This window comes from Bacteroides sp. RCH18, from assembly GCF_058231005.1.
Map to the genome: position 1 here is coordinate 230,686 of NZ_JBIPTC010000001.1, position 57,671 is coordinate 288,356.

Sequence of the window (57,671 nt, forward strand, 5' to 3'; positions counted from 1 at the left end):
CTTGTGCGCGCAGGTCTTCCAGCCTACTTTATTAAAGAACGTGTGCGAACACAAAAGGAATTACGGATATTTTTCCGTAATTCCTTTCTTTTTTCCTCCCGAATCACATTATTATTTATTACTTTTGCGGCAAATTTTATGAAACCATTATTTTATATAGCATGGCAAATGTAATAAAGTTACGTAAAGGCCTTGACATAAACCTGAAAGGTAAAGCTGCTGAGACGTACACAACAGTGAAAGAGCCGGGATTTTACGCACTCGTACCCGATGATTTTCCTGGAGTGACACCGAAAGTGGTTGTGAAAGAGCAGGAATATGTGATGGCTGGTGGACCCTTGTTTATCGACAAGTATCATCCTGAAGTGAAATTTGTTTCGCCCGTGAGTGGCGTAGTGACGAGCGTTGAACGTGGTGCTCGCCGTAAGGTATTGAACATCGTAGTGGAAGCTGCCGTAGAGCAGGACTACGAAGAATTTGGTAAGAAGAACGTATCCTCTATGGATGCAGCTGCTGTGAAGTCCGCGCTTCTTGAAGCAGGTCTGTTTGCGTTTATCAAGCAACGTCCGTATGACATCATTGCAGACCCGACGGTAACACCGAAGGGCATCTTTGTTTCCGCATTCGATACCAATCCGCTGGCTCCCGACTTCGAATTTGCTCTGAAAGGCGAAGAAGCAAACTTCCAGACAGGTCTTGATGCCCTCGCCAAAATGGCAAAAACTTACCTGAGCATCAGCGTGAAACAGAAAGCCGCTGCACTGACACAGGCTAAGAACGTTACAATCACCGCTTTCGACGGACCGAACCCTGCCGGTAACGTAGGCGTTCAGATCAACCACCTCGACCCCGTTTCAAAGGGCGAAACTGTGTGGACAATCGATCCGCAAGCCGTTATCTTCATCGGTCGCCTCTTCAATACAGGCCGTGTGAATTTCACCCGCACAGTAGCTGTGACAGGTTCCGAAGTGTTGAAACCTGCTTACTGCAAACTTCAGGTAGGTGCATTGCTGACCAACGTATTTGCCGGAAACGTAACAACTGACAAAGATTTGCGCTATATCAGCGGTAACGTGCTGAGTGGCAAACAAATTTCTCCTAACGGATTCTTGGGCGCTTTCCACAGCCAGCTGACTGTAATCCCCGAAGGTGATGATGTTCACGAAATGTTCGGATGGATCATGCCGCGTTTCAACCAGTTCAGTGCCAACCACTCATATTTCAGCTGGTTGATGGGCAAAAAGGAATATACGCTGGATGCACGTATCAAAGGCGGCGAACGCCACATGATCATGTCCGGCGAATATGACAAGGTATTCCCGATGGACATCATGCCCGAATATCTGATTAAAGCGATCATCGCCGGTGATATCGACCGCATGGAAGCGCTGGGGATTTACGAAGTGGCTCCTGAAGACTTCGCACTCTGCGAGTTCGTCTGCTCTTCGAAGATGGAACTCCAACGCATCGTCCGTGTCGGACTCGACATGCTCCGTGCTGAAATGGCATAATCCGCATGGCAAATTGTAAATTGTAAATCGTAAAATAGTAATATATTAATGAAAGCGTTAAGAAATTATCTCGATAAGATAAAGCCGAACTTTGAAGAGGGCGGTAAATTCCACGCATTCCAGTCGGTGTTCGACGGCTTCGAAACATTCCTGTTCGTGCCCAGCAAGACTGCGAAAACGGGAACGCACATACACGACGCGATCGACAGCAAGCGTATTATGTCGATTGTGGTTATTTCGTTAGTACCGGCGCTGCTGTTCGGTATGTACAACGTAGGTTACCAGCATTTCACCCACACGGGTGCTACTGGCAGCTTCATCGAAATGTTTATTTACGGATTTCTGGCTGTATTGCCTAAAATTATCGTATCATACGTTGTTGGTCTGGGGATTGAGTTCGTCGTAGCTCAATGGAAGAAGGAGGAAATTCAGGAAGGATTCCTTGTTTCCGGTATTCTGATCCCGATGATCGTTCCGGTAGACTGTCCGCTTTGGATTCTTGCCGTAGCAACTGCATTCTCTGTTATCTTTGCAAAAGAAGTATTCGGTGGTACGGGTATGAATGTGTTCAACGTAGCGTTGATCACCCGTGCATTCCTGTTCTTCGCATATCCTACCAAGATGTCCGGTGACGCCGTTTGGGTATCGGGCGATACCATTTTCGGTATGGGACAGGCTGTAGACGGTCTGACTGTGGCTACCCCGCTGGGACAAGCCGCTACAACGGGTACGGTTCCTGCATTCAACATGGATATGATAACAGGTCTTATTCCCGGTTCTATCGGTGAAACAAGTGTGATCGCCATCCTGATCGGTGCCGTTATCCTGCTGTGGACAGGCGTTGCAAGCTGGAAGACGATGCTTTCTGTATTCGTTGGTGGTGCATTCATGGCCTGGGTATTCAATGCTATCGGCATGGAAAACAACACAATGGCTCAGATGCCTTGGTACGAACACCTCGTACTGGGTGGTTTCTGCTTCGGTGCCGTGTTCATGGCTACCGACCCTGTGACATCCGCACGTACGGAAAGAGGTAAATACATCTTCGGATTTCTGATCGGTGTGATGGCTATCATTATCCGCGTACTGAATCCGGGTTATCCCGAAGGTATGATGCTTGCCATCCTGCTGATGAACATCTTCGCTCCGCTGATCGACTACTGTGTAGTACAGAGTAATATCAGCCGTCGCGAGAAACGCGCTGTTAAGTCTAACCAATAATACCGAATGAAAATGAATACAAATAGTAATAGTTATACTATCATTTATGCTTCGGTAATGGTTATTATCGTTGCATTCCTGCTGGCATTCGTTAGTTCTTCACTGAAAGCTACACAAGACAAGAATGTGCAGTTGGACACTAAAAAACAGATTCTTGCTGCATTGAACATTAAAAATGTAGAAGACGCTGATGCCGAATATCAGAAATATGTAAAAGGTGATATGCTGATGAACGTAGACGGCACGCTGACTGAAAACACAGGTGAGTTTGCTACCAACTACGAGAAAGAAGCAAAAGAACAACAACGTCTGCACGTATTTGTATGCGATGTGGATGGCCAGACTAAATATGTATTTCCAGTTTACGGTGCCGGTCTTTGGGGTGCTATCTGGGGATATGTTGCTTTGAACGAGGATAAAGACACTGTTTACGGTGTTTATTTCTCACACGCAAGTGAGACACCGGGGTTGGGTGCTGAAATCGCAACTGACAAGTTCCAGAGTGAATTTACAGGCAAGAAGACGCTGGAGAACGGTGCTGTTACTCTGGGCGTTGTAAAGAACGGTAAGGTAGAGAAACCTGAATATCAGGTGGACGGTATCTCTGGTGGTACAATTACTTCGGTAGGTGTGGACGCTATGCTGAAGGCCTGCCTGAATAGTTACATAAGTTTCTTAACTAAATAATAAGGAGGAGGATAAAGAATATGGGACAACTGTTTTCAAAGAAGAATAAAGAAGTATTCTCTGCTCCATTGGGAATCGATAATCCGGTAACCGTACAGGTGCTTGGTATCTGTTCTGCACTTGCTGTTACTGCCAAGCTGGAACCCGCCATCGTGATGGGACTTTCAGTTACTGTGATTACAGCGTTTGCCAATGTCGTTATTTCACTGTTGCGTAAGACGATTCCAAATCGTATCCGTATCATCGTTCAGTTGGTAGTGGTTGCTGCTTTGGTTACCATCGTTAGTGAAATTCTGAAAGCGTTTGCATACGATGTAAGTGTACAGCTCTCTGTTTATGTAGGTTTGATCATTACCAACTGTATCCTGATGGGACGTCTGGAAGCATTTGCCATGCAGAACGGTCCTTGGGAATCATTCCTTGACGGAGTTGGTAACGGTCTGGGTTATGCCAAGATTCTGGTAATTGTAGCTTTCTTCCGCGAACTGCTCGGCTCGGGAACTTTGCTTGGTTTCAATATCCTGAATTATGAGCCTATCCAGAATATCGGTTACGTAAACAACGGTCTGATGTTGATGCCGCCGATGGCATTGATTATCGTAGCTTGCATCATCTGGTATCAGCGTGCACGTCACAAAGAACTGCAAGAAGAAAGTAATTAATATAAATGAAGGGTGAAGAAGGATGAATGAAGGTAACACTCATAAACTCGAAATTCTTCATTCTTAATTCTTAATTAAAATATATGGAACATTTATTAAGTTTATTCGTCCGCTCCATCTTTGTGGACAACATGATATTCGCGTTCTTCTTGGGTATGTGCTCATATCTGGCTGTATCGAAGAATGTGAAGACTGCCGTAGGACTGGGTATAGCCGTAACATTCGTGTTGCTGGTTACGCTTCCGGTGAACTATTTATTGCAAACCAAGGTGCTGGCTGCCAACGCTATCATTGAAGGTGTTGACCTCAGCTTCCTGAGTTTTATTCTTTTCATTGCCGTTATTGCCGGTATCGTGCAATTGGTGGAGATGGTGGTAGAACGTTTCAGCCCGTCGCTGTACGCTTCACTGGGTATCTTCCTGCCGTTGATCGCCGTTAACTGTGCTATCATGGGTGCTTCGCTGTTTATGCAACAACGTATCAACGTAGGTCCGAGTGATCCGAAATACATTGGTGATATCTGGGATGCTCTTTCGTATGCACTCGGTTCGGGTATCGGCTGGCTGCTGGCTATCGTCGGTCTGGCTGCTATCCGTGAGAAAATGGCTTACTCTGATGTACCTGCTCCGCTGAAAGGTCTGGGTATCACATTTATCACTGTAGGTCTGATGGCAATCGCATTTATGTGTTTCTCTGGTTTGAACATCTAAAAAGAAAGGAATAAGACAATGGATATGAATTTAATATTATCAAGCATTGGGGTATTCCTTGTGGTTATTCTGTTGCTTGTTGTTATCTTGCTGGTTGCCAAGAAATTTCTGGTACCGTCAGGTAACGTGAAACTAACGATCAATGGTGAAACAGGACTGGAAGTAGAGTCCGGTTCCACGTTGCTTAATACGCTGGCCGTAAACGGTGTATTCTTGTCATCCGCTTGTGGTGGCAAGGGTTCTTGCGGACAGTGCAAATGTCAGGTACTTGAAGGTGGCGGCGAAATCCTGCCTTCTGAAGTTCCTCACTTCAGCCGCAAACAGCAACAAGACCACTGGCGTCTGGGCTGTCAGGTGAAAGTGAAGAGTGACATGGCTATCAAGATCGACGAGTCTGTACTCGGTGTGAAAGAGTGGGAGTGCGAAGTGATCTCCAACAAGAACGTGGCTACATTTATCAAAGAGTTTATCGTGGCATTGCCTAAAGGCGAACACATGGACTTTATCCCGGGTTCTTACGCACAGATCAAGATACCTAAATTCTCAATGGATTATGATAAGGACATTGATAAGAGCCTGATCGGTGAAGAATATCTGCCTGCATGGGAGAAATTCGGTTTGCTGGGCTTGAAATGTAAGAATGAAGAGGAAACAATCCGTGCTTACTCTATGGCCAACTATCCTGCAGAAGGTGACCGTATCATGCTGACTGTACGTATCGCTACCCCTCCGTTCAAGCCGAAAGAACAAGGTCCCGGATTTATGGATGTAATGCCGGGTATCGCTTCTTCTTATATCTTTACGCTGAAACCGGGTGACAAGGTAATAATGAGTGGTCCTTATGGAGACTTCCATCCGATTTTCGACTCTAACAAGGAAATGATGTGGATCGGTGGTGGTGCCGGTATGGCTCCGTTGCGTGCACAGATTATGCACTTGACGAAAACATTGCATACGACCGACCGCAAGATGTCTTACTTCTATGGTGCCCGTGCGCTGAACGAAGTATTCTATCTGGAAGACTTCCTGCAAATTGAAAAGGATTTCCCGAACTTCACATTCCATCTGGCACTCGACCGTCCGGATCCTGCTGCTGATGCTGCCGGTGTGAAATATACTCCGGGTTTCGTACACAACGTAATTTATGAAACTTACTTGAAGAACCACGAAGCTCCTGAAGATATTGAATACTACATGTGTGGTCCTGGTCCGATGTCGAAAGCTGTAGAGAAGATGCTCGACGATCTGGGCGTTCCGGCTCAGAACCTGATGTTCGATAACTTTGGAGGATAATCTTCGGAAGTTGATCTCCGGTCGGAAAGGACCGGAAGAATAACATAAAGAAACTGGCGGGAAATCTGTAAAAGACAATGGTGCTTTTCAGATTTCCCGCTTTCTTTATGCACTATCTTACCGAATCTTTTCGTCCTTTTTGTATCTTTGTCCCCATGTTAGAGAAAAATGAAATAATACAGTCCGCTCTTCAGAATTTGAAGATTGAATCTTTGAACCCGATGCAGGAAGCTGCGCTCGAACAGGGCACGGGCAGGAAAGATGTTATCCTGTTGTCACCGACAGGATCGGGCAAGACATTGGCTTATCTTTTGCCTCTGTTGTTTACCCTAAAACCGAATGATGACAGCGTGCAGGTGCTGATTCTGGTGCCTTCCCGTGAGTTGGCTTTACAGATAGATACCGTGTTCCGGAGCATGGGAACTTCCTGGAAAACGTGTTGCTGCTACGGCGGGCATCCCATTGCCGAAGAAAAGAAAAGCATTGCAGGAAATCATCCTGCCATTATCCTTGGTACTCCGGGACGTATCACTGATCATCTGTCCAAAGGGAATTTTGATCCCGAAACAATCGAGACTTTGATTATCGATGAGTTTGATAAGTCGCTGGAGTTCGGCTTTTATGATGAGATGGCAGAGATCATCACCCAGCTTCCGGGATTAAAGAAACGTATGCTGCTGTCGGCTACTGATGCCGAAGAAATTCCTCAGTTTACGGGACTGAACCGGACAGTCAAACTGGATTTTCTTCCGGAGGCAACCGAAGAACAGGAAAACCGGTTGAAGCTGATGAAGGTGCTTTCTCCTTCCAAAGATAAGATTGATACGCTTTACAACTTGCTTTGTTCATTGGGAAGCAGCTTCAGCATTGTCTTCTGTAATCATCGGGATGCGGTAGATCGTGTGCACAAGCTACTCGAAGATAAGAAACTATCAGCCGAACGTTTTCATGGCGGTATGGAACAGCCGGATCGGGAACGGGCATTGTATAAGTTCCGTAACGGAAGCTGTCATGTACTGATCTCTACCGACCTCGCTGCCCGTGGACTTGATATTCCGGAGATAGAGCATATCATTCACTATCATCTGCCTGTAAACGAAGAAGCGTTTACACATCGTAACGGACGTACGGCACGTTGGGATGCAACAGGTACTTCTTATCTGATTCTTCACACAGAAGAGAAATTACCTGAATATATTCCCGAAGGTATAGAAACGATGGAACTGCCGGAAAATCCTTCACGTCCTCCCAAATCTGTCTGGACTACTATATATATAGGTAAAGGAAAGAAGGAGAAACTGAGCCGGATGGACATTGCCGGATTCCTTTATAAAAAAGGTAATCTGACCCGTGAAGATGTAGGTGCGATTGATGTGAAAGAACATTATGCTTTTGTTGCCGTTCGTCGGGCAAAAGTGAAGCAACTCCTGAATCTTATTCAAGGGGAAAAAATCAAAGGAATGAAGACTATCATTGAGGAAGCCAAATAAAGGGAACTGAAAAACAACAGGTATTCTCAAAGCTGAAAGGTGAATTGCAAGAACCAAATAGGTGATTGGGATGCTGACAATGACGAAATGATCGGCTTTGTCATTACAAATAATATCATTCTTTTGAAGTGAGAGACGTCTCTCATGGATGACAGACTAAAATGATAGTAAAGAACAATTCTGTGACAGTCTCCATTTCTTCTCTTTTGGGAAGGTATTGGAGACTCCTTTCTTTCTGACTTATTTTTATAATTTTAGTCTCATCGCTTGTTAGGGTGAGAAATCCTCGTTTTTCTCTGTCTTTCTTAATAAATATTCATTTTATAACCGTTTTCCTTTCATTCTATAACCGATTATTTTCCACAGGTTATATTTTCGCCTTTTATCCCTTGCTTGATATGTATAGATAACAATATGGTGTATATATCTTGTATAAACCAATAAAAAGAAAGAGAAATCTGCTTTAAAACAGTATTTTTATAAGGAAAGATTTGTGCACCGGAAATAAATTCGTAAATTCGCAAGGTCAAAAGACATAAACTAACGAAATGTTAAACCAAAAACAAACTTCAAATGAAAAAGCATAATTTCAATGCAGGACCTTCCATTCTTCCGCGTGAGGTGATAGAGGATACAGCGAAGGCTATTTTAGATTTCAACGGCTCTGGTCTCTCCCTGATGGAAATCAGTCACCGTGCCAGAGACTTCCAACCTGTGGTTGACGAAGCAGAGGCATTATTCAAGGAATTACTCAATATCCCCGAAGGTTATTCGGTACTGTTCCTTGGTGGTGGTGCTAGTATGGAGTTCTGCATGGTACCTTTCAACTTCCTTGAAAAAAAGGCTGCTTATCTGAATACAGGTGTGTGGGCAAAGAAAGCAATGAAAGAAGCTAAGGGGTTTGGTGAAGTCGTAGAAGTTGCTTCTTCCGCTGAAGCTACATATACTTACATCCCGAAAGATTACACAATTCCTGCTGACGCAGATTATTTCCACATAACTACCAATAACACGATTTATGGTACAGAATTAAAAGAAGATCTCAACTCTCCGGTTCCGATGGTTGCCGATATGTCTTCTGATATTTTCTCTCGTCCGATCGACGTTTCCAAATATATCTGTATCTATGGTGGTGCGCAGAAAAATCTGGCTCCTGCCGGTGTTACATTCGTTATCGTGAAGAATGATGCGGTAGGTAAAGTTTCTCGTTACATCCCATCAATGCTGAACTATCAGACTCATATCGATAACGGTTCTATGTTCAACACTCCTCCGGTAGTGCCTATTTATGCTGCACTGTTGAACCTGCGTTGGATTAAGGCACAGGGTGGTGTGAAAGAAATGGAACGTCGTGCTATCGAAAAGGCTGATATGCTGTACGCTGAAATCGATCGTAACAAACTGTTCGTAGGTACTGCTGCCAAAGAAGACCGTTCACGCATGAACATCTGTTTCGTGATGGCTCCCGAATACAAGGATCTGGAAGCTGACTTCATGAAGTTCGCTACAGAAAAAGGTATGGTAGGTATCAAAGGACACCGTTCAGTGGGTGGTTTCCGTGCATCTTGCTACAATGCTCTGCCGAAAGAAAGCGTACAAGCTTTGATCGACTGCATGCAGGAATTTGAAAAACTTCATTAATAATATAAATAGAGTCACCACAGATTGCACGGATTTACACTGAAATCTTATTGAATATAGTGTGTAGGCCGGTGAAATCTGTGGTGAATCTTTTTTAAAAGATACAGATAAATTATGAAAGTACTTGTAGCTACTGAAAAACCGTTTGCCAAAGTTGCTGTAGACGGTATCCGTAAAGAAATCGAAGCAGCCGGATATGAGCTTGCTTTGCTGGAGAAATATACCGATAAAGCACAGTTGCTGGATGCAGTGAAAGATGCTAACGCTATCATTATCCGTAGTGATATTATTGATGCAGAGGTGCTGGATGCTGCTAAAGAACTGAAGATTGTAGTTCGTGCCGGTGCCGGATACGATAATGTAGACCTGGCTGCTGCTACCGCTCACAATGTTTGCGTGATGAATACTCCGGGACAGAACTCCAATGCTGTTGCCGAACTGGCGTTAGGTATGATGGTATACGCCGTTCGTAACTTCTATAACGGTACTTCCGGTACAGAATTGATGGGCAAGAAACTGGGTATCCATGCATACGGAAACGTTGGTCGTAACGTTGCCCGTGTAGCTAAAGGCTTCGGAATGGAAGTGTACGCTTACGACGCTTTCTGCCCGAAAGAAGTGATCGAAAAAGATGGCGTGAAGGCACTTGACTCTGCAGAAGAACTGTACAAGACTTGTCAGGTAGTGTCTCTTCATATCCCGGCAACTGCTGAAACGAAGAACTCTATCAACTACGCTCTGCTGAAAGATATGCCGAAAGGCGCTATGTTGGTGAATACTGCCCGCAAGGAAGTGATCAACGAAGCCGAGCTGATCAAATTGATGGAAGACCGTGCCGACTTCAAGTATATGACAGATATCATGCCTGCTGCTAATGCGGAATTTGCTGAGAAGTTCGCAGGACGTTATTTCTCTACTCCGAAGAAGATGGGTGCACAGACTGCCGAAGCGAATATCAATGCCGGTATTGCTGCTGCTCAACAGATTGTCGGTTTCTTGAAAGACGGCTGCGAGAAGTTCAGAGTAAACAAATAATGAGATGAATCGTAAGACTGCTTATCGTTGCTCAGTCACTTATTTGATGATAGGTGCTGGTCATTAAGCAGTATATTCAGAAATATGTTATCAGATTTCGCCCTCGGCTTTTGCGAGGGCGTATCTGTTGTACTAATCTTAAAACATACCATGACTTATGGCTATTATCAAACCTTTTAAAGGCGTTCGTCCTCCACAAGACCTGGTTGAACAGGTTGCTTCCCGTCCTTACGATGTATTAAACTCAGAAGAAGCGCGTACAGAAGCAGCAGGAAACGAAAAATCCCTTTATCATATCATTAAGCCCGAGATTGACTTTCCTGTTGGTACGGATGAACACGATGAATGTGTTTATGAGAAAGCTGCCGAGAACTTCCGGCTGTTTCAGGATAAAGGCTGGTTAGTGCAGGATGCTAAGGAAAACTATTACATCTATGCCCAGACCATGAACGGGAAAACCCAGTACGGACTGGTAGTAGGCGCTTATGTTCCTGACTATATGAACGGTATCATCAAGAAGCATGAGCTTACCCGTCGTGATAAGGAAGAAGACCGTATGAAGCACGTTCGTGTGAACAATGCTAATATCGAACCTGTATTCTTTGCTTATCCCGATAATGCGAAATTGGATACAATCATCCGGAAATACACTGCCGAAAAGCCTGTTTACGACTTTATCGCTCCGGGTGATGGCTTCGGACATACTTTCTGGATTGTTGACCAGGACGAAGATATCGCTGCAATTACTGCAGAGTTTGCTAAAATGCCGGCACTATATATTGCCGACGGGCATCATCGTTCCGCTGCCGCTGCTTTGGTAGGTGCCGAGAAAGCAAAGCAAAATGCGAATCATCGTGGCGATGAAGAGTATAACTATTTCATGGCTGTATGTTTCCCTGCCAATCAATTGACTATCATCGACTATAATCGTGTAGTAAAAGACCTCAACGGGCTGACTCCCGAACAATTTCTTGCTGCATTGGATAAGAACTTTGTTGTAGAAGAAAAGGGTACCGATATCTATAAACCGTCCGGTTTGCACAATTTCTCTCTCTATCTTGGCGACAAGTGGTATAGTCTGACGGCAAAAGCAGGTACATACAATGACAATGATCCTATCGGCGTGCTTGACGTTACTATTTCTTCCAATCTGATTTTAGACGAGATTTTAGGAATCAAAGATCTCCGTTCGGATAAGCGTATCGACTTTGTAGGCGGTATCCGCGGTTTGGGAGAATTGAAGAAGCGTGTTGACAGTGGAGAAATGAAAGTAGCTCTGGCTCTTTATCCCGTATCCATGAAGCAATTGATGGATATTGCCGATACTGGCAACATTATGCCTCCCAAAACGACTTGGTTCGAACCGAAACTTCGTTCAGGACTGGTTATCCATAAGTTGGATTAAGACATATTCTATGTAGAAAATAGAGCGGTCAATCTCTCACAAATGTCCTGTTGATTGTGAGAGATTGACCGCTTGTTTTTGTATAAATGACCGCCCGATTCCGTTAAAACGACCACCCGACTACCTCCAATTGACTGCTTGATTGCACCCCATCGACCGTTTGACTGTATGAAATGAAGCGCTCGTTTCAATGAGAAGCTCTAATATTTTCGAACAGCAGATGGAATTTCGTCAAGAAAGCCGTATCTTTGCGGCATGACTGCTGAAGATACTTATAAAACTATCGTCGAACCTTCCGAAGGTATTTATACAGAAAAGCGAAGCAAGTTTATTGCCATCGCCTTGCCTGTGCGTACCCTTGATGAGATAAAAGCGCATCTTGAAACGTATCAGAAGAAGTATTATGATGCACGGCACGTGTGCTATGCTTATATGTTGGGTGCAGCGCGAAAGGATTTTCGTGCCAATGATAACGGTGAACCTTCGGGAACGGCGGGAAAGCCCATTCTGGGGCAAATTAACTCTAATGAACTGACCGATATTCTGATTATTGTAGTCCGTTATTTCGGTGGAATCAAGTTAGGAACGAGCGGACTGATTGTAGCTTATAAAGCAGCTGCTGCCGAAGCAATATCTGCCGCTACCATTATAGAAAAAACGGTAGATGAAGAAGTGACCGTAATGTTTGAATATCCTTTTATGAACGATATCATGCGTATTGTCAAGGAGGAAGAACCGGAAATTCTCAGTCAATCGTACGATATGGATTGCAGCATGACGTTGCGTATCCGTCGTTCCATGATGCCCAAACTGCGTGCACGATTGGAGAAAGTAGAGACCGCAAGGATTCTTGATGAAGAGTAAAATAAAGAAAAACAAGAATATATGGCATTTGAAGCAACAAAAAGAGAATGGTGTGAACTGTATACTTTCTTCCGTCTGCTGACAGAAGGAAAAGTAACGTTGGGTACGGCTAAGGCAAAGAAAGGAGAAATCGACTGGCCTATCGCAATGATTCAACGGGAGGAACATGACGGAACGCGCTGCTACTATATAGAAAAAGAGATGGTCCGCATCAAAGGAGAAAACAGTGAGAAATCCGTTCCCCGGGAAGATTTCGGGATTGTGGCAGATTTGATTTTGCAGGCTGTCAAGTCCTCTTCGGAGGATGAAGTCACTTCTCCGGATGGGGTGGAAGAGTTTTTGGATGAAGTCGCAATTTTCGATCTGGAAGCGAAGACGGAAGATCGTACCGATTTTTATATTGCCTTTTGGCATCCGGAGGCACCGTTGAGCGGGTTCAGCGTTCGTTCGCGATTGGGTGCTATGAATCCGTTGTTGGACGGAGGCCGTGCGGCTAACTTGAAACTGGAACAGAGCGGAGTTAAATTCGCAACTCCTACCGTGAATAAGATTAATGCCTTGCCGGAAGCCCCTAATGAAGTAGCAGAGCGAATGCTACTGATTGAACGGTTGGGTGGAGTACTTAAATATTCAGACGTGGCAGATCGGGTATTCCGTAGCAATCTTTTAATGATTGACTTACACTTTCCTCGTGTGCTTACAGAAATGGTGCGCATCATGCACTTGGACGACATCACCCGTATCAGTGAACTGACGGAAGTAATCAAACAGATGAACCCGTTGAAAATAAAAGATGAACTGGTAAACAAACATGGTTTTTATGAGTTTAAAGTGAAGCAGTTCCTGATGGCATTAGCCTTGGGGATGCGTCCGGCAAAGATCTATACAGGACAGGATTCGGCTGTTGAAGGTATCCTGCTGATGGATGGGAGTGGGGAAGTTCTATGCTACCACAAGTCAGAGAAACCGGTTATGGAGGACTTCTTGTTCCTGAATACCCGTTTGGAGAAAGGTTCTCTGGATAAGGACAAATACGGCTTTTTGGAAAGAGAGAACGGAACGTATTACTTCAAACTGAATGCCAAGATCGGATTGGTAAAACGATGATGCAAGTGGTGAACGAGTTGTAAGTATAGTAAATATAGTATATGAAAACGAATGAAGTTTTAGAAAACATCAAAGCACGTCGTAGTGTACGGGCTTATACCGACTGGCAAGTTTCGGAAGAAGACTTGCAGGCTATTCTGGAAACTGCCACTTTTGCACCCAGTGGGATGCATTTGGAGACATGGCATTTTACCGCTATTCAGAATGCGGATAAACTGGCAGAATTGAATGAACGGATTAAAGGCGCTTTTGCTAAAAGCGATGAACCGAAATTACAGGAACGTGGTCATAGCAAGGCGTATTGCTGTTATTATCATGCCCCGACTTTGGTGATCGTGTCCAACGAACCCACTCAATGGTGGGCCGGTATGGATTGTGCCTGCGCGATTGAGAATATGTTTTTGGCTGCCCATTCTTTGGGAATCGGATCTTGCTGGATCAATCAGTTAGGTACGACTTGCGATGATCCCGAGGTTCGTGAATTTATAAGCTCTTTGGGGGTACCGGAGAATCATAAAGTATATGGCTGTGTAGCTTTAGGATATGCTGATCCTAAAATCTCACTAAGGGAGAAAACTGTAAAAGCCGGAACAGTGACTGTTGTCAGATAGAACCTCAGGCTATGTTTCCGACAAACATGGAATGAAGAGTAGCATGATAACCGTAAGGTTTCGGCATCGCTTCTTATGTTCACTTAGCTCGGTGCTTATCGGAATACGCTCGGTGCTTAACAAAGGTAAGCCCGGAGCTCAGCAGACGCGAGCTCCGGGCTTATTTTTTCATGTACGGATTTCCTTTGAAAGTTTCTTCTTATTCGAACGTTCCGTAGCGGGTCGGCAATAATTTCCGGTCTCCCAACGTATTGTCTACGCGAGCCACATTCACCCAGAACTTATTCTCACGCACACTTTCTATCGGATACGCTGCTTTCTCACGTGTGTAGGAATGTTCCCAGTTATCATTCACAATTTCATATTCCGGATGCGGGGCGTTGACTAATACATTATCATTCTTATCCGCTTCTTCGTTCTTCACTTCCTGAATTTCTTTCCATATATTCAGCATGACGTCTACAAAGTTGTCCAACTCCGCCAGGCTTTCGCTTTCGGTAGGTTCAATCATTAATGTGCCGTGAACAGGGAAGGAGAGAGTCGGTGCATGATAACCGTAGTCCATCAGACGCTTCGCAATGTCATTTTCTGAGATACCCGTTTCTTCATGTACCTTGCGGCATTCCAGAATCATTTCGTGTCCGACGAAACCGGTAGCTCCCCGATAAACAATGCCGTAAGTATCTTTCAGACAAGCAGCCAGATAGTTGGCATTGAGAATGGCTATTTTAGTAGCCTGGGTCAAGCCTTCGGTACCCATCATCCGGATGTAGCCGTATGTGATAGGCAAGATACCCGCACTGCCGAACGGAGCTGCGGAAACCTGATTTTGCGTACTGCCGAAGATCGAATGTCCCGGCAAGAATGGAACCAGATGCTCAGCTACACAGATAGGGCCTACACCCGGACCGCCGCCACCGTGCGGTGAAGCAAACGTCTTATGCAAATTCAAGTGACAAACGTCTGCACCGATAAATCCCGGATTGGTCAATCCTACCTGTGCATTCATGTTGGCACCGTCCATATATACTTGTGCGCCACAAGCGTGGATGATTTCACAGATTTCCTTTATTTCCGTCTCGAAGATACCATGCGTTGACGGATAGGTGATCATCAGTGCAGCCAGTGCTTCCTTGTTCTCTTCGGCTTTGGCACGCAGGTCGCCCATATCCACGTTTCCTTGCTCGTCGCAAGCGCAGGTGACGGTTCCAAATCCGGCTTGTATGGCAGATGCAGGATTCGTACCGTGTGCCGAAGCCGGAATCAATATTTTGTTGCGATGTCCTTGACCAATACTTTCAAGATACGCACGGATAACTCGCAGACCGGCATATTCTCCCGCAGCACCCGAGTTCGGCTGCAGGCTGACACCTGCAAATCCGGTAATAACCTTCAAGTCCTCGCTCAAATTGCTGATCAATTCACGATATCCTTCCGCCTGATCTTCCGGCACCAACGGATGCATGCTCATAAACTCCGGACGGCTTAAAGGAAGCATTTCAGCGGCTGCGTTGAGCTTCATCGTGCACGATCCGAGGGAAATCATGGACTGGGCCAATGAAATATCCTTCCGATCCAGACGTTTGATGTAGCGCATCATTTCCGTTTCCGTATGATAGTTGGAGAACACCTCGTGCGTGAGGAAAGGCGTGGTGCGTTTCAGTGCTTTGTCAATATTGCTCTTTTCCGGCACGTCCTCTACCTTCTGATAATCTTTCCCGGCGGCAATGGCAAAGATGGAAAGCAACACGTTCGTAGCTGCTACGTCTGTCGTTTCATCGATGCTGAAACCTACGTCTCCATTCTCGTAATAGCGCAGGTTCACTTCCTTGCTTAGTGCGATCGTGCGAATCTGCTGCGCCGAAACGTGTTCCGGCAACTCGAAACGTAGCGTATCGAAATATTGTGCATTGACTTGCGTATATCCGAATTTCTTTAATTGCTTGTCGAGGAAGACAGTGATGCTATGAATACGCGAAGCAATCGTTCTGATTCCTTCCTGTCCGTGATATACAGCGTAGAAACCTGCCATCGTAGCGAGTAATGCCTGAGCCGTGCAAATATTGGAAGTGGCTTTTTCGCGTTTGATATGCTGTTCGCGTGTCTGCAAAGCCATTCGGTAGCAGAGTTTGCCGTATTTGTCTTTGGACCATCCGATGATGCGTCCCGGCATGTTCCGCTTGTACTCGTCACGTGTGGCGAAGTAGGCTGCCGAAGGGCCACCGTAAAACATTGGTGTACCCAGACGTTGTGTTGTACCGAATACGATATCCGCTCCCCATTCTCCCGGAGGAGTCAGCAGGGCAAGACTCAGAATGTCAGCGGCAACGGCAACTTTGCAGTCTGCTTCATGTGCCTTTTTTGTGAAGTCGGCATAGTCTTCCACATTACCGCTGGAATTAGGATATTGCAGGATGCAGGCGAAGATTTCCGGTGAGGGTTCAAACTCTTTATATTTGCCTGTGCGCAATTCGATGCCTTGTGGAATGGCACGTGTGGTCATTACTGCCAAGGTCTGCGGGAAGATGTTTTCGTCCACAAAGACTATGTTGGCACCTGCTTTCTGTTGGGCACGCGAACGCAGAGCATACATCATGGTTACGGCTTCGGCGGCGGCAGTCGCTTCATCCAGCAGTGAACAGTTAGCGAGCGGCATAGCGGTGAGGTCACAGACGGCAGTCTGGAAATTCATCAACGCTTCCAGTCTTCCTTGCGACACTTCTGTCTGATAAGGCGTGTAAGAAGTATACCATACGGGATTTTCGAATACATTCCGTTGGATAACGGCAGGAGTAATCGTATTATACCACCCCAATCCGATGTATGTCGTATACAGTTTGTTTTTACTTGCCAGGTCGGCAATGTGTTTTCCAAATTCGTATTCCGTCAACGGCTTGGCTAGTGCCAGCGGTTCCTTCAGTCGGATGTTGGCAGGGATGGTTTTGTTGATCAGTTCATCCAGTGAGTCTACGCCTATTTTGCGGAGCATCACAGCTGTGTCTTCTTCATTGATGCCGATGTGACGGCTAGCTAACAAATCTGTTTTCATAATTTATGGGGGATGTTTTTAAGTATTAAGTATTAGGTATTAAGTATTATCCATGCGGATAAATATGCCAGAAGCTACGGTTAATACCTAATACTTAATACCTAATACTTGTATTCTTTTTTTTATCTGAAAAATGGATTCTCTGCCTTCTCCATTCCGATAGTCGTTGGCGCACCGTGTCCGGGGTAGACGACTGTCTCGTTGGGAAGTACGAATAAACGGCTGCAAATATGATCGATCAGTTCGTCGAAGTTGCCACCCGACAGATCGGCACGACCGATGCTGCCTTGAAACAATACGTCGCCGGAGAACATGCAGTTTTCTTCTTTGCAATAATATACCAGGCTGCCGGGCGAATGTCCGGGGACATGGATCGCTTCCAGTTTGGTATGTCCGAAGGTGATGATATCTCCGTCATGCAGATATTTTCCCAACGGAACCGGTTCTTCCTGCAATTGGAAGCCGAACATACGGCTCTGTTTCGGAGCTTCATCGATCCAGAACTCATCCGCCTTATTGGCTTCTGCCGACAGACCGAACTCTTTCAGCATAAACGGATTGCCGAAGATGTGATCCAGATGTAAGTGAGTATTCAGCAGATGTTTCACTGTTAACTCATTGGTGAGGATGAACTTCTTTAGTGCTTGTTTTTCCTCTTCGTAGAAGCAGCCCGGATCGATGACAACCGCCTCTTTTGTGTCATCCCATAAAACGTAGCAATTTACGGGAAACATATTAAACTCAAATCTCTTTATTTTCATGGTTTTGATAACTCCTGATTCCTATATTTGTGAATATACTACCTTCTTTGTTTCAAAGAACTCTTCCTCGAAGTTTTCGCTCAGGCTGTGGATGACTGTTTTATGCTTGAACGGCATCGTTTCATGCTCCAGTTCGCCTCCTTTGAGACAGATCAGTCCGTTGGGCAATGCATTCTGCTGCTTGGGGGAAATGTTCTTTTTGATGATCTTGATCAGATCCGCCAAAGGCATTACGGCACGGCTCACGACGAAATCGAACTGTTGTTTTTCCTCTTCGGCACGGGCATGACGGAAAGTGACGTTTTTCAGTCCGATGGCATTGGCCACTTCTGTCGCCACACGTACTTTCTTGCCGATGCTGTCTACCAGATGAAACTTGGTTTCGGGGAACAGGATGGCGAGCGGAATGCCGGGAAATCCTCCTCCTGTACCCAGATCCATGACCTTGGTTCCAGGACGGAATTGAATCACTTTGGCGATGCCTAATGAATGGAGAACATGATGCTCGTACAGATTTTCGATGTCTTTGCGGGAGATAACGTTGATTTTCGCATTCCAGTCGATGTAGAGGTCGTATAGAGCGGCAAACTGTTTACGCTGCTCTTCCGTCAGATCCGGAAAATATTTCAGTATGATTTCCACTTTAAGTATTTTGAATGGTGAATTTTGATTTATAAGTGAAATGAATATCCTTCTGCATCACACGGGGCAATAACAACAGGATATTCATTGGTGTTCAATCTTTTAATAGCTGTTTAATCTTTCAGGTCTCCAAGAATTGGGTTGCTGCCCAGCAGATGTTCCATCATAGAGTATGGAATGGTAACTTTGACAGGTCCCATCGAGTACGGTGTGATGTCGTATATATTATAGTAGAAGGTGATACCTTCTTTACTCAGATAGAAGTTCTCTGTCGGGGCGATGTCTCCGGTCGAAGCATATCCCATGTCTTCCAGCGCTTCGTGAGTAGTTACTTTGTTGTCAGCCATCAGCTGGTTCCAGATCAGATCCGTCAGGGCTTCCTGGAAGTCGCCTACAAAAATATCATCGAGGCGGAGCGGACGCATCAGAGTGAGATCCATGTTCAGGAAAGTCGACATATACATACCGTGTGCGCCTCCGGTATATTCGTTGTAGTCAACGCGATATACTAGCAGGTCTTTCTCATAAAGTTGCACGTGGCTTTCGATGCTCTTGTAATAGGAGTACCATGCGCCTACCACTGCATCGCTTTCTTTATTCTTTTCGTCTTCGGCGTACATCGGCTCTTGGTCGTGGCGATACTCGTCAATGTAATTCTTGGCGTATTGCTTCACTACCGCTTCTGGCTTTTCGCCGATATATTTGTCTCCGAAGCAGACGGAGATGAAGTAAGCGTTCAGACTGTCTTTCAGCATCTCGTCCGACGACTTGACGGGATAGGCGAAGTTGATGATAATATTGCACGCGGGTTTGGCGGTGTCATTAAAGAGGTGTGCCGTCTCGTTAACCTGTATACTATCGAATTGTAATGCTCCCGTGTTTTTGTTCATCTTGTCATGACAAGAAAACAAAAAGCCGCTTACCGAAAGTATAACCGCAAGCAGACTGACATATTGTTTTTTCATACTCGTTTTTTCTATAAATTCAACATTGATCATATCTATCACTATCGACAAATATAAATGAAATTACCGAATACTGCGAATAAAAAAGGAAAAATATTCAGCTACTTTCTTCGGCAATGTATATAGGGGATGCCATTGTTAATGATTCTTTTTTTCTTGCTTCTGTATCATATGTTACAGTTTTAATCTGTACGCCGTACTTATCTTTGCAGAAAAAATAGATTATGGAACAGTTACATGCACACGAAGTCCTTCACATGATGGAGGGAAATAGTTATACTGAGGCATCTCTGAGGGCTGCAATCGTAGAGAAGTTTGGCGAACATCAGCGTTTTTATACTTGTTCGGCAGATAATATGGAAGTGGACGAACTGATCGGATTTCTTAAACGAAAAGGGAAGTTCATGCCTGCCGGTGAGGAATTTACGGTTGATATCAGTAAGGTATGCAGTCATTGATTCTCTGTGGCGGACGGTATGATAGATAAGCCAATAGGATAGTTGAGAGAAGAAATGTTAGTAGTCATAGGTTATACCTGTCGTTTTTCATAGATAGGGAAATTCCTATTTGCAAGTAGGAAGAAGTCTTTGCGAAGGGAATTTTCTCATACTACATTTGGGGTATTCAAAAAACTACTAAACTATACCTATTATGAAAAAGAGTCAGATCCTTATGTCTTTGCTGCTGGTGATATTGCTCAGCAGTTGTTATGCAAGCAGAATTACTTATGAGAATTTGAGTATTATCCAACGTGGGATGTCTTCTAAAGAAGTAATAGCCATTATGGGTAAACCGAGCTATCGAAGTTTTGACGAAGAGAGTGAGATGCTGGAATTTCGTACTTCCGAGTCAAGTATTGCAGGAGTCGTTAATATCTGGTTCGTTGATGACCGGGTGACTAAGATGAAAAGTTATCATACCAATGGCTGTATGGACCGGAACAGAGCCATAGAGGATAAGGAAGAGGAGGAATCTGCAAAGAAGGAAAAGAAAGAAAAAGAAGAAACAAGCGCCCGCATACGTGTGACGATGGACGGAAAGCATATCATACAGACTGGTTCCATCATAGTCACTCCGGATGGAAAGCACGAGACGGTGGTCAGTGATTGTGGTGGAGTAATCATAACAGCTTCGGGGGAGCATATACTTGCTCCTTAATGCCTTCCGTCAATTCACCATACCCTTGTCAATACCAAATTTCTCGTCTGTCTGACATTCGCCGGCAGGTTCCACGTGTACTAAGATATCATAGACATTGTCTATAGAGCTTTTTATGCTTTTCTCCACAGCGTCGGCTATCTGATGGGCCTGTGTGATGGTTATCTGCGGATTTACCTCGATATCGAGGGTAATCATATAAAGATTCCCGATCATTCTTGATCTTACCCGGTGTGGGTTGCTCGCACCGGGAACTGTTTCTACTGCTTCGAATATCTTATTGTACACATTGACATCTTTGACGCCATCCATCAATTCCACATTCGAATCGATGAAAATGCCAATCGAAGATTTTATGATAAAGAGGCTGATGATTAGTCCTGTAATGGAGTCGAGTATAGGCAGTTTGAATATGAACGTGAATATCAGTCCCAGTAGCACACCGGAGGAAATGACAACATCGTTGCGCATATTGATGGCATTGGCCGTCAGCATGGAGCTATCTATCTTCTTCCCTTGTTTGTACTGATACAAAGCCAGTAGAAGTTTGCCGATAATCGAAAAGATCGTGACGTATATGGCAATGGCTGACGGAATTTCTTTTGCTTCTTCGGAAAAGATACTTCCGATGGATGATATCAACATTTGCACCCCTGCATAGAATATCACAAGCGAAAGAATTTTAGTCGCAATCCCTTCGGCTTTCTCATAGCCGAATACGTACTTCTTGGAAGGCGGCTGGCTGATAATGCGTGCTGTGAAAATCATGACAATGGAGATGATCACATCCGTTGCCGAATCAATACCGTCGCCTAGCACGGCAAGACTACCTGCCCATAAACCTATGATAATTTTTGATGCGGAAAGTATGGCATTACCAATAGTACTTATCCAGGAAGTTCTGATTAATATCTGCTCTCTTTTAGCTTTCATGTGATTAAGCCTTTGACATTCCGGTTAGTATATAGCTGCCTTTCAAGTTATTTTCTTTCATATAATTGACGACTTCTATCCGGCAAGCTGACATTAAAGCGTATCCTGTTAAGTTCCCGTTTATAGCTTTAATGAACGAATACTCTGTATCGTTGTGGATGAAAGATATACGATGATATTCCATGACATGATGTATTTAAAAGAACTAATATGCGGTCAAATATACGGATAATATCAGTAGTACGAATAAAAATGGAGAATTATTTAATTTGATATTGTTGCCGGAATACCTTATCTTTGTCTCCCGAAATGAAGAGACTAGCCTACATAACAGCAGTGATCCTTTCTCTCCTGATTATCTATTCAGGGGCGGGAGTATCTATTGTTCATTATTGCTGTTCCCGTTGCGAGACTGTGCAGGGCTGTTGTGCTGATGGCTGTCCCAAATGTAAGAAGTCTCATACTTGCGATTCAAAGAAAGATTGCAGAGAAAAGGGCTGTACGGCAACTATCTATAAGCCCGATTTGATGAAGCATATTTCCGAACTGACAGTTTCCGTTCCGGTGATAACACTTTTCTGCGAACAGTATTGTCAACTATTTGCTTTCACTTCTATAGACCGGACGGTGGACTTTTCCAGTCTTCCTTCTCCGCCATCTCCCTGTCCGAGGCAGAAGCTGGCGTTACATTCCGTTTTTCTGATTTAGCCGCTATTTCATCTTTTTTGTCCGATTGTACTTTGTTTTCAGCCTTTGCAGGGTATGAAAGCAAGGGGAATGAATGCAACTCAGTTGCAAGAGAAATGAATTAATTTTGTATCGCAAAACTAAGTCCAAGAAAGAATGAAATATATAATAATGGGACTGTTCTCATTACTTGCAGTTACGACACAAGCGCAGGTGCGGGGAATAGTCAAAGATAATACCGGAGAGCCTGTTCCGGGTGCTAATGTATTCTGGGTGAATACGGAGCAGGGTGTAACTACCAAGGAAGATGGCAGCTTTTCTATCTCCAAACCTTCGAAGAGTCACATGCTGGTAATCAGTTTTATCGGTTTTCAGAATGACACGATTCATGTCAGCAAGAAGAATCAGGAACTGGACATTACCCTTCGGGAAGGTGTAGAACTGAACGAAGTGAATGTAGTCAGCCGCAGAATGGGAACGATGAAGTTGCGCAGCAGCGTGATGAACGAAGAGATGATAAGCAGTGCCGAATTGAGCAGGGCTGCCTGCTGTAATCTGGGAGAAAGTTTCGTGACCAACCCTTCGGTGGACGTGAGCTATTCGGATGCGGCAACGGGAGCCAAGCAGATCAAACTGCTCGGATTGTCCGGAACTTATGTACAGATGCTCACGGAGAATATTCCGAACTATCGCGGTGCGGCATCTCCTTATGGTCTGGGATATGTCCCCGGTCCGTGGATGCAAAGCATACAGGTTTCCAAAGGAATCTCATCAGTGAAGAATGGTTACGAAGCCATCACGGGACAGATTAATGTAGAATTCAAAAAGCCGCAGTTGCCGGAGGCCGACTGGGTATCCGCCAATCTTTTCGCGAGCAGTACCAACCGGTATGAGGCGAATGCGGACGCCACCTTAAAGTTGTCAAAACGTTGGAGTACCTCTTTACTGGCACATTATGAGAATGAAACCAAAGCGCACGACGGCAATGATGACGGCTTCGTGGATATCCCCCAAGTAGAGCAGTATAACGTGTGGAACCGATGGGCCTATATGGGAGATCATTATGTCTTTCAGGCAGGTTTCAAGGCCCTTTCCGAAAGTCGCACTAGCGGACAGGCACATCATACGGATATGCAGACGGGCGATCTTTATAAAGTAGGAATCGATACCGAACGTTACGAACTTTTCACCAAGAATGCTTATATATTCAATAAGGAGAAGAATACGAATCTGGCACTGATTCTTTCTGCCAGCTGGCACAATCAAGATGCCATGTACGGACGAAAACTCTATAATGTGGACCAGACAAACGTGTATGCTTCTTTGATGTTTGAAACAGAGTTTAATAAGCAGAACAGTTTCTCGGCGGGGCTGAGTTTCAACTATGACGCTTATGACCAGCATTATCGGTTGGAGAATCAAACGGAATTGCCGCTCATCAAGGCTTTTGCCAAAGAAGCGGTTCCCGGAGCTTATGCGCAATACACGCTGAATCTGAATGATCAGTGGATGCTGATGGCAGGTCTGCGTGGTGACTATAGCAGTGAGCACGGTTTCTTCGTGACTCCCCGTGCACATCTTAAATACAATCCGAATGAGTACGTACACTTCCGCCTCTCTGCCGGAAAAGGTTACCGTACGAATCATGTACTGGCAGAAAACAACTACCTGCTTTCCAGTAGCCGAAAGGTCGAAATAGCGAAAGGACTGGACATGGAAGAAGCATGGAACTATGGTGTCAGTGTATCCACCTACGTACCTGTATTTGGCAAAACGCTGAATATCAATGCCGAATATTATTACACAGACTTTCTGAAGCAAGTCGTGGTGGATATGGACAGTAATCCTCACGAAGTAGCCTTTTACAATCTGGACGGGCGTTCCTATTCGCATGTATTCCAAGTAGAGGCAAGCTATCCTTTTTTTAAAGGATTTACCTTGACGGGAGCTTACCGTCTGACGGATGCTCAGACCACCTACAAAGGCCAGCGGATGGAGAAACCGTTGACCAGCAAATACAAAGGACTGCTGACTGCTTCGTACCAGACTCCGCTCGGAATATGGCAGTTTGACGCTACGCTCCAGCTCAATGGCGGAGGGAGAATGCCCGCCCCTTATGAACTGGCAGACGGTCAGCTATCTTGGGAGCGCCGCTACGGCAGCTTCGAGCAACTGAGTGCTCAGGTTACCCGCTATTTCCGCCGCTGGTCTATCTACGTAGGAGGGGAGAACCTGACAAACTTCAAACAGAAGAATCCGATCATCGACGCGGCAAACCCGTGGGGAGGAAACTTCGACTCAACGATGATATGGGGACCTGTGCACGGGGCAAAAGCCTATATCGGAATACGTTTCAACCTGGCAAGAAATGAATAATAACCATTAAACGAATAAGAAAAATGAGAACAAAAAGATGGATGGCCACTTGCGTGGTGGCTCTTTTGAGCGTAGCAGCCGTATTGGCAAAGGATATCCGTGTAGTCATATTCAAAGTCTCTCAGATGCACTGCGAGAACTGCGAGAAGAAAGTGAAAAATAACATGCGCTTCGAGAAAGGCGTGAAGGAACTTTCCACCGAACTGAAGAACAAAACCGTGTCCATCACCTACGATGCCGAAAAGACAGATGTGAAGAAGTTGCAGGCAGGATTCAAGAAGTTCAATTACGAGGCCGAGTTTGTGAAGGAAACCAAGCAGGACGGCAAGAAAGACGGCAAACAAGAATCTAAAAAAGAGGATAAGAAGGCCGATAAGAAGTAATCGAACAAATACCCGTATTTGCTTGTTTTATAAATACTAATTAATTAAAGAGTAAAGGATTATATGGGTAATATAGCAAAGAATGCGTTTCCCGTGCTTAATATGCATTGTGCGGGATGCGCTAACAATGTAGAAAAGACAGTGAAAAAGTTGCCGGGAGTCGTTGATGCTTCCGTCAACTTTGCTTCAAATACATTGACGATTTCTTATGAGGACGACAAGCTCACCCCCGGAGAAATCCGTGCAGCAGTACTTGCTGCCGGTTACGATCTGATAGTAGAAGAGGCGAATAAAGAAGAACGTCGGGAAGAAGAACAGCATAAGCGCTACCTTCGTCTGAAACGGAAAGTGGTCGGTGCGTGGATATTTGTAGTGCCGCTGCTTATCTTTTCGATGTTATTAATGCACATGCCATATTCTAACGAGATACAAATGTTGCTCGCTATTCCGGTAATGGTGCTCTTCGGAGGAAGTTTCTTTACGGGGGCATGGAAACAGGCGAAGATCGGTCGTAGCAATATGGATACGCTAGTTGCGTTGAGTACCTCGATAGCCTTCCTTTTCAGTTTGTTCAACACCTTCTTTCCGCAGTTCTGGACAGATCGCGGATTGGAATCGCACGTCTATTACGAAGCTTCCGCAGTGATCATTGCTTTCGTTCTGACCGGAAAGATGATGGAGGAACGTGCCAAAGGAAATACCTCGGATGCCATTCGCAAACTGATGGGAATGCAGCCCAAAGTGGCACGTGTATTGCGTGGCGGGGTAGAGGAAGAGATACAAATAGACCTGTTGCAGGTAGGCGATATGGTGGTAGTCCGTCCCGGCGAACAGATTCCCGTGGATGGTCAGCTTTCGGAGGGCGATTCGTATGTGGATGAAAGTATGATTAGCGGTGAGCCGATTCCGGTAGAGAAGAAAAAGGGCGATAAGGTCCTTGCCGGAACAATCAATCAGCGCGGTTCCTTCATCATTCGTGCTTCTCAGGTGGGAAGCGATACTGTGCTGGCACGCATCATTCACATGGTGCAGGAAGCACAAGGCAGCAAAGCTCCTGTGCAGCGTATCGTAGACCGTATTACAGGCATCTTCGTTCCTGTCGTGTTGGGAATTGCCATTCTGACGTTTGTGCTGTGGGTGGCTATCGGTGGCAGTGAGTATATTTCTTATGGTATTCTTTCTGCCGTATCCGTTCTGGTCATAGCCTGTCCCTGTGCTTTGGGACTTGCTACACCTACTGCGCTGATGGTAGGAATCGGTAAAGCTGCCGGACAGCATATTCTGATAAAAGACGCCGTCGCTCTGGAGCAGATGCGTAAAGTAGATGTGGTGGTACTGGATAAAACCGGTACTTTGACCGAAGGACATCCTACCGCTACCGGATGGTTGTGGGCACAGCCGCAGGAAGAACACTTCAAAGATGTACTTCTGGCTGCCGAGCTGAAATCGGAACACCCGTTGGCAGGCGCGATTGTCGCCGTACTCCAAGACGAGGAGAAGATAACTCCCGCTCCTTTGAGCAGTTTTGAGAGCATCACAGGCAAAGGTATAAAGGTGTCTTATCAAGGTAAAACTTACTGGGTGGGCAGCCATAAACTTCTGAAAGATTTCAGCGCTACAGTGAGCGATGTCATGGCGGATATGCTGGTACACTACGAATCAGACGGAAACGGAATCATATACTTTGGACGTGAGAATGAGCTTTTGGCTATCATTGCCGTTTCCGATCCGATCAAGGCTACTTCTGCCGAAGCAGTGAAAGAACTGAAACGTCAGGGCATCGATATCTGTATGCTTACCGGTGACGGTCAGCGGACGGCTCTGGCAGTCTCTTCTCGTCTGGGTATCGAGCGATTTGTGGCAGATGCCTTGCCGGACGATAAAGCCGAATTTGTGCGTGAGCTGCAAATGCAGGGAAAGAAAGTGGCAATGGTGGGCGATGGTATCAATGACTCGCAGGCACTGGCGTTGGCTGACGTCAGCATTGCTATGGGAAAGGGTACGGATATTGCTATGGATGTCGCTATGGTGACGCTGATGACGTCCGACTTGCTGTTACTCCCCAAAGCCTTCGAACTGTCCAGACAGACTGTACGACTGATTCATCAGAACCTTTTCTGGGCATTTATCTACAACCTGATCGGTATTCCTATCGCTGCCGGAGTATTGTTCCCTATAAACGGATTGTTACTGAATCCGATGCTGGCAAGTGCCGCAATGGCGTTCTCCAGTGTGAGTGTAGTGCTCAATTCGTTGAGTTTGGGAAGAAGGAAGATTTAAGAAGAGAGCCTGCTTAATGTTCTTTTATGGATTTATGGGGCTGGCTAAAAAGTCTGTAGTATCTTAAATCTCCTCCTTCGGGAAGGAGGAGTACCCGCAGGGGGAGGTGGTAGGTGAATACGCAATTCTTTCATTCACAATAAATTAGAGATAACCTTGTTTTACCTACCACCCCGCCCTACGGGCACCCCTCCTTCGAGAAGGCGGGGAATCCATGCGGATAGTTGACTCAAATCTGTACATCTGGAATCAAAAACGGTATTTCGGACTGATCCATTGATTTTAGAAGTAACGGACTCAACTATTTCTAAATTCCAGCGGCGACATCCCTACGTGCCGTCTGAAGAACTTGCAGAAGAAAGAGGGATTCGGGAAATTCAGCGAATAAGCTATCTCCTGAATAGTCATATCCGTTCCCTTTAGCTGCGCTTTGGCGTCGATAATGACAATATAAGCAATAGTATCCAATACACTTTTCCCCGTCACTTGTTTTACGGTGGTGCTCAGATGTTGCAGAGAGATTCCCAGTTGATCGGCATAGAACTGTGCACAACGCTGATCTTTGTAGTGTTCAGTGATCAGTTGAATCAACTTCCGGCAAATCTCCTTCTTACGGTTCGAATGATTGTTTCCCGAATAATTCCGGTACATCAGTTGGATACTTGTCAGAATAGTCTGGAGTGACAAGTCCGCCAATTTGGAGTCCATCTTGAAAGACTCGTCACAACTGGCATGAGACAACAAGGCAAAATATTCCTTCAGATAGTCGGCGATATTCTCGGAAAGAGGGATGATCGGCTGTTCTATCAGCTTGGGATAAGCGTTCCCGATGGTGGTCAGCAAGTTGATATGTCCGATACATTTCGCGGAGAATCCGGCAAAACAAAGACTTACCTTTTCCGCTTTCTCACGGAACTGTATGATTGTTCCGGGAAGTAATGTAATCAGGTCATTCGGGTGAACCTCGTATTCCAACAGATTGATGGAGACTTTCATGGTTCCTTCCGTACAGATGGCGAAAATACACGCCTGCAGCCGGCACGATTGTTTGTAGATGTTCAGAATATCTTCGGTTACTTTAGTCCATGCCAACACCTCCAGTGGCAAATCTACTTGTGGAACTTCCATTTTCATAAGAGTGTTTGTTATCTTTGGTTTAGAGTGCTTGTTATATTCGGTCCGCAAATGTACGATTTTTCTTTTTATTTCTTACTTTTGTCCTCATGAAAACTGTATTAGTAGACTGGAATTTGATTCCATACGCCGAAGCATGGCAGCGGCAGACGGAATGGTTTGATACCCTTGTCCGCGCAAAAGCGCAGGGAGAAGCCTATGAAAACCGTATTATTATGTGCGAACATCCGCACGTCTATACTTTGGGACGTAGCGGAAAAGAAAATAATATGCTGTTGAATGACGATCAGCTGAAAGCCATTCAGGCTACCCTTTTCCATATAGATCGGGGAGGGGATATCACGTATCACGGTCCCGGACAGTTAGTCTGTTATCCGATCTTGAATCTGGAAGAGTTTCATCTGGGGCTAAAGGAATATGTGCACCTGCTCGAAGAGGCTGTGATACGTGTCTGTGCCTCCTATGGCATTGAAGCGGGACGGCTTGAAAAGGCAACAGGTGTCTGGCTGGAAGGGAGTACGCCCCGTGCCCGTAAGATTTGTGCGATCGGAGTGAGGAGCAGTCATTATGTCACCATGCACGGACTGGCCCTGAATGTGAATACGGATTTACGCTATTTCAGCTATATTCATCCTTGTGGCTTTATAGATAAAGGCGTCACTTCTCTTCGTCAGGAACTGAAGCACGAAGTGCCTATGGACGAAGTGAAGCAACGCCTCGAATGCGAGCTTAGCAGACTGCTCAATGATAAAACTTAGCGGACTGCCCGAAGGAAAAGCCTAGAAGACGATTCCAATGCCGAGCTGCCATGTCTTATGCATGAAACAGTCTTTATCAGCCAGTGCATAAGAGAAATCCGCGCGAATCGGCCAGAAGTTGATTCCGCAGCCCAGTGTACCGTAGTTGCCTGTTCCTTTGTCGTTATCCCCGAAGTGGTATCCTCCGCGGATAATTCCATATTTCAGGAAATTATATTCCGCTCCGATGCCGGCTTGAAGATGGCGGTACTCGGACGGGAGCAGGTAGTTGAAGTCAAGAGCCATCTGCAAGCGGTTGTCCATGCTGAACGGCAGGTCGATGGCACCACCCAGTCCCAGTCGGGCAGGCAGTTTCTGTCCGTCCAGCTTGCTGCCCAGGTTGGCGGCTTGAAATCCGATAGTCCATGAAGCCATTTCGTCCAGAATACCCATACTGCGATGATAGCTGGCACCGAGGTCTACGGAGACTGACCCTTTGCTGTCCGCATCCTTATAGGCTTTTGCCTGCAGATATCTGAGCGTTAATGAAAGGGACAGGTTCTTGGCTACATTTCTGAAGTATGCGGCTTCTACGTTCCATGCGCGGGCATGATCTTCCGCACCGTCCTGCCAATGAAAATCAGCATCCTTGTAGTGACGGAATCCTACGCTAAATCCGTGCTTCCCTTCCCGTCCGATGCGGTAGAAAAGGGATGCGCTATGCATTCCAAAGTCTTTATTTATGTCAGCGTATGAGTAGCTGGCACCCATTACATCCTGCGAGAAAGCGATGGTGGAAGCGTTATGAAAGATAGCCGTGCTTCCATTGTCTGTGATAGCCAGTCCTGTGCCGGCCATACCTGCCGATTGGGCATCCGGAGTAATCTCCAGAAAAGAGGCGTTTGCCACTCCCTGTGCTCCCAGAAAAGTAGGCAACAGACACGACGCGAGAAGTAAATGTTTTACTCGTTTCATAATCATTTGTTTTAAGGGTGAGACATCCGGACGACACGTATGCCGCTCCATGATTTATTTTTGTGAAGCATCTGGCTGAGAGGCTCTTCGCTGACAACAACCTTGCCAAGCGTAGAAGAGGCGTGAAGCAAATGCAACTTTCCGTTTATATATTCGGCTATCCCTACATGAGCTACATCCAGTCCCGGAAGATTCGTGGTGATGGCGATGATATCACCGTCCATGATCCACGGAAGTCCTGCGTCGGGGAGTTTGCCTTTAGGCAGCCAGTGTACCTTTTTTCCGGACAATGCTTTCTCATGCTCGGCCATTCGTTTCACGTTCTCCGGCGAATCCGTCAGTTGCCTGTACTTTTGGGGATGGGTGGACATATAAGAGAGAGACAGTTTGGTGGTCTGCGTACTGTTTTGTGCAGTAACGTCTTCCAGAAATCCTTGGCGGACACCGTTCTCAATCCAGTCGGAGGTATAGTGCAACCGCGAAGTGTATCCGTCGATCACACCGTCCCGATAACGTATCTTTTGCAGATTATCGGCAAAAGAAGACCCCATCGCCTGAGCCAGCGTATATTCGACAAAAGTAAGGCAATCTACCGTTTGGGGCAGGATGACTAACTTTTCTTCCGTTCCCTGATCCAGTGTGTTGGCTACATACTTTGTTCCAAGGTACGTCTTTCCGATTCTCAGCATCGGTGCTGTCTCCTTCGGAAATACGACACCGTCACGCAACCACTTTTCGAGTTCCTGTGTCCATTGTTGCTTATACTTGAAGTTGTCCCGGAATCCCCAGCCATGTCCGCCGGTAGGGTAGACATGAAGCGATGCGGGAACATTGTTTTTCTGTAAAGCGAGATAATAGTTCACTCCGTTGGAAGGAGGCACGGCACCGTCATCAGAAGACAGGACGATAAAGGCTTGCGGAGTATCGGATGTCACTTGCAGTTCGTTGGAGAAGAGTACCTCTTGTTCTGCGGTCGGATTTCCGCCCAGAAGCTCTTTTCTCGAACCGCCATGAGTACTTTGCGTCATGGTGACCACCGGATAAAGCAGAATCTGAAAGTCGGGACGGGATGCCGCACTGTAATGGGTGGCAAGGGTAGAGGCGAGATGTCCTCCGGCGGATGCTCCCATGATTCCTATTTTGCGGGGATGGATATTCCATTCTCCGGCATGCTCGCGTACGATGCGAATCGCTCTTTCCGCATCCGATAAGGGGACTTCGCAATGACCGTTCGGCATCCGGTACTTTAATACAACGTAAGTGATGCCCTGTCCGCAGAACCAAGGTGCCATGTCATGCCCTTCATGATCCATGGCGAGGCGGCTGTAGCCACCTCCGGGACACATGATGACAGCCATTCCGTTCGGCTGTGGTGCACGGTAAACGGTTATGGTGGGGTCGGTGACATTGCTGAGTCTGTGGGGCGACACTTCCTTTTCCCCGCCGGTCAGCCCGTTGGAGTTGGGAGCACCGTCGGGCCACAAAGGTAGCTCGACGGGCTGTTGTGCAAATGCCATTGCAGTCATAAGTGATACTATAACAGATAACAGTTTCCTCATCTTATTTTATTTTCATGGAAGCCTTGATAAAGTAGAGGATCAATAAAGCGTAAGCTCCTAATGCTAACACTTCCGACCAGGTATTGTTCAGCCAGGCTTCGTTGACCAGATTGATACCGCCGAAACGCATTGCCGCGCTCACTACTCCCATCAATGCACCTCCGGCAATGAAACCGGATGCCAGCAATGTTCCTTTTTCACCTCTTTCCGTATTGAGTGCCGTATCCTTGCTGCGGCTTGTCACATACCAGTTGACGGCACCGCCTACTACCAGCGGCACATTCAGCTCCAACGGAATAAACATACCCAGCGCAAAGGCCAGTGCGGGAATCTTGAAGAATGTCAGCACGATAGCAAGGATTGCACCGATGCCATACAGCAACCAGGGGGCGCCTACGCCGCTCATCAGCGGTTCGATAACGGCAGCCATCGCATTGGCCTGTGGTGCAGCCAGTGCGCCGCTGGTGAAGCCGTATGTCTTGTTCAGTATAATCATTACACCGCCTACTGTAGCAGCAGAAACGATGGTTCCCAAGAATTTCCATGTTTCCTGTTTGGCAGGCGTACTACCCAGCCAGTAACCGATCTTCAAGTCGGTGATGAAACCGCCCGCCATAGACAGTGCCGTACATACTACGCCACCCATCACAAGTGCGGCCACCATGCCCGAAGGACCTTTCAGTCCGACAGCTACCATCACTACGGAAGCCAGAATCAGTGTCATCAATGTCATTCCCGATACCGGATTGGTGCCTACAATGGCAATCGCATTGGCAGCTACCGTCGTGAACAGGAAGGAAATGCCTGCTACCAGCGCAATCGCTACCAGCGTATGGACGATATTTCCCTGCATGATATCGAAGTAGAAGAACAGCACGATCAGAATCAGCGTAAGGATAGAGCCGATAGCGATGATTTTCATCGAAAGATCACGCTGTGTACGCACGATATTCTTTTCTACATTGCCTTTACCGCCCATTTCTTTGGCAGCCAGTCCGACGGCACTCTTGATGATTCCCCATGAACGGATGATACCGATGACACCCGCCATGGCAATACCGCCGATACCGATGCTCTTGGCGTAATACTTGAAGATTTCTTCGGGGCTCATCATGCCTACCGTAGAAGTGATTTCGGGGTTCCACGCGTTCAGCACGCTGTCTCCCCAGATGGCGGACATTCCCGGAATGATGATCCACCATACTGCCAGTGATCCGGCACAGATGATGGAAGCATATTTCAGTCCGACGATGTAGCCCAGACCGAGTACGGCAGCTCCCGTATTTACTTTGAATACCAGTTTCGCTTTCTCGGCCAGCATTTCTCCGGCTCCGCATACGCGGGTGGTGAAGTTCTCGTTCCACCAGCCGAAAGTGGCCACGATGAAGTCATACAATCCACCGATCATTCCCGCCATCAACAGCGGTTTGGCTTGGCTACCGCTCTTTTCTCCGGATACCAGCACCTGTGTAGTGGCCGTTGCTTCGGGGAAAGGATATTTGCCGTGCATATCGCTGACGAAATATTTGCGGAAAGGAATCAGAAACAGGATACCCAGTACGCCACCCAGCAGCGAACTGATAAATACCTGCATAAAGCTGACTGTCATCTCAGGATATTTGACTTGAAGGATATAAAGGGCGGGGAGGGTAAAGATGGCTCCGGCAACGATTACACCGGAACATGCCCCGATAGACTGGATAATTACATTTTCTCCTAACGCATTTTTTCTTTTGGCTGCACCGGAGACTCCTACGGCAATGATGGCTATCGGAATAGCGGCTTCGAATACTTGTCCCACTTTCAGCCCCAGATAGGCGGCGGCTGCCGAGAAAAGGATGGCCATGGCGATACCCCATGTTACTGACCAGAAGTTTACTTCCGGATAATTTTTGGAAGGACTCATCAGGGGATTGTACACTTCTCCTGCTTTTAACTCTCTGAACGCGTTCTCGGGTAGTCCGGTGAATTTGTCTTCTTCTTGTTTCATATTATATTTTTAGTAGTTTATGCTTAATGGACTTCAAAGTAAACAAAAAAAAAGGAGAATCGAAAGATTCTCCTTTACGTTATGTCTATTTTTTCTTACTTCTCGTCTTTCGGGGTCATATCGCCTTCGATGTAGAGGCGTACCATTTCGGTTTTTGCGTTGGTACGTAGGGTAATCGACTTTTTGAAGTGTCCCGGATATTTACCTGTTCCGTTGTAAGTTACTTTGATTGTACCTTTCTTTCCCGGCTGGATCGGTTCTTTGGTATATTCGGGCACTGTGCATCCGCAAGACGCTACCGCCTGATGAATTACTAAAGGAGCGTCACCGATATTAGTGAAAGTGAATACGCAGCTTACTACCGGACTGTTTTCAGAGAATTTTCCAAAGTCGTGTGTTGTTTTGTCAAACTTGATATCAGCGTTAGTCTGGGCAAAAGCGAAACTTACTCCTACCACTAACAAGGTCATTAAAAAAAGTATCTTTTTCATTTTTCCTTCTTTTTATTGATTACAAACGCCAAAGGTAACGCTTTTCCCTGAAACTATCCCGTCGGCAGAGTTAATTTTATCGAAAAAGGGAATAAAATAACTTCTGTTTATCATCGTCCTTGGGCTTGGCAATCCTGACCACCGAGGTGAGGAATACTGAGCGCCGAGCTGAATGAGAATAAGCACCGAGGTGAGAAACGCTGAGCACCGAGACGAGCAGAAGTGGGCAGCGAGGTGAATACTGCCGATCTCTGTTCGCTTAATTAATTCATTTCAACACGGAATTGAGCTAAATGATAGTAATCGTATCTTAAAATGGGGCCGACTAAAAAGTCAATAGTATCTTCATTCTCCTCCTTCGGGAAGGAGGAGTACCCGTAGGGGGAGGTGGTAGGTGAATGCATAATTCTGTCATTTATAAAGAAATAGGAATAAACATTATTTCTCCTACCACCTCGGTCTTCGACCACTCCTCCTTCTTGAAGGAGGAGAATGAAGATACTATTGACTTTTTAGTCACCCCCAATGGAGATACTACTGTTTGATTCATTTTTCATTCGAAAGTGAATCGGCGGCGAAATTCTTTCTTCTCTTTCTTAGTAATTCTATTTCTTTAGAATAGAATTATATACTCTACTCTTCTCTACTGGTTAAGGTTCGGTTTCCCTTTCGGTTAGGATTCGGTTTTCGAGCCCTGCCAGAAGGCGTTTCAGAGCTTTTGGTTTTGCAAATAAAACACTATTTTTTCAACCCGAATCCCAGCATCATCCCGTCGTAGTTTTCAGCCAGTGAGCTGACAGTTTTCAGTGCTGTGCTGTTTGTCTTGCTGCCGAGGAATGTCATTAACTTAAGTAGCTTGTCAGAGTTGAACAATAAATCCATAGAGTTGGAAGTGCAGTTCACTTTCGCATGCAGATTCAGCAGTTTCAAGTACTTTAGGTCTACCTGCTTGGTGGAAGCATTGTACGAATAAGTGCCGCTCAGTTTCTTTTTTCCGACGGTGCTGGTGAAAGTACTGTCGGCGTTGAACGTGAAGCTCATTTGTCCTTCTTTGATGCCCACTTTACTCAATTGCTCGTTCAATTTGTTTTCTGCCATCGTGGCGGCTGCGGCTCCTCCTGCTTTCATCAGCAGATTGTCCGATTCAAATTCTACTGCCGAACCGCTGTAAGTCCATGTGCCTGTCATGTCTATCGTTTCGGGTGTCCCGGTGATGGCATTTACTACTTTGGAGATGTTGTCTTTGTTGAGCAGATCCTTTAATGATTGTGCCTGACTGTTGCTTACAAAGAGTGAGAATAATGCAACCCATGCAATAAATAAAATGTTCTTTTTCATTTTCGTTTACTTATTTTTATAGACTTCTTTACTGATGTTTTCTATGTAGTCGAGGATTTCCGTGCGTCCTGTACGGTTTTCCGAAGAAGATACGAAATACGGGGGAAGTTCTTCCCATTCCTTGCTCAGTTCACGCAGGTAGTTGTTGATATTCATTTTCAGACGTCCGCCTTTCAGTTTGTCTGCTTTGGTGAAGATGATGGAGAAGGGGATGCCGTTTTCGCCCAGCCATTCCATAAATTCCAGGTCTATTTTCTGCGGTTCCAGACGGCTGTCTATCAATACAAACAGGTTGGTCATCTGTTCCCGTTCGAGGATGTAGTCTTCGATGATGGTACGTATCTGGTCTTTTCCTTTTTGTCCGCGTCTGGCGTAGCCGTATCCGGGAAGATCGACCAGGTACCAGCTTTGGTTGATCAGGAAGTGGTTGATAAGCATTGTCTTTCCCGGTGTGGCGGAGGTCATCGCCAGTCCTTTGCGGGCAGTCAGCATATTGATAAGGCTCGACTTTCCTACATTCGACCGCCCGATGAAGGCGTATTCGGGAAATACTCCTGTCGGACATTTCTTCACGTCCGTGTTGCTAATCACAAATTCTGCACTCGTTATTTCCATTTTATTGTCATTTATTTCTTTGTTTTTCTACTTCTAATAAACTCTCTTATCCTTTATAATAAATTATGGTCACGTTTATAATAAACTCCACTACTTTTTATTATAAACTCCGGACGCCTGTTTTCAAGGCGTTTCCACCGTTTTCTCTTTTCCGGACAGCAGCATGAGCCCCGCAAAGGTAAGGCTTCCGTTCAACATTAGCAATTCATAGCCAAATTTATATCCGGTTTCTTTGTTTATCCACCAGTCCAGAGCGTAGCAGAGCACCGGAGAGGCGATGGCGATGAGCGGGACCAGCCGGTCTTTAGTCCGGCGCCGGGTGAACAGTCCGAAGGCGAACATACCCAGCAAGGGCCCGTAGGTGTAGGAGGCGATGATGTAGATCGCGTCAATCACGCTTTTGTTGTTCAGCATCTCCACCAGGCAGATGAAGAAAGCCAGCAGGATGGAGAGACCCAGGTGCACTTTCTTTCTTTTGCGGCGGGCTGTTTCTTCCGTGTCCTTGTCCGTGTTCAGCAGGTCTATACATACGCTGGTGGTCATGGCGGTCAGCGCGGAGTCTGAGTTGCTGAAAGCTGCGGCGATGATGCCGATGGTGAAAAGAACCAGTACCGACTGTCCCAGATATCCTTGTGTGGCAAACATGGGAAGGATATCATCATTCATGGCCGGTAGTTCCAGTTGCATTTGTCCCGCTAATGCGATCAGCAGAATGCCCAGGCACAGGAACAGGAAATTCAGCGGGATGAACGAGAATCCGTAGCAGTACATATTCTTTTGGGCTTCGTGCAGATTACGGCAGGAGAGGTTCTTCTGCATCATGTCCTGATCGAGTCCGGTCATGACAATGACGATAAAGATGCCGCTGAAGAACTGTTTGAAGAAGTTCTGACGGGACATCCAGTCGTCGAATACGAAGATGCGGCTGTGTTCGCTGTGGCGGATGGTCTGTACGATGCCGTCGAAGCCTACATCCAGCTTCTGTATGGTGAAGTAGATGATGAATAGCAGGGCTGCGATCAGGCAAAATGTTTGCAGGGTGTCTGTCCATACGATTGTCTTGATGCCGCTTTTGTGGGTGTATATCCACACGAGGGCCACGGAGCCGACGGCAATCACCCAGAAAGGGACGTGCATATCCTGAAATACGTGCGTATGGAGGATCAGACAGACGAGATATAGTTTGGCTGCCGTTCCCAGCATACGGGAGAGCAGGAAGAAGAAAGAGCCGGTGCGGTAGGCATTCACGCCGATGCGTGTGCCGAGGTATCCGTAGATACTCGTCAGATTCAGTCTGTAGTAAAGAGGCAGCAATATGTGCGCTACGATCATATAGCCGAAGAAGAATCCGAATACGGTCTGCATATACGTCATGTCCATTCCGCGAACCATGCCCGGCACGGATACGAAGGTCACGCCGGAAATAGACGCGCCAATCATGCCGAAGGAGACTATATACCAGGGTGATTTGTTTTCTCCTTTAAAGAACGCTGCATTTGATCCGCCTTTATGTCCGGTGATGTGGGCTATTAACAACAAGCCCGCAAAATAGCATATAATAATGACTAATATCATCATATCGGCTGCAAAGGTAATACTTTCTTTGTATTAAAAACAATAATCCGTATCTTTGCGCCCGAAACAGATAGAATTTCATTCGTAATCTATGAACCAACAATATCCTTCCGTACTGCTCGAAAAGGCAGTAGGCGAATTTTCCAAACTTCCGGGCATCGGGCGCAAGACGGCGATGCGGCTTGTATTACATCTGCTCCGGCAGGATACGGCCACTGTGGAGGCATTCGGCAACTCCATCATTACGCTGAAACGTGAAGTAAAGTACTGTAAAGTATGTCATAATATATCTGATACCGAGACTTGTCAGATTTGTGCCAATCCGCAGCGTGATGCCTCTACCGTCTGTGTGGTAGAGAATATCCGTGACGTAATGGCGGTAGAAGCCACCCAGCAGTATCGGGGACTTTATCACGTACTGGGCGGAGTGATCTCGCCGATGGACGGGGTAGGGCCGAGCGACCTGCAAATAGAAAGTCTCGTGCAGCGGGTGTCCGAAGGAGGAATCAAGGAAGTCATCCTCGCTTTGAGCACCACGATGGAAGGAGATACCACCAACTTCTACATCTACCGTAAACTGGAGAAGATGGGTGTCAAACTCAGCGTAATAGCACGGGGCATCTCCGTTGGCGACGAACTGGAGTATGCCGATGAGATCACTTTGGGACGCAGTATTGTCAACCGGACTCTTTTCACCGGAACCGTATAATCTAACTTAATTATTTTTGAACGAATATCGTAACTAACATGGAAGAACAGATAAAACGCGCAGTGAGAAATTTGAATATCAGTTATGTTTTCTTTTGGGTGCTTCCCGCCTTTTTGCTTGGGGCAGGGGAGTTCGACCTTCTTCCTGTGGGAGCTTTGGTCGATAACCCACAGGCCACCTATTATATGGAGACGGCAGGTATCTTGCTGACCGCCTTGTGTGTGCCGCTTGCCTTGAAACTGTTCAGTCTGGTACTGAAAAAGAAGATAGACCTCCTGACGATTCCTCTTGCATTGAAGCGTTATGTGCAGTGGAGCATGGTACGCCTCGGATTGCTCGAAGTGGCCATCGTCCTCAACGTATTGTGCTATTATCTGACCCTTAGCAACACCGGAAATCTCTGTATGCTGATCGGGCTGACCGCTTCCCTTTTCTGTCTGCCCAGCGAGAAAAGACTTCGTAACGAACTCCATATAAATAAAGAATAAGCCGGTATGAAACAGTCTTTTTTAACCAATGACCGCATCTATCTTCGTGCGGTAGAGCCGGAAGATATGGATATCATGTATGAGATGGAGAATGACCCTTCCATGTGGGATATCAGTAATTTTACCGTTCCTTATTCCCGCTACGTGCTGCGGCAATATATAGAGGGTTCCCAGTGTGATGTGTTTGCCGACAAGCAGTTGCGCCTGATGATAATGAGCAAGTCCGATCATCGGGTATTGGGGACGATTGATATCACGGATTTTGTGCCTCTCCACTCTCGTGGCGAGGTTGGCATTGCCGTTCACAAAGACTATCGCCGGCAAGGTTACGCATCGGACGCATTGCAGTTGCTGTGTGAGTATGCTTTCGATTTCTTGTCGCTGACTCAGCTTTATGCCCATGTGGCTACGGATAATGAAGTCTGCATGAAGTTGTTTACTTCCTGCGGTTTCGTCCAATGCGGACTGTTGAAGGATTGGTTACAGGTCGGTGGATGTTACAAAGATGCTGCTATCTTCCAGTATCTGAATCCGAAGAAACATTAATTGAAAGTCGGTACTTGCGGAAAGCGTGACCATGTTTCATACTTGCTGCCTAATTTCTCCAAGGCTTGTTTCCACATATCTTTGGTGTCACCGTTCATCAGATAGGCATTTTCTTCTTTGGAGACAAGCCACGTGTTCTCTCTGAGTTCGGTGCTCAGTTGTTCGCTTTCCCAGCCGGAGTATCCCAGGAAGAAGCGGATGTAGCGGTCTACTTGGTTTCCTTGCAGTATGTATCTTTTTATCTCCTCAAAGTCACCGTTCAGAAACAGGCCTTTGCTGATAGGTATGGCACCGGAGATATCTGCCAGTGTGTGAAGGTAGAACAGGGTATCTGTAGCGATAGGCCCGCCTTTGTATAAAGGTATGTCTTCGATATACTTAAATTCTTTGATAATGTCGTTGACAAATATGGGCAGTTGTTTGTTGATAATCAGCCCCATGCTGCCTTCTTCGGTATGGTCGATCAACAGAACTACAGATCTGCCGAATGTGGCATCACGAAGGAAAGGCTCGGAGATGAGAATCTTTCCTCGTGATGGCAATACATTATTCGATTGAATTTTAAATATGTCAGAGTCTATATTCATGCCATCAGATTGATATTCGTGCCACTAATATAAGAAAAGAAATGGAATAATAGCCATACTTTCCCATTTTTTTTGTTTTAAGAGCAGCTTTTATGAATATCCGCATCTGATATGAACATCAGTTCCGGCATAAATCCGGTATTCGGCTGTCAGGCAATCGGGTGATGTTCGGCAAACAGTTTCATTCTTTCGTCGAGCTGCGCGTACTGATGGTCTTTAATAAAAGAGGTACACGCGCGTAATCCTTCTTGATGGCTTCCGGTGGTGACCAGTGAAATGGCGCTCACTCCGTAGTACATCAGTTCTTTGGCAAGTTCGCCGCTTGTCATTCCCGGATAGCCGATGGTGAAGTAGAATCCGTCGGCAATCGGATCGCCCAAGTCATTGTCATATACCAGATAGAAACCGTGACGAAGGAAAATCTCTTTTAACTTCTGCGCTCTGTCACCGTATACCTTCACTTCGCTGAGGAAGTTGTATTGACCTTCGTTGGCAGCTTTCAGCATGGCAGCCATCGCATACTGTGCGGAGTGGCTTGTGCCGGAAGACAGCGCGTAGAGTACGCGGTGGATGAAGACCGTGCCGAATGTTCCCCCGCCATAACGCTTCGTCAGTCCGGGATAGCTGCGGTGATACAACTTGTCGGAAATGCAGCTTACGCCGATACGTTGTCCGGCATAGCTGAAGGCTTTGGAACCGGAAATCAGCAACACATAATTATCTGTGTAGTGAGCTACCGAAGGCTGGAACGGAGCTTGGTAAGGAGTGCTCAGATCCTGACGGAAATCCATCGCAAAGTATGCCAGGTCTTCCAGTACGATTACGTCATATTGGGTAGCAAGTTCGCCGATGATGCGCAGTTCTTCGTCTTTCAGGCAAATCCAGCTCGGGTTGTTGGGGTTCGAGTAGATAATAGCCGATATATTTCCTTTTTTCAGATAGCTTTCCAGCTTTTCTTTCAGCTTGTCGCCGCGATAATCGTATACATCGAATGTTTCATACTTTTGTCCCATCACGACCAACTGCTGTTTCTGTACGGGAAATCCCGGATCAATGAACAAGATTGTATCTTTCTTTTCATCGCATTGGCTGCAAGTAAGGAAAGAGGCGAATGTCCCTTGCATAGAGCCGGTGACGGGTACGCATCCTTCCGGACTTAAATCTACATTGATGAATGCTTTGATAAAGTCGGACGCTTCTTTTTTCAGTTCCGGCAGTCCGTTGATATCGGGATACAGGCTGGCAATTCCGTTTTGCAGCGCTTCGATTTCCGCTTTTACTCCTACGGCAGAGGCCGGAAGTCCCGGAACACCCATTTCCATCTTGATAAATTCAACGCCTGATACTGCTTCCGCCTTTGAAGCTATCGCTTTCACTTCACGGATAGTAGCCTTCGAAAAGTCGACAATTTGAAACTCATTAATCGTTTCGTCAATCACATTTCGTTCGATTGGTGTATTTTTCATTCTATTTTCTATTTATAGTAATGCTTGCAAATGTACATGATAATTCTTAATAAACACACTTTTTCAGAAAAAAGATACTCTTGCTATTGTAGGTTTCAAAAAAATGTCTACCTTTGCATCCGCAATCGAGAGAGATGCAAAGGATAAGAAATTTTGGTGCGTTAGTTCAGTTGGTTAGAATACATGCCTGTCACGCATGGGGTCACGGGTTCGAGTCCCGTACGCACCGCTTCTTTTGATTTTTATAATTAGGAAAAGCTCTGGTTCTTAACGGGATCGGAGCTTTTCTTATTTATCTTGTCGAGAAATGTCCATAATAAATAACAAGTTTTGTCGTGTCCCTGCATCATTATTCCCTTTTCATCTTTACCACCTTTTCTATTTCCCTTAAGTTATATTGTGCGGCCTCATTACCCTTTTGAGCAGCTTTACCGAACTCGGCAATCGCCTGTTCCGTCTCACCGTTCAGCAGATAGTAGATGCCATTATTGTTAGCGTATTCTGCAGTCTGTTTATCCGACTTATCCAGATATTTCCGTGCATTGCCCAAATCCTTCTTAGACAGAGCGACTGCAGCAGCATTCAGATTTGCTGTTTCGTCATTAGGATACATACGTACTGCTATATCGAAGACATTGATGAAATCATCGCTGCCCTTGGGATAACTGTTGGCTACGAGATACATCTCATTCAGACTAAGATACTGAGGCTGAGTCTTGATGATCTCTTTCCCTTCTTCCACCTTGAAGTTGGCGATAGTGTAGTCAATACGACAGTTCACCTTGCGGAGTGCCGGATACAATTCTTTCAGCATAGTCCGATAAGGAGCGCCGCCATTCAGTCTTTTAATTTCCTCTTTCCGGCGGGCGATATCACTCGTATTTCGTATGATGCTGAGCAATGTTTCCTTTTCTTTAAGATCAGAAGCCTCCAGAGCTTTCACTAATCCATCCCAGTTTTCACCGCCAAAGGAGACATGATAGAGATTTGCAGCTATATTCTCACGGGCGGACAGATAACTCTTTAATGCTTCGGCACGACTCTTCGATAATTGCTCGTTCAACTTCAAGGCCCCTTCCGGAGAAGCAAAACCTTCGATATATACGCCCGTTACAGTCAGTTTTTTATCATTCATCACTTTCGTCAGCATCTCTTGAATACTCCGTAACTCCGTTTGATTATTCATAAAATTGGGCAGGATAACGGATTTATTGACCGGGAAATCGAGATGAGCCTCATACTGCTCGCTACGTGCTTTTACTACTTCAGCTAGAGGCTGAATGTAAGAAAAAACAGGCCGGATGGCAGCGAGCCGTTTGATTTCTGTAGAAACACCGGTCAGGATAGGTTCTTGTGTCACCACTTCTTGATGTCCGCCACAGCCGCATAGTTCTTCTTCCAGATTCAGTGACGCATTCTCCATCCACGACTGATAGGGGATTACCTGCGTATAACTCATCACTTCGTTTTTGTCATAAGGAATTTCCATATTGGCCATCTTGTCCAGCGTCATTGAGCGGATATACGCCTTTTGCCTTCTATGACCGTTGACGATGATATCGGGTAAGGCTACGTTATGACTGGCGTCTGCCAGTATAGGAGTCAGCGTCAGCGTACGGTCGCTGCTGACTTTCAGATTCCGCATATCAATCTGCATATCGATATAAAGTGATTCTCCCTGTTGCCAGAGGGAAGCATTCGTGATGCTGATCGCATCGTTATAGAGTTTCTGTGCGCCGGCAGGCAGTGCTGCGGCGATACACAGAACAAAGTATATAAGTTTCTTTTTCATGGCTGTCTTATTTGATAACGTATATAATGCTGAGGGCTATTTTAGTCGGCCCGAAGTAATTTTTGTGTTCCTTACCGATTTTGCTTCCGCACGTGCCACAGTTGTATTTATCAAAGTTTAAGCGGGCATATCCTACGCCGACTGTCGCTTCCATGCTCCAGCGCTTATTCAATATCCACTGATACCCGTAAGAGATACCGGCACCGTAGATGTTTCCCTGATAACGATAATCCCCGAGGCCGAATATATTCAGATTGCTTACATTCGCTTCTGCATAATGAGCATGCAAGCCGAAGAAATGTCCGTAAAACCGTTCGCAAAGCCAGTACCGGAGTTCAGGTTGTACCAGCCAATGCTTGATTTGCTTATTATTGGAGAACTCCCAGGGATTATAGTTACCGGATACATCCAGAGTCAGTTTTTTGGAGAGCCCGACTTCGAAGCCCAGATTGGCGGTGGTCGTAGCCCAGTACAATGCGTTCGTTTTGATGGCAAACTTAGGCATATAGTAGTTCTTTTCCTGTCCGTGCATACCGATGGCACACGTGAGCATCAAGACTGCTAACAGAAGAAATTTGATTGTTTTCATATCATTGTTTTTTTATTATCGTAGTACAATAGCCGGACTTTGAAGTAAATCTTTCACTTTATATATGGCACTGTAATTATATCCTCGCAGCGTAAGCGTTACCACATCGTTTACTTTGCTTCCGGCATGTATCGTGAACGAGTAGTTGCTTCTGTTATTGACAGTGAAACTTGGTACGATGCCTGTATCCGAAGAAGTAATCGTATAATTAGCTATCGTAAGCAGACTGTTATTCTGGAATACCCGAATGGTATTGCTCACTGTCACACCATGTGCCAGAATCGTTTCAATCCTGGTTGTTGTGGGGCTGAATCCGGGAGCGGATATCGTAATATCTTCATCACTGATTTCTTCTTTGGAAGTAAACGTGATGGTTTGCGCACCTGTCGGCTGTGAAGTGTATGTATACTGATACCCACCATTTACAGCCGTCCATCCGCTTTCCGATGTCTGCAGATTCTCCGTGGCAATGAATACCGTCAACGGATAGGTGGCAGGATACTCCGGATAGGTGGGGATGGTGAACATCACTTGCGCTGTACTATTCGTTCCGTAATTCACCAGATTCTCTCCGTTGACACTCACATTCGTAAAGTGACGTGCCTTTACATCCAGATATTTCGTTTTGAATATCTCATTGGTTATCGAGATCGTCTCGTCGCTATTCTCAAGACTGGTGCGGAAATTCAATGTCTTTGCACCGGGACCGGTCGCCCAATAGATATACTGATATCCGCCGTCTATATACTCTATCTGCAGATTCTTGTTGGGAGCTACCGGATAAAGCCGTGTGGTAGTGATCGCGCATTTCAGCGGATACAGGTAAGAAGGAATATTGGCGGGAATGGTGAACTGTAACGCTACATCCTGGTCACGGGCGGTATATACCTCCGGTGACAAAGATGCGGGATCGAACTCATACAGGGCACTTGATACTACCGTGATAGTACGTGACAACACTCCGGCTTTCACCGTGATGGTCGCTTCATATTGGCCTGCGATGATACGGGATACATCAGCCGTGATCGTACCGTTTCCGTCATAGCTCAGATTGTGCAGTATATTACCTTTATCTTCCGCTACCGATACGCTGATCTTTGAATTGTCAGCCACCCCATTATGCGTGTATTGAGTCGTCACATTCAGCGTTCCTTCCTTTACAAACAAGAAGTGAAGCCGGTTCACGCTCAGCACATTGTTATTGTTGTCGGCAATGGAGGGTGATTCCTTGAATATTTCCGCGTAGATGTTATTGGAGGATTCCGCGCTCTTGGCATCCTCGAAACTTGTACTTCCGTTGGCGCTTTCGCTGAAAGACTTGATCACCACTTTATAATGGGCATTTCTTACTACCGGATAAGGCTGCTTGTTGGCGTCGAGCAGCTGGATTTTGTAATACAGTTCCTCCGTTTTGCCTTCCAGTTTTCCTTTGATGATGATGTAGGCCTGGTCATTAAAATAGTTTTCATTCTCAAACATGTACTTGGGTTCCATCGTACAGTCATTCATTGTCTGACTGGTTTTGGTGATTGTTCCGTGAGGCAGGGTCGGTTTGCCGTCCAGCAGCACAAACGGAGTGGGAGAGGCATCCGGATTAAAAGGAGCCACCGTTCCGCTGGTAGTATAGTTGCCGAGGGCGTATCCTGTCACCTCAAAGTTGGTCGTTTCATTTTCCACTGTCACTTTTGCCTGGTTACGATAAAGAACGATGTTCGGTGAGTCGCTGGCAGAAGAAATTGTCTGTCTGCCCCAGAAAGTCAGTTTGCTGCTGCTTAAAGCGGGAATCAGCTCCCGTTCATCTTTTTGCAGGGCGGCACGTTCGTCAAAAGTCCCCCATTGGTCATAGTTGGCAATGAGATGAATAATCCCAGTGTTGTCGGGTATTTCTGCCTGAAACGTTCCTGTACCGTTGTCATTGGCGGTCAGGAGGGAGGCATGCGCCCGCCCGATGAAGAGCCCGTCGGCATCGAATGTCATCAGCCAAAGGTCATTGACCGCATTCTCACCGGTTGCGGCACGACTGAGCACCGGCCTGTAATCAGGTATATCCACAGAGAAGCGAAAGACAGTTTCATTCTTCTCCGTTGACGGATGATCGTTCAGTCTCTCTTCATCTGTACAAGAGATGAGAAGAAGGCTGAAGAGGGCTATATAGTAGGTAAATCTTTTCATACAATTCAAATTTTAATCCACTCGTTGGTTACCGGATGTCCCGAACACATCGTACGGATGCGTATAAAGAACCGGAGTTTCCTCCTTGTCCCACGCGGGGGTCCATAAAGCGGACGGAACTTTCTGCATCCGCACTCCAGTAATATTGACCTTCAAGTATTTGTTTCACTTCGCATACCTTGACGTTCTGCAGAATGTCTATCAGATAAATTTCTGCTTTTGTCGGCATTCTCCAGTCAGAGTATGTTTCTCCCGTAGTCGCATCCCTTTCCACATAATCGCGGCATTTGATTCTTGAAGCTGCATACGTAGCGGCTGTTGTTGTACCGTGTTGTGACGCAAGCATCATGTGCGGAGAGATTCTACGGTTATTTTCTTCCGTGTCGATGCTGGCTCCGTCGCTGTCTGTCAGCGGATATCCCAGTACGGCATTGTTACGTATATAAGCGGCATACGATGCACTCAATACCGGGTCCGGTGCATAATGCGTAAATCCGCTGTCGAATGCTTCATCAAACTCATCCGGATCGGGGAGTGTGGAGAAGTCCGCAACGAAAGAATTCATGATGTACATTTTCGTATTGTTCTGACCCTGACTTCCGCCCGGAGCGTCGGCAGAGATATCCGAACCGATATATAAAGCCGGATATTGCGACACCGTGACATCCTGTGTCAATCCTGCACCGTTCTTCACCTGGAACGTAATTTCTTTCGCCAGGAAGTTTTCGGGAAGCGGACTGGTGATGCTGATCGTGCCCGATTTGGCATTCGGAGTCGCTGCGATATTGACTTCCTTACCTCCGTTGGCAACCGTCACTCCGTTTACGGTAATCTTGCTGATTTCCACATCCGGTGTTGACGACTGGAAAGTTGTGGTGTACTGGGTACTGTTCGGCATTGATATCTTGGTGTCTTTTACGTAGATAAAGTTGATACCTTCTACTGATACCAGTATTTCGTGAGTTGTCCAGTCCTGTATGGTGTATGCGGCATCCAGTGTGACGGCGGTATGCGGATCGGTATCACCCTTCTTGTCTATGTTTACCTGAATATCGTACAGATGGTTGCGCTCCAGCTTATAAAGGCTTTCCGTTTGCCCTGTGCTTCCGTTCGGTAAACGATAGTTTACGGGTATCCTGTAATAATTCTGTGTCGTAGTCGTTCCTTCGGTATTCTTTACCGGTACATTGATCAGTACATACGTTTCCCGGTTCGTATCCTTCGTCCAGTCGTTGGCATACGAATAAAGAATGATCTGATCGTTGTATCCGGCACCTGTGTTTTGTTCCGTAAACGAACTCATGCTTTGCAGATCCGAAACGACAAGCGTTCCTTGTGTAATCGCTGATCCGTCGGCTGCATAATTCACCAGTTTCTTATAAGGTATATTATTCTCCAGTGGAGTATATCCGTTCACATAGTTCAGGCTGATTCTGATTTTAGCCGCAGCACGTTTCAGAATGACGGGAATCTCTTTGTTGACGATTATTCCGTCATTCAGTACCATTGTCTGCTGGCCGTCCATAGCGAAAGTATCCTGTTTCTTGTCTGCATCGAGCGTAGAAGCGGGGAGTGCCTTTAACTGAGTCAGGGAAAGCCCGGTGGAAGGGATGGTTTCCGTACTGTTGGCTACTACAAAGATAGTATGATTCGTGTTCAGTGCGAACTTTTCCTGCTCCACATTCAGCGTTTCCCGGTGTTCTCCGGTGCCGGTCAGTTCCGGTGTGAGAGAGAAGTGCTGGTAGAACAGACACTCGTCCGCTCCTTCCCGATAGATGAACACATCCAGTGTTTTTATTGTGTTCTCATTCAATGCGTCTTCTCCGGGTTCTTCTGCAGCGCGGGAGGCGGCAGGGCGGGGAATCGAAAGCTTCAGCGTGATACCGCTTCCGGCTTCAGTTCCTGCTGGCTGCTCTGCCGGCGAATCGTTCTCACAAGAAGTGATTCCCCAGAGCATCAAGAGCATTAATGGAATGATGTATAATCTGTTTCGTTTCATAATTCATACTATTTGTATTCAGTTTGACTGATTAAAATATCGGTGTCATTGTCACCTGGGAACTGGCGGCTGCCGTTGCTTTGTACCGGATTGATCTTGAGTTTTACTCCTTCCACTGTAATGTAGAAGTAAGTGCGTCTCAAAGTGCCGTTCCAAGGTTTGGCGGCTCCGATCTTTATTTCATGGGCATCGCTTCCTGCTATCCCTTTAGAGACGGCGGGGATTCCGTTCACGGAACCGTTCGTGCTGAAAGAAAAATCAAGGCCGTTGGTTAGTGTGGCTGTCCATACAGCACCTGCAGGGGCGGTCAGACTAAAGCTGTAATCGGCGTATGATGTTTCGTTCCGTGCTTCTCCGTTCCATATATATGGAAACTGTACGATGCCTGTAGTAGCTCCGGTGTCGTTGCCATTATAAGGCTGAAGTTTATAGTCTCCTACCTTCACTTCCTGACCGATCTCTGAGTCTACTACCTCCCATGGATAAGGAGTCGTCTTGATGATCAGCTGATTGTCCGGATGATCGAGCATAGCCATCACACGGTAAACCGTATTGTGCAGCAGACTATATTTGTTTTCCGTTTGGCCTGAGTCTGTGATATATCCCCGGTAGGTATGGCTGATTCCATTGAACGATGCCGTTATACGGATATAAGGAGTATTTGCATCCGGCGTACCGGAAGCGACCAGATTACGATACGTATAGAAAGAAGCATGCGCATTGGCGGGAACTACTCCTGACAAATCCGATGGCATAGGCTGCAACGTTCCGTTCTCAGTGATGGGCTGCGCCACCTTCTGATACTTGGCATCCGGTGTCATAGCTACCGTCTCCGGATTGCCATATGTAGTAAGTACCTGATTGTTAAACTCGATGGAAGTCACCGTCACATTGTCCTTTTCCAATCCTTGATTCTTAAACATATAAATATCCAGCCGTGCCACCAGTCGCTCCATCGGAACTTCTGCTACCACATAACTACTGTTGATCGGAACTACCTTTTTGCCGACCATCAGAATGCTGCTGTCATCCAGACCAATTCCCTCTACAGTCAGCTGATCCAGCTGGTCCGGCGTCAGATCGGCTGTTATCGGTGTGGAGAACGTCTTGTTCGGGTCGTTGTAATTGGCAATTGCATAAATGATCTTTGTTTGTGGCGACACGTTGACGGAGCGCGAAATCTCCTGCAGCCTCTCCGGAGTAAATTCCGGAATCAGTTCCGAGTATTCGCGACGCTGGTCTTTCTGGTTGAATATATACAGAGCAAGACTAGCAAAGTTTCCATCATTCCCTTTATTCAGAACATCGTTTGCCCGCGTTGTTTGGATCAGAAGATTGAGTCGGGCTTGATCGTTGATTGCATCGGATACCGGGTTCTCGTTTTCACTACAGGAGTAAGCCAGGAGAGCCAGGACAAACATCTGTAAATAGATCCGATATTTAAATTTTAATTTCATATACGTAAGGGGTTATTGCCCCGGTCTGATCACTTCTTCGTCCCAGGGTTTTACAGTGACGGCAGTTCCGTTGAAATAGATACGAATACCTATTGCAGCTTCGTTGATACCGTCTACGGTAATATCATTATCTTTCATGAAGTCCTTCAATTGCAAGGTATACAGCCCTTCTCCGGTCTGTGTGTTTCGTAATTGCAGGTATACTTCATTCTCATTATTAAATCGTAAAACATTATATTTCGCGCCAAATTTCTGTGTGCCGGAATCAAAGCTGACTGTGGGATAATAGGTGATACGTTCGTTCGAGAACGTTTTGGTAAAGTCCACTGTCGAACTCAGGTTACCCATTTCTATACTGACAGGCAGAGCTTCTGCCCGCATATCACTTGCATCCAGACCTTCCAGTTCGATGCGCATTTTGATATGTGCACTGTTGAAAGGAACGGTGTCCACCTTGTAGCCTTCGTTGATAATCACAATATCTCTTTCTCCAAAATACAGGCTGTCATTAGTCGATATCAGTTCTTTGGTGAAGTAATGAGGTGCCCCGACAATACTGTTTTTCGGGGAGGCACCATCATTAATTTGGGTGTCATCGAGAGAGTTTCCCCAGCATACCACATGATACTGACCACTTGGTAAGTTCAGGGTCGTACCCTGTTGCCGTCTCAGCTCGCTCTTGTCAAGAACCGTCTTTTGTATACAAACGTTGTTTTCGTTGTATACATACATATCCACTTTTTCTATTTTCTGAAGAAAGATATCCTCTGTGCCGTCACCCAGATAATCGAAGTATAAAGTTGTTTCACAATCATCCAGATTTTCCTTTATACACCCCGTTACTGTCACCAGTAACAGGATGTATAGAATCATTGCCTTCTTCATATCTTTGGTTTATTGTAAGGATGCAGAGGTTTACTGTTCCAGATCGAATCCTGGAGTGATTGTTTCTTCATTCCATGGAGCGATGGTGACATGTACCAATACATTATATTGCACATTTCCGAGGTCGTTGTCCAGCATGGGGACTAACTCGATTTCCATGTTATACAGCGTACCGGGTTTGAAGTCGGCGGCAGTCATTTCCGTATTGATTTCTTTGTAGTACTTCACCAGGTTGGCAAAACGGGCGTTGTTGGCCAGTTCGGGGTTAAATACTTCGAGGTCGGTGGATGCCAGTCCAGTTATATTCAAGTCAGCAAGATCCAGATGCAGTTGCGGTATGGCAGTGCCCGGGAAGAAGTTGAATGCATAACACTTGCCGGCTAAGTCCAGCGGCAGGTTACCGTATGCATTGTCAGCGCTGTTATAGAGAATATAGCTGGCAAATGCAGCTGCGTCTACACTAGGAGTGGTATCAAATATCCACATACCATTTTGGATATGGTTCTCGAATGTAGAGTTAAGTAACAGGTCCTGCAATGTTCCCGGTTGGTTGAAGGTATTATAGAAGTTGTTCATATAAAGCCCTTTTACATTACCCGTAAATCCTGTCCATGAAACAGTTGCTTTCTTGTTTACTCCGTCAATGGAACGGGTAAATTCGAAGTTTCCTGCGTTTTTGAAAGAGATTTTTGTAATCTGCATACGTGCTACGATAGGAGCTATGGTTACTTCGGCAGTATAAGTTTTTCCTGCTGTTGGAGTCGGCTCTATCGGCTCATTAACGATTGGTTTCAGATCATCGTCCATACCGTAATACATTACTGCGCTGCCTTGCTGGTTTGCCAGTTTGGTATTGATCACATTATTGTTTACGGCATTGCCCGGATTTCCGTAAATGTACACTTTAGATACAGATTGAGGTGTATTGATAAATTTCAATCCTTTGGTGGGGTCGGTAAGCTTGTTCCAGTCAGAGTTGAGTACTTCATCTTTGGTGACTGTCTTGGAAGTGATGATCTTTCCACTGGCGTCGGTCAGATTGATTAATACACTGCTCACGTCTTTTACGTCAGATGTGATGATGTCCGATGGAGAGGACGCTCTCGACTTAATTCCGCTTATTGATACTGAAAGAGATTTTATTTCGTCCTGTGAACTCGAAAACTCTTCTTTGTCACTGCAGGAAAATAATGCTATACTTGTGATCCCTGCTAATAATAGCTGTTTAATATTCATGTCTTTTAAAAAATAAATGTTGATAAATTTCTCCTTTATGATTCATTCTACGTAGGTTTCATTTGGGATTATAACAACAACAGGTTTCGAGGAAAGTTTTAAAAAGTGTGTTCTATTTCGGTGCTATATAGGGTAAAAGTGGTGTTTTTAATGAATATTATCCAATTTTGTAATAAATCCAATTTAGTTCTCTTTTTAATGGAAGGATTCTTTTGCATTTCACTTTATATCGTAATGTTGTGAAATTAGATTTCAGGAGAGTATATGGGATATGGCAAAGACGAGAATTTTTTCTTATTCGGTTTTCCTTTTTATAGTCTGTTGCTCATTTGGCTGTCTGCGCTTGGTTTTAAGTAGTTTTTGCGATAGTTAAAACAATTGGTTGCTAAATCGTTTTTTTCGTCTTATCATTGTGTAAATTTACTAGTGGATATATATGAATAAAAATGGATTTAGCCGCTGTGCGGAGTCGTACATCGGTCGTTTACAAAAAGAAGGGCGTCATTCTACGGCCCATGTTTATAAGAATGCTGTTTTTTCTTTCACCCGGTTTTGTGGTACTGTCAGTGTGTCATTCAGGCAAGTCACCCGTGAGCGTTTGCGTTGCTACGGGCAGTACCTTTATAGCTACGGTCTGAAGCCGAATACGGTATCAACGTATATGCGTATGCTTCGCAGTATCTATAATAGAGGAGTAGAGTCGGGCAAGGCTCCGTATGTGCATCGTCTGTTTCATGATGTTTATACGGGAGTGGATATTTGTCAGAAGAAAGCGTTGCCTGTCGGCGAACTTCACCGTCTTCTCTATGAAGATCCCAAGTCGGAACGTTTGCGTCGTACGCAGGCTATCGCTGCCTTGATGTTCCAATTCTGCGGAATGTCTTTCGCTGACCTTGCCCATTTGGAGAAATCGTCACTGGAACAGAATATCCTCCGGTATAACCGTGTCAAGACGAAAACTCCGATGAGTGTAGAAATACTGGATACTGCACAGGATATGATCAGCCAGCTTCGCAACTGCCGGCCTTCCCGCCCGAATTGCCCAGACTATCTGTTCAACATCCTTCTTGGTGACAAGAAGAGGGAGGATGAAAGTGCGTATCGGGAATATCAGTCTGCTCTCCGCAGGTTTAACAATCGTCTGAAAGGACTGGCAAAAGCTCTTCGGCTGACTTCTCCCGTCACTTCCTATACCATCCGTCATTCCTGGGCTACTACCGCCAAGTATCGTGGTGTTCCTATTGAAATGATCAGCGAATCGTTGGGGCATAAGTCGATCAAGACTACTCAGATTTATCTGAAAGGTTTCGGCCTGCAAGAACGCACAGAAGTGAATCGAAAGAATTTATCTTACGTGAAGGACTGGGTTGCAGGACGGGCGTAAATGTGCAAAATATTAATAATCAGTATTAAAGTATGTAAGTTACTTCTTAGGTAACGGATTTAAATTTGGCGCAAAGATAGACAAAAACACAGGTAATAAACAAATAAAATCCCACTTTTTTTAGTTTTATCCGAAATATAAGGCAAAAGTGTATCTGGACATGAAAAAATACTTATTTTCATGTACTGCCCTTATATGCCTATTTCTTATTATAATATATATCTTCTTTTAGGGCATAAACTCCTCCTACGGCATATTTGTAGATGTTTTTCTGCTTTCTTGATTATTTTTGATTTAATGTATGTTTTTCCGTTACCTAAGAAGTAACGGAAATATATGGGGTAAAAAAACATGATTCTAACAAAAGAGAAATCAGCCATCCTCGGGACCAAAAATGGGACAGGGGAGGGCGTAGCGTGCTTAAAACGCTGGTATGTGGCTCATGTTCGCATACATCACGAAAAAAAAGTAGCCGAACTTTTGGGGAAAATGGGAATTGAAACTTTTGTTCCGGTTCAACAGGAGATTCATCAATGGAGTGATCGTCGTAAATTAGTTGAGGCTGTTCTTTTACCAATGATGGTATTTATTCATGCTGATCAGAAAGAACGAATGGCAGCTTTGACCATTTCTACGGTAAGTCGTTATATGGTCTTACGTGGTGAGGGAAAGCCTGCTGTAATTCCTGACGAACAAATGGCACGTTTTCGTTTTATGCTTGACTATTCAGAAGAGGCAATTTCTATGAACTGCTCTCCTTTGGCTCGTGGTGAGAGGGTCAGAGTAGTTAAAGGACCTTTAACTGGATTGATTGGCGAACTAGTCACATTAGATGGGAAAAGCAAAGTCGCTGTTCGTTTGGATAAGTTGGGGTGTGCTTGTGTTGATATGCCTGTTGGCTATGTTGAACGTCTTGGTGAGAAAAACTAATTGACAATGGAGGTTTTGTGTTTAGAGGAAAAAATAGATAAACTTCAGAGTATAGCTTGCACATTACTCCGTATGGGTCAGAATAGAAGATATATATATGCTGATGATCTTTTCCTGTTCAATAATGAAATTAATGAACTAATCAATGACTTGTATCCCTACCGAGGTATAACAATAGAACAAGAATTTGCTTTATGTTTGGCTCTTTTGCGTGGATATAGTGTTTCTATTAATGCCAATCCAAATGATGAAGAGAAGAAACGTAATGTTTTGACTCGTACTCGAATTGTTCTGAGAAATTTGTCTTCTTCAAGTTTGAAAGAACAGTTGCTTTCAGTTTATAATGAGTTAAGGGTTATATGAATTCAGTTGAAATTTTCAAAATAAATAATGATACACACAGGCTTAATAGCATATTTCTATTTACTATATTCTGGTATTCGCTTAATCTTTTTTGGCAATGTTTCTACTATTCAAATCAATAATCGTGCGCGAAGTTCTTCGATTTGGCACATATACTCTTTTTCTACCATTCTTTTATGCCAAGTATGTTTTTATTAGAATAACATACAAAGGGTATTTACTAAACTAATTTATTTATTAATCAAGAAGATAACTCAATGTTATGCTATTGAGTAGTTACAAGAAAAAAAGATGAATTTACGTTATTATCGCTGGCGTTTGGCGTTTGGTCGCTTAGTTAATTTGCAGTATATCAACCGCTGGATTATATTCTGCTCGGATCTCTTTGTATCCTTGTGTGTATCCTTAATAGGAGTGTTAGGTCTATTTTCCATTTTACATGTGCATGTGGGAGGAATGGATGTTTTGAAAGTGGGATGTAGCTCGTTTGTGGCAAGCGTACTTTCGTTTTTGGTTTTCAAGGTTTATCATGGAGTCATTCGGCATTCGACATTGCGTGGGTTGTGGCGAATTGGTGGTGTTGGTATTCTTAAATCTATCTTGATGTATTTGATACTTGTTGCATTACGAACAGATTTCAGCCTCTCGGTTTATTTGGTAGGTGGAATTGCGGATTGTACGTTGACAATTGTCATGTTGGTGGCTTTACGCGTTTTCGTTATTAATGTATATAATAGTGTCTTGTCTCAGTTAGGTAAAAAACAGGAACGCGTTCTTGTCTTTGATACGGGTGAAGAGAGTGTGATGATTGCTACATCACCCAATCGGCATGTGTTTATGCAAAATTATAGTGTTGTCGGTTTCCTGACATTTGGGAATTCTAAGAGGAATCTTCGGATAGCAGAACTACCGGTTTATCAAATAGCTGAGATGGATGATTTATTGCGCTTAATCCCGAGAAATAATTTGGATGGTGTTCTTTTTCCGAACATAAAAGCCGTACAACGTGAACGTGATCGTTTAGTTCGTTATTGTGAGCAAGGTTCATTGAGGATTCTGGTTGTTCCGGATATGGAGGAGGTACATGGTGGTGAGGTAAAACATTCCATACGTGAGATTCGTATTGAAGACTTGTTGGGAAGAGAGGAAAACAAGGTCAATTTGGATAAGATTGGAAATTTGCTGATGGGAAAGACTATTTTGGTAACAGGAGCTGCTGGAAGTATAGGTAGTGAGATATGTCGCCAGTTGGCACATTTCCCGATTCGTCAACTGGTTTGTTTGGATTCCGCTGAAACTCCCATGCATAATCTTCGTCTGGAACTGGAGAGGAAGTTCAGTGACTTGAATTTTGTTCCGGTAATAGGTGATGTTCGTAATTTAGATCGTGTTGACTATGTGTTCCGCAATTGGCGCCCGCAGGTCGTATTTCATGCAGCTGCTTACAAACATGTTCCGCTAATGGAAGAGAATCCTTGTGAGGCGGTACGTACGAATGTATTTGGTACTCGCGTGATAGCAGATGCAGCAGTGAATTACGGCGTTGAGAAGTTTGTGATGATCAGTACAGATAAGGCTGTCAATCCAACGAATATTATGGGTTGTAGTAAGCGCCTGGCAGAGATTTACGTCCAAAGTTTGAACATGGCGATTGAAAAGGGAGAGGTTAAGGGTGAAACGAAATTCATTACAACTCGTTTTGGTAATGTGTTGGGTAGTAATGGTTCAGTGATTCCCCGTTTTCGTGAGCAGATCGCGAATGGAGGTCCTGTCACTGTTACGCATAAAGATATTATTCGTTATTTCATGACGATTCCGGAAGCTTGCTGGTTAGTGCTGGAAGCTGGTACGATTGGTCAAGGTGGAGAGATCTTTGTCTTCGATATGGGACAGCCTGTAAAGATTGCAGATTTGGCTAAGCGTATGATAGAATTGTCTGGTCTGCAAGTTGATAAGGATATCGAAATAAAATATACTGGTCTCCGTCCCGGAGAGAAATTGTATGAGGAACTCTTAAACTGCAAGGAAAATACAAAGGAGACTTCACATGAAAAGATTCGTGTAGCATCAGTTCGTGAGTATGTATATAAAGATGTTGTCGAACATATTCAAACTTTGGGCGAAATGTCACTTCATGTACAAATCCTTCCGATGGTTAGGGAGATGAAGACATTTGTACCAGAGTTTAAAAGTCAGAATTCTCAATTTGAGAAATTAGATAAAGAAAAGGTGTAAATAATAAAAAATAAGAATCGTGATCATAGCGGTAGACTTCGATGGTACAATTGTCGAGCATAAATATCCGATGATTGGGAAAGAGCTTCCATTTGCCATCGAGACATTAAAGAAGATAAGAGATGAACGCCATAAACTGATTTTGTGGACAGTTCGTGAGGGACATTTGTTAGAGGAAGCTTTGGCTTTCTGTCGTGAGCGTGGCTTAGAGTTCTACGCCGTGAACCGTGATTATCCGGAAGAGGAGAAGGGTAAGAATAACCATTTTTCTCGCAAGTTAAAGGCGGATATTTTCATAGATGACCGTAATCTAGGGGGGCTTCCAGACTGGGGGACAATTTATGAGATGATAAACCAAAAAATGTCTTTTGAGGATTTGATGAAAAAATATGAGTCTGAATATAAACCGGCAAGATCTAAAAGCTTTTTCTCTCGTTTTTTTAGATAATAAATTAAGATATATATATGAAGTTTAAAAAGAATCTATTACTGCTGGCACTGGCTTTGTCAATAGCTGGTTGTACCTCCTATAAAAATGTTCCTTATTTTCAGAATCCGGAGGTTGTGAATAATTCTAGTGAGTTTTTTCCTCTGTATGACGCAAAGATCATGCCGAAGGATTTGTTGAGTATCACTATTAATACGACAGACCCTCAAGCTGCTACTCCATTCAATTTAACTGTGCAAACCCCATTGAATGCAGCATTGACTAATATTAATACTACTACTCAGCCATCATTACAGCAATACTTGGTAAATAATGCTGGTGAGATTGATTTTCCAGTACTCGGAACATTGAAAGTAGGAGGACTGACAAAAGACGAGGCAGAGGCTCTTATTCGGGAAAAATTAAAGCCATATTTAAAAGAGGATCCGATAGTGACGGTACGCATGGCGAACTATAAAATATCTGTATTGGGTGAGGTTGCCCGTCCGGGTAGTTTTACA

Annotated in this window: 52 protein-coding genes, 1 tRNA gene and 1 pseudogene (1 of these 54 running past the window's edge); 30 read left to right on the forward strand and 24 right to left on the reverse strand. The window is 45.2% G+C overall.

Annotated features, from left to right (window positions below; translation table 11 throughout):
- Nucleotides 1–40 precede the first annotated feature (40 nt).
- The 13 genes and pseudogenes from ACHLI0_RS00865 (at nt 41) to ACHLI0_RS00925 (ending at nt 14,237) form a co-directional block, all read left to right on the forward strand.
- Nucleotides 41–1,511: pseudogene (locus ACHLI0_RS00865) on the forward strand (Na(+)-translocating NADH-quinone reductase subunit A).
- Between the two features lie 48 nt (nt 1,512–1,559).
- Nucleotides 1,560–2,732: an NADH:ubiquinone reductase (Na(+)-transporting) subunit B gene (locus ACHLI0_RS00870; RefSeq protein WP_143920211.1), complete on the forward strand. Its 1,173-nt coding sequence runs from the start codon at nt 1,560–1,562 to the stop codon at nt 2,730–2,732.
- 12 nt (nt 2,733–2,744) lie between these two features.
- Complete coding sequence (locus ACHLI0_RS00875) at nt 2,745–3,419, forward strand: Na(+)-translocating NADH-quinone reductase subunit C (protein ID WP_055218523.1); 675 nt, start codon at nt 2,745–2,747, stop codon at nt 3,417–3,419.
- Between the two features lie 20 nt (nt 3,420–3,439).
- A complete protein-coding gene (locus ACHLI0_RS00880) occupies nt 3,440–4,081 on the forward strand; it encodes an NADH:ubiquinone reductase (Na(+)-transporting) subunit D (RefSeq protein ID WP_008763479.1) in 642 nt (213 codons plus the stop codon).
- A gap of 83 nt (nt 4,082–4,164) precedes the next feature.
- Entirely contained in the window at nt 4,165–4,791 is a 627-nt protein-coding gene (nqrE, locus tag ACHLI0_RS00885; protein WP_055217625.1) for an NADH:ubiquinone reductase (Na(+)-transporting) subunit E, read from the forward strand.
- A gap of 18 nt (nt 4,792–4,809) precedes the next feature.
- A complete protein-coding gene (nqrF, locus tag ACHLI0_RS00890) occupies nt 4,810–6,084 on the forward strand; it encodes an NADH:ubiquinone reductase (Na(+)-transporting) subunit F (RefSeq protein ID WP_008763481.1) in 1,275 nt (424 codons plus the stop codon).
- 155 nt (nt 6,085–6,239) lie between these two features.
- On the forward strand, nt 6,240–7,574 hold the full coding sequence (locus ACHLI0_RS00895) for a DEAD/DEAH box helicase (protein WP_490748244.1): 1,335 nt from the start codon (nt 6,240–6,242) through the stop codon (nt 7,572–7,574).
- 573 nt (nt 7,575–8,147) lie between these two features.
- Nucleotides 8,148–9,215, forward strand: coding sequence for a 3-phosphoserine/phosphohydroxythreonine transaminase (gene serC / locus ACHLI0_RS00900; RefSeq protein WP_490748245.1), 1,068 nt, complete (start codon nt 8,148–8,150; stop codon nt 9,213–9,215).
- 114 nt (nt 9,216–9,329) lie between these two features.
- On the forward strand, nt 9,330–10,250 hold the full coding sequence (locus ACHLI0_RS00905) for an NAD(P)-dependent oxidoreductase (RefSeq protein WP_008765870.1): 921 nt from the start codon (nt 9,330–9,332) through the stop codon (nt 10,248–10,250).
- 157 nt (nt 10,251–10,407) lie between these two features.
- Entirely contained in the window at nt 10,408–11,655 is a 1,248-nt protein-coding gene (locus ACHLI0_RS00910) for a DUF1015 domain-containing protein (protein WP_149960690.1), read from the forward strand.
- A gap of 255 nt (nt 11,656–11,910) precedes the next feature.
- On the forward strand, nt 11,911–12,519 hold the full coding sequence (locus tag ACHLI0_RS00915; RefSeq protein WP_008763486.1) for an IMPACT family protein: 609 nt from the start codon (nt 11,911–11,913) through the stop codon (nt 12,517–12,519).
- Between the two features lie 21 nt (nt 12,520–12,540).
- Complete coding sequence (locus ACHLI0_RS00920) at nt 12,541–13,626, forward strand: HpaII family restriction endonuclease (RefSeq protein WP_061473814.1); 1,086 nt, start codon at nt 12,541–12,543, stop codon at nt 13,624–13,626.
- 41 nt (nt 13,627–13,667) lie between these two features.
- Entirely contained in the window at nt 13,668–14,237 is a 570-nt protein-coding gene (locus tag ACHLI0_RS00925; protein ID WP_490748246.1) for a nitroreductase family protein, read from the forward strand.
- 199 nt (nt 14,238–14,436) lie between these two features.
- Here the strand turns inward: ACHLI0_RS00925 and gcvP are convergent, their stop codons facing one another.
- The 4 genes from gcvP to ACHLI0_RS00945 form a co-directional block, all read right to left on the reverse strand.
- Nucleotides 14,437–17,286, reverse strand: a complete 2,850-nt coding sequence (gcvP, locus tag ACHLI0_RS00930) for an aminomethyl-transferring glycine dehydrogenase (RefSeq protein WP_490748247.1) — start codon at nt 17,284–17,286, stop codon at nt 14,437–14,439.
- Between the two features lie 122 nt (nt 17,287–17,408).
- On the reverse strand, nt 17,409–18,047 hold the full coding sequence (locus ACHLI0_RS00935) for an MBL fold metallo-hydrolase (RefSeq protein WP_008763490.1): 639 nt from the start codon (nt 18,045–18,047) through the stop codon (nt 17,409–17,411).
- 21 nt (nt 18,048–18,068) lie between these two features.
- Complete coding sequence (gene rsmG, locus ACHLI0_RS00940; protein ID WP_022471109.1) at nt 18,069–18,689, reverse strand: 16S rRNA (guanine(527)-N(7))-methyltransferase RsmG; 621 nt, start codon at nt 18,687–18,689, stop codon at nt 18,069–18,071.
- A 113-nt stretch (nt 18,690–18,802) separates the two neighbouring features.
- The gene (locus ACHLI0_RS00945; protein ID WP_016267722.1) at nt 18,803–19,654 is read right to left on the reverse strand and encodes a DUF3298 and DUF4163 domain-containing protein; all 852 of its coding nucleotides are present in this window, start codon (nt 19,652–19,654) and stop codon (nt 18,803–18,805) included.
- 224 nt (nt 19,655–19,878) lie between these two features.
- On the opposite strand from ACHLI0_RS00945, the gene ACHLI0_RS00950 reads away from it, so the two are divergent.
- Nucleotides 19,879–20,112, forward strand: coding sequence for a YecH family metal-binding protein (locus ACHLI0_RS00950; RefSeq protein ID WP_008763492.1), 234 nt, complete (start codon nt 19,879–19,881; stop codon nt 20,110–20,112).
- Nucleotides 20,113–20,305: 193 nt separating this feature from the next.
- Nucleotides 20,306–20,812: a hypothetical protein gene (locus ACHLI0_RS00955; protein WP_016267721.1), complete on the forward strand. Its 507-nt coding sequence runs from the start codon at nt 20,306–20,308 to the stop codon at nt 20,810–20,812.
- A 9-nt stretch (nt 20,813–20,821) separates the two neighbouring features.
- On the opposite strand, the gene ACHLI0_RS00960 is transcribed toward ACHLI0_RS00955, so the two are convergent.
- Nucleotides 20,822–21,745: a cation diffusion facilitator family transporter gene (locus ACHLI0_RS00960; protein WP_055217631.1), complete on the reverse strand. Its 924-nt coding sequence runs from the start codon at nt 21,743–21,745 to the stop codon at nt 20,822–20,824.
- A 4-nt stretch (nt 21,746–21,749) separates the two neighbouring features.
- A complete protein-coding gene (locus tag ACHLI0_RS00965; RefSeq protein ID WP_008765862.1) occupies nt 21,750–21,929 on the reverse strand; it encodes a hypothetical protein in 180 nt (59 codons plus the stop codon).
- A 125-nt stretch (nt 21,930–22,054) separates the two neighbouring features.
- Between ACHLI0_RS00965 and ACHLI0_RS00970 the strand changes: the two genes are divergently transcribed.
- The 4 genes from ACHLI0_RS00970 to ACHLI0_RS00985 all read left to right on the forward strand — a co-directional run bounded on the left by ACHLI0_RS00970 (nt 22,055) and on the right by ACHLI0_RS00985 (nt 27,471).
- The gene (locus tag ACHLI0_RS00970) at nt 22,055–22,453 is read left to right on the forward strand and encodes a hypothetical protein (RefSeq protein WP_011107631.1); all 399 of its coding nucleotides are present in this window, start codon (nt 22,055–22,057) and stop codon (nt 22,451–22,453) included.
- A 135-nt stretch (nt 22,454–22,588) separates the two neighbouring features.
- The gene (locus ACHLI0_RS00975; protein ID WP_490748248.1) at nt 22,589–24,808 is read left to right on the forward strand and encodes a TonB-dependent receptor; all 2,220 of its coding nucleotides are present in this window, start codon (nt 22,589–22,591) and stop codon (nt 24,806–24,808) included.
- 23 nt (nt 24,809–24,831) lie between these two features.
- Nucleotides 24,832–25,191, forward strand: coding sequence for a heavy-metal-associated domain-containing protein (locus ACHLI0_RS00980; protein ID WP_008765860.1), 360 nt, complete (start codon nt 24,832–24,834; stop codon nt 25,189–25,191).
- 63 nt (nt 25,192–25,254) lie between these two features.
- Complete coding sequence (locus ACHLI0_RS00985; RefSeq protein WP_490748249.1) at nt 25,255–27,471, forward strand: heavy metal translocating P-type ATPase; 2,217 nt, start codon at nt 25,255–25,257, stop codon at nt 27,469–27,471.
- A gap of 297 nt (nt 27,472–27,768) precedes the next feature.
- On the opposite strand, the gene ACHLI0_RS00990 is transcribed toward ACHLI0_RS00985, so the two are convergent.
- Nucleotides 27,769–28,605 (reverse strand): helix-turn-helix domain-containing protein, encoded by an 837-nt coding sequence (locus ACHLI0_RS00990; protein ID WP_008765858.1) that lies wholly within the window; start codon nt 28,603–28,605, stop codon nt 27,769–27,771.
- An 89-nt stretch (nt 28,606–28,694) separates the two neighbouring features.
- Here ACHLI0_RS00990 and lipB point away from each other — a divergent pair, with 89 nt between their 5' ends.
- Nucleotides 28,695–29,363: a lipoyl(octanoyl) transferase LipB gene (lipB, locus tag ACHLI0_RS00995; protein ID WP_413555197.1), complete on the forward strand. Its 669-nt coding sequence runs from the start codon at nt 28,695–28,697 to the stop codon at nt 29,361–29,363.
- A gap of 21 nt (nt 29,364–29,384) precedes the next feature.
- On the opposite strand, the gene ACHLI0_RS01000 is transcribed toward lipB, so the two are convergent.
- The 8 genes from ACHLI0_RS01000 to ACHLI0_RS01035 all read right to left on the reverse strand — a co-directional run bounded on the left by ACHLI0_RS01000 (nt 29,385) and on the right by ACHLI0_RS01035 (nt 37,888).
- Entirely contained in the window at nt 29,385–30,317 is a 933-nt protein-coding gene (locus ACHLI0_RS01000; RefSeq protein ID WP_490748251.1) for a PorV/PorQ family protein, read from the reverse strand.
- An 11-nt stretch (nt 30,318–30,328) separates the two neighbouring features.
- The gene (locus ACHLI0_RS01005) at nt 30,329–31,876 is read right to left on the reverse strand and encodes an N-acetylmuramoyl-L-alanine amidase-like domain-containing protein (RefSeq protein WP_490748252.1); all 1,548 of its coding nucleotides are present in this window, start codon (nt 31,874–31,876) and stop codon (nt 30,329–30,331) included.
- A 1-nt stretch (nt 31,877) separates the two neighbouring features.
- Nucleotides 31,878–33,866 (reverse strand): OPT family oligopeptide transporter, encoded by a 1,989-nt coding sequence (locus ACHLI0_RS01010; protein ID WP_055217636.1) that lies wholly within the window; start codon nt 33,864–33,866, stop codon nt 31,878–31,880.
- A 95-nt stretch (nt 33,867–33,961) separates the two neighbouring features.
- Complete coding sequence (locus ACHLI0_RS01015; RefSeq protein ID WP_008763504.1) at nt 33,962–34,357, reverse strand: DUF1573 domain-containing protein; 396 nt, start codon at nt 34,355–34,357, stop codon at nt 33,962–33,964.
- 415 nt (nt 34,358–34,772) lie between these two features.
- Nucleotides 34,773–34,907: a hypothetical protein gene (locus ACHLI0_RS01020; protein WP_490748254.1), complete on the reverse strand. Its 135-nt coding sequence runs from the start codon at nt 34,905–34,907 to the stop codon at nt 34,773–34,775.
- 188 nt (nt 34,908–35,095) lie between these two features.
- Nucleotides 35,096–35,695: a DUF4923 family protein gene (locus ACHLI0_RS01025; protein WP_490748255.1), complete on the reverse strand. Its 600-nt coding sequence runs from the start codon at nt 35,693–35,695 to the stop codon at nt 35,096–35,098.
- 6 nt (nt 35,696–35,701) lie between these two features.
- Nucleotides 35,702–36,310 carry a ribosome biogenesis GTP-binding protein YihA/YsxC gene (gene yihA / locus ACHLI0_RS01030; RefSeq protein ID WP_070750995.1) on the reverse strand — a complete coding sequence of 203 codons (609 nt, stop codon included), beginning with the start codon at nt 36,308–36,310 and terminating at the stop codon, nt 35,702–35,704.
- Between the two features lie 123 nt (nt 36,311–36,433).
- Nucleotides 36,434–37,888: a sodium:solute symporter gene (locus ACHLI0_RS01035; RefSeq protein ID WP_490748256.1), complete on the reverse strand. Its 1,455-nt coding sequence runs from the start codon at nt 37,886–37,888 to the stop codon at nt 36,434–36,436.
- 88 nt (nt 37,889–37,976) lie between these two features.
- On the opposite strand from ACHLI0_RS01035, the gene recR reads away from it, so the two are divergent.
- From recR to ACHLI0_RS01050, 3 genes are read left to right on the forward strand one after another with little or no spacing between them, the layout of a single operon-like run.
- Nucleotides 37,977–38,594: a recombination mediator RecR gene (gene recR / locus ACHLI0_RS01040; RefSeq protein ID WP_008763508.1), complete on the forward strand. Its 618-nt coding sequence runs from the start codon at nt 37,977–37,979 to the stop codon at nt 38,592–38,594.
- Nucleotides 38,595–38,632: 38 nt separating this feature from the next.
- Nucleotides 38,633–39,082: a hypothetical protein gene (locus tag ACHLI0_RS01045; protein WP_008763509.1), complete on the forward strand. Its 450-nt coding sequence runs from the start codon at nt 38,633–38,635 to the stop codon at nt 39,080–39,082.
- A gap of 6 nt (nt 39,083–39,088) precedes the next feature.
- Nucleotides 39,089–39,628 carry a GNAT family N-acetyltransferase gene (locus ACHLI0_RS01050; protein WP_490748257.1) on the forward strand — a complete coding sequence of 180 codons (540 nt, stop codon included), beginning with the start codon at nt 39,089–39,091 and terminating at the stop codon, nt 39,626–39,628.
- Here the strand turns inward: ACHLI0_RS01050 and ACHLI0_RS01055 are convergent.
- Both ACHLI0_RS01055 and ACHLI0_RS01060 read right to left on the reverse strand, forming a co-directional pair.
- Nucleotides 39,625–40,215, reverse strand: coding sequence for a YqgE/AlgH family protein (locus tag ACHLI0_RS01055; protein ID WP_490748258.1), 591 nt, complete (start codon nt 40,213–40,215; stop codon nt 39,625–39,627). The genes ACHLI0_RS01050 and ACHLI0_RS01055 overlap by 4 nt on opposite strands.
- A gap of 149 nt (nt 40,216–40,364) precedes the next feature.
- Nucleotides 40,365–41,681: an aminotransferase class I/II-fold pyridoxal phosphate-dependent enzyme gene (locus tag ACHLI0_RS01060; RefSeq protein ID WP_055217641.1), complete on the reverse strand. Its 1,317-nt coding sequence runs from the start codon at nt 41,679–41,681 to the stop codon at nt 40,365–40,367.
- A gap of 155 nt (nt 41,682–41,836) precedes the next feature.
- Between ACHLI0_RS01060 and ACHLI0_RS01065 the strand changes: the two genes are divergently transcribed.
- Nucleotides 41,837–41,910, forward strand: a tRNA-Asp gene (locus ACHLI0_RS01065).
- Between the two features lie 120 nt (nt 41,911–42,030).
- On the opposite strand, the gene ACHLI0_RS01070 is transcribed toward ACHLI0_RS01065, so the two are convergent.
- The 7 genes from ACHLI0_RS01070 to ACHLI0_RS01100 are packed head-to-tail and all read right to left on the reverse strand — an operon-like array spanning nt 42,031 to nt 51,811.
- Complete coding sequence (locus ACHLI0_RS01070) at nt 42,031–43,473, reverse strand: DUF3868 domain-containing protein (protein ID WP_490748259.1); 1,443 nt, start codon at nt 43,471–43,473, stop codon at nt 42,031–42,033.
- A gap of 7 nt (nt 43,474–43,480) precedes the next feature.
- A complete protein-coding gene (locus ACHLI0_RS01075) occupies nt 43,481–44,062 on the reverse strand; it encodes a DUF3575 domain-containing protein (RefSeq protein ID WP_055217643.1) in 582 nt (193 codons plus the stop codon).
- A 15-nt stretch (nt 44,063–44,077) separates the two neighbouring features.
- Nucleotides 44,078–46,234, reverse strand: a complete 2,157-nt coding sequence (locus tag ACHLI0_RS01080; protein WP_490748260.1) for a hypothetical protein — start codon at nt 46,232–46,234, stop codon at nt 44,078–44,080.
- 28 nt (nt 46,235–46,262) lie between these two features.
- Nucleotides 46,263–48,233: a fimbrial tip adhesin FimD gene (gene fimD / locus ACHLI0_RS01085; protein ID WP_490748261.1), complete on the reverse strand. Its 1,971-nt coding sequence runs from the start codon at nt 48,231–48,233 to the stop codon at nt 46,263–46,265.
- 8 nt (nt 48,234–48,241) lie between these two features.
- Nucleotides 48,242–49,690, reverse strand: coding sequence for a DUF4906 domain-containing protein (locus ACHLI0_RS01090; RefSeq protein WP_490748262.1), 1,449 nt, complete (start codon nt 49,688–49,690; stop codon nt 48,242–48,244).
- A gap of 12 nt (nt 49,691–49,702) precedes the next feature.
- Nucleotides 49,703–50,575, reverse strand: coding sequence for a FimB/Mfa2 family fimbrial subunit (locus ACHLI0_RS01095; protein WP_490748263.1), 873 nt, complete (start codon nt 50,573–50,575; stop codon nt 49,703–49,705).
- Nucleotides 50,576–50,605: 30 nt separating this feature from the next.
- A complete protein-coding gene (locus ACHLI0_RS01100) occupies nt 50,606–51,811 on the reverse strand; it encodes a hypothetical protein (RefSeq protein ID WP_490748264.1) in 1,206 nt (401 codons plus the stop codon).
- Between the two features lie 436 nt (nt 51,812–52,247).
- Between ACHLI0_RS01100 and ACHLI0_RS01105 the strand changes: the two genes are divergently transcribed.
- The 6 genes from ACHLI0_RS01105 to ACHLI0_RS01130 form a co-directional block, all read left to right on the forward strand.
- Entirely contained in the window at nt 52,248–53,195 is a 948-nt protein-coding gene (locus ACHLI0_RS01105) for a tyrosine-type DNA invertase cluster 3b (RefSeq protein ID WP_490748265.1), read from the forward strand.
- A gap of 351 nt (nt 53,196–53,546) precedes the next feature.
- The gene (locus ACHLI0_RS01110; RefSeq protein ID WP_413555185.1) at nt 53,547–54,125 is read left to right on the forward strand and encodes a UpxY family transcription antiterminator; all 579 of its coding nucleotides are present in this window, start codon (nt 53,547–53,549) and stop codon (nt 54,123–54,125) included.
- A gap of 6 nt (nt 54,126–54,131) precedes the next feature.
- The gene (locus tag ACHLI0_RS01115; protein ID WP_490748266.1) at nt 54,132–54,488 is read left to right on the forward strand and encodes a UpxZ family transcription anti-terminator antagonist; all 357 of its coding nucleotides are present in this window, start codon (nt 54,132–54,134) and stop codon (nt 54,486–54,488) included.
- Between the two features lie 291 nt (nt 54,489–54,779).
- A complete protein-coding gene (locus ACHLI0_RS01120) occupies nt 54,780–56,723 on the forward strand; it encodes a polysaccharide biosynthesis protein (RefSeq protein WP_413555184.1) in 1,944 nt (647 codons plus the stop codon).
- Between the two features lie 19 nt (nt 56,724–56,742).
- Complete coding sequence (locus ACHLI0_RS01125; RefSeq protein ID WP_178069596.1) at nt 56,743–57,171, forward strand: BT0820 family HAD-type phosphatase; 429 nt, start codon at nt 56,743–56,745, stop codon at nt 57,169–57,171.
- A 17-nt stretch (nt 57,172–57,188) separates the two neighbouring features.
- On the forward strand, nt 57,189–57,671 hold the 5' portion of the coding sequence (locus ACHLI0_RS01130; protein ID WP_178069595.1) for a polysaccharide biosynthesis/export family protein. Its footprint extends 315 nt past the window's final position; 483 of the gene's 798 nt are visible here — the first part of the coding sequence; its start codon is at nt 57,189–57,191; the stop codon falls past the right edge of the window.

What these genes read in the sequence shown, in the direction of transcription:
- ACHLI0_RS00870 (WP_143920211.1), top strand. Translation starts at nt 1,560, where the DNA reads ATGAAAGCGTTAAGAAATTATCTCGATAAGATAAAGCCGAACTTTGAA.
- ACHLI0_RS00875 (WP_055218523.1), top strand. Translation starts at nt 2,745, where the DNA reads ATGAATACAAATAGTAATAGTTATACTATCATTTATGCTTCGGTAATG.
- ACHLI0_RS00880 (WP_008763479.1), top strand. Translation starts at nt 3,440, where the DNA reads ATGGGACAACTGTTTTCAAAGAAGAATAAAGAAGTATTCTCTGCTCCA.
- nqrE (WP_055217625.1), top strand. Translation starts at nt 4,165, where the DNA reads ATGGAACATTTATTAAGTTTATTCGTCCGCTCCATCTTTGTGGACAAC.
- nqrF (WP_008763481.1), top strand. Translation starts at nt 4,810, where the DNA reads ATGGATATGAATTTAATATTATCAAGCATTGGGGTATTCCTTGTGGTT.
- ACHLI0_RS00895 (WP_490748244.1), top strand. Translation starts at nt 6,240, where the DNA reads ATGTTAGAGAAAAATGAAATAATACAGTCCGCTCTTCAGAATTTGAAG.
- serC (WP_490748245.1), top strand. Translation starts at nt 8,148, where the DNA reads ATGAAAAAGCATAATTTCAATGCAGGACCTTCCATTCTTCCGCGTGAG.
- ACHLI0_RS00905 (WP_008765870.1), top strand. Translation starts at nt 9,330, where the DNA reads ATGAAAGTACTTGTAGCTACTGAAAAACCGTTTGCCAAAGTTGCTGTA.
- ACHLI0_RS00910 (WP_149960690.1), top strand. Translation starts at nt 10,408, where the DNA reads ATGGCTATTATCAAACCTTTTAAAGGCGTTCGTCCTCCACAAGACCTG.
- ACHLI0_RS00915 (WP_008763486.1), top strand. Translation starts at nt 11,911, where the DNA reads ATGACTGCTGAAGATACTTATAAAACTATCGTCGAACCTTCCGAAGGT.
- ACHLI0_RS00920 (WP_061473814.1), top strand. Translation starts at nt 12,541, where the DNA reads ATGGCATTTGAAGCAACAAAAAGAGAATGGTGTGAACTGTATACTTTC.
- ACHLI0_RS00925 (WP_490748246.1), top strand. Translation starts at nt 13,668, where the DNA reads ATGAAAACGAATGAAGTTTTAGAAAACATCAAAGCACGTCGTAGTGTA.
- gcvP (WP_490748247.1), bottom strand. Translation starts at nt 17,286, where the DNA reads ATGAAAACAGATTTGTTAGCTAGCCGTCACATCGGCATCAATGAAGAA.
- ACHLI0_RS00935 (WP_008763490.1), bottom strand. Translation starts at nt 18,047, where the DNA reads ATGAAAATAAAGAGATTTGAGTTTAATATGTTTCCCGTAAATTGCTAC.
- ACHLI0_RS00945 (WP_016267722.1), bottom strand. Translation starts at nt 19,654, where the DNA reads ATGAAAAAACAATATGTCAGTCTGCTTGCGGTTATACTTTCGGTAAGC.
- ACHLI0_RS00950 (WP_008763492.1), top strand. Translation starts at nt 19,879, where the DNA reads ATGGAACAGTTACATGCACACGAAGTCCTTCACATGATGGAGGGAAAT.
- ACHLI0_RS00955 (WP_016267721.1), top strand. Translation starts at nt 20,306, where the DNA reads ATGAAAAAGAGTCAGATCCTTATGTCTTTGCTGCTGGTGATATTGCTC.
- ACHLI0_RS00960 (WP_055217631.1), bottom strand. Translation starts at nt 21,745, where the DNA reads ATGAAAGCTAAAAGAGAGCAGATATTAATCAGAACTTCCTGGATAAGT.
- ACHLI0_RS00965 (WP_008765862.1), bottom strand. Translation starts at nt 21,929, where the DNA reads ATGGAATATCATCGTATATCTTTCATCCACAACGATACAGAGTATTCG.
- ACHLI0_RS00970 (WP_011107631.1), top strand. Translation starts at nt 22,055, where the DNA reads ATGAAGAGACTAGCCTACATAACAGCAGTGATCCTTTCTCTCCTGATT.
- ACHLI0_RS00975 (WP_490748248.1), top strand. Translation starts at nt 22,589, where the DNA reads ATGAAATATATAATAATGGGACTGTTCTCATTACTTGCAGTTACGACA.
- ACHLI0_RS00980 (WP_008765860.1), top strand. Translation starts at nt 24,832, where the DNA reads ATGAGAACAAAAAGATGGATGGCCACTTGCGTGGTGGCTCTTTTGAGC.
- ACHLI0_RS00985 (WP_490748249.1), top strand. Translation starts at nt 25,255, where the DNA reads ATGGGTAATATAGCAAAGAATGCGTTTCCCGTGCTTAATATGCATTGT.
- ACHLI0_RS00990 (WP_008765858.1), bottom strand. Translation starts at nt 28,605, where the DNA reads ATGAAAATGGAAGTTCCACAAGTAGATTTGCCACTGGAGGTGTTGGCA.
- lipB (WP_413555197.1), top strand. Translation starts at nt 28,695, where the DNA reads ATGAAAACTGTATTAGTAGACTGGAATTTGATTCCATACGCCGAAGCA.
- ACHLI0_RS01000 (WP_490748251.1), bottom strand. Translation starts at nt 30,317, where the DNA reads ATGAAACGAGTAAAACATTTACTTCTCGCGTCGTGTCTGTTGCCTACT.
- ACHLI0_RS01005 (WP_490748252.1), bottom strand. Translation starts at nt 31,876, where the DNA reads ATGAGGAAACTGTTATCTGTTATAGTATCACTTATGACTGCAATGGCA.
- ACHLI0_RS01010 (WP_055217636.1), bottom strand. Translation starts at nt 33,866, where the DNA reads ATGAAACAAGAAGAAGACAAATTCACCGGACTACCCGAGAACGCGTTC.
- ACHLI0_RS01015 (WP_008763504.1), bottom strand. Translation starts at nt 34,357, where the DNA reads ATGAAAAAGATACTTTTTTTAATGACCTTGTTAGTGGTAGGAGTAAGT.
- ACHLI0_RS01020 (WP_490748254.1), bottom strand. Translation starts at nt 34,907, where the DNA reads ATGAATCAAACAGTAGTATCTCCATTGGGGGTGACTAAAAAGTCAATA.
- ACHLI0_RS01025 (WP_490748255.1), bottom strand. Translation starts at nt 35,695, where the DNA reads ATGAAAAAGAACATTTTATTTATTGCATGGGTTGCATTATTCTCACTC.
- yihA (WP_070750995.1), bottom strand. Translation starts at nt 36,310, where the DNA reads ATGGAAATAACGAGTGCAGAATTTGTGATTAGCAACACGGACGTGAAG.
- ACHLI0_RS01035 (WP_490748256.1), bottom strand. Translation starts at nt 37,888, where the DNA reads ATGATGATATTAGTCATTATTATATGCTATTTTGCGGGCTTGTTGTTA.
- recR (WP_008763508.1), top strand. Translation starts at nt 37,977, where the DNA reads ATGAACCAACAATATCCTTCCGTACTGCTCGAAAAGGCAGTAGGCGAA.
- ACHLI0_RS01045 (WP_008763509.1), top strand. Translation starts at nt 38,633, where the DNA reads ATGGAAGAACAGATAAAACGCGCAGTGAGAAATTTGAATATCAGTTAT.
- ACHLI0_RS01050 (WP_490748257.1), top strand. Translation starts at nt 39,089, where the DNA reads ATGAAACAGTCTTTTTTAACCAATGACCGCATCTATCTTCGTGCGGTA.
- ACHLI0_RS01055 (WP_490748258.1), bottom strand. Translation starts at nt 40,215, where the DNA reads ATGAATATAGACTCTGACATATTTAAAATTCAATCGAATAATGTATTG.
- ACHLI0_RS01060 (WP_055217641.1), bottom strand. Translation starts at nt 41,681, where the DNA reads ATGAAAAATACACCAATCGAACGAAATGTGATTGACGAAACGATTAAT.
- ACHLI0_RS01070 (WP_490748259.1), bottom strand. Translation starts at nt 43,473, where the DNA reads ATGAAAAAGAAACTTATATACTTTGTTCTGTGTATCGCCGCAGCACTG.
- ACHLI0_RS01075 (WP_055217643.1), bottom strand. Translation starts at nt 44,062, where the DNA reads ATGAAAACAATCAAATTTCTTCTGTTAGCAGTCTTGATGCTCACGTGT.
- ACHLI0_RS01080 (WP_490748260.1), bottom strand. Translation starts at nt 46,234, where the DNA reads ATGAAAAGATTTACCTACTATATAGCCCTCTTCAGCCTTCTTCTCATC.
- fimD (WP_490748261.1), bottom strand. Translation starts at nt 48,233, where the DNA reads ATGAAACGAAACAGATTATACATCATTCCATTAATGCTCTTGATGCTC.
- ACHLI0_RS01090 (WP_490748262.1), bottom strand. Translation starts at nt 49,690, where the DNA reads ATGAAATTAAAATTTAAATATCGGATCTATTTACAGATGTTTGTCCTG.
- ACHLI0_RS01095 (WP_490748263.1), bottom strand. Translation starts at nt 50,575, where the DNA reads ATGAAGAAGGCAATGATTCTATACATCCTGTTACTGGTGACAGTAACG.
- ACHLI0_RS01100 (WP_490748264.1), bottom strand. Translation starts at nt 51,811, where the DNA reads ATGAATATTAAACAGCTATTATTAGCAGGGATCACAAGTATAGCATTA.
- ACHLI0_RS01105 (WP_490748265.1), top strand. Translation starts at nt 52,248, where the DNA reads ATGAATAAAAATGGATTTAGCCGCTGTGCGGAGTCGTACATCGGTCGT.
- ACHLI0_RS01110 (WP_413555185.1), top strand. Translation starts at nt 53,547, where the DNA reads ATGATTCTAACAAAAGAGAAATCAGCCATCCTCGGGACCAAAAATGGG.
- ACHLI0_RS01115 (WP_490748266.1), top strand. Translation starts at nt 54,132, where the DNA reads ATGGAGGTTTTGTGTTTAGAGGAAAAAATAGATAAACTTCAGAGTATA.
- ACHLI0_RS01120 (WP_413555184.1), top strand. Translation starts at nt 54,780, where the DNA reads ATGAATTTACGTTATTATCGCTGGCGTTTGGCGTTTGGTCGCTTAGTT.